Origin of the sequence: Micromonospora sp. NPDC000668, assembly GCF_042897975.1 — a bacterium.
Lineage (GTDB): Bacteria > Actinomycetota > Actinomycetes > Mycobacteriales > Micromonosporaceae > Micromonospora.
In genome coordinates this window covers 229,914-285,106 of record NZ_JBIAYP010000007.1, presented here as the reverse complement: position 1 = coordinate 285,106, position 55,193 = coordinate 229,914, and the positions used below count along the sequence as shown (strand labels likewise).

Sequence of the window (55,193 nt, the reverse complement as noted above, 5' to 3'; positions counted from 1 at the left end):
GACCGCCACCCGGGCGGCGGTGCCGGCGTGCAGCAGCGCGTTGGTGGTCAACTCGCTGGTGCACAGCACCGCCGCGCCGATCACCGACTCGGGCACCTGCCACTCGGCGAGCTGGCCGGTCATCCAGTGCCGGACCCGGCTGGGCGCGGTCGGTTCCGCCGGCACCTCGATGCTCGCCGACCGGCTCGGTTTGAGCGCGTGCTCGACCGCCAACACCGCCACGTCGTCCTCGGTTCCGCCCGACACCGCGGCGGTGGCCACCGCGCAGAGCGCGCGAGGGTCGCCGCTGCCGGCCTTGGCGATCGCATCAACGAGGGCGTCCAGGCCGGCGGTGAGGCTCTGCCGACGGCGCTCCACCACCCCGTCACTGAACAGCAGCAGGGTGTCGCCGGGGCGGAACGCGACGGTGGTGGTGGCCGGCTGGCCACCCAGCCCCAGAGGGGGACCGGTCGGCACGTCCACGTACTCGGCGTGGGAGCGGCCGTCCGGGTCGCAGCGGCGGATCAGCGGCGCGGGGTGGCCGGCGCTGGCCAGGGTCAGTTCCTGCCGCTCCGCGTCGACCACCCCGAACACCACGGTGACGAACAGTTCGTGCGTGCCGGCCTCCGCGCCCAGGCTGGTCACCAGCCGGTCCAGCCCGGTCAGCACCGCGTCCGGGGCCGGGTCGGCCAGGGCCAGCGCGCGCAGCGCCGCACGAACCTGACCCATCCGCGCCGCGGCCTGGACGTCGTGCCCGGCCACGTCGCCCAGCACGACGCCGAGCCCACCGGTGGGCAGCAGGAAAGCGTCGTAGAAGTCCCCGCCGGCCGCGTTGCCGTCCACCCCCGGGTCGTAGCGGGCCGCGATCCGCAGCCGGGGAAGGGCCGGCAGGTGTTCCGGCAGCATGCTGCGTTGCAGCAGCTGTGCGGTGCCGTGCTGAGTCTCGAACCGGCGGGCCCGTTCGGCCGCCTGGCCGATCAGCTCGGCCGAGGCGGCCAGCAATGCCCGCTCGGCGGCCGACCAGGTGTGCGGCACCCCGTAGCCGACCGCCAGCCCGCCGCGGACCACCGAGGTGCCCAGTGGCAGCGCGGCCATCGCGCGGATCTTCTGATCGTGGCGGTCGACCGCGGTCTCCAGCAGCGGGTGCCCGTCGTGGGTGAACGACGACGCGCCGGAGCGGGCCGCCTGCACCACCGGAGCCGACCAGTCCACCGGGGTACGTCGCCAGAGCGGCGGCAGCCGCTCGTCGGCCTCGTCCATCAGCTCGCCGCGTACCCGGCGCACCATCCGCCAACCGCCGCCGCCCTCGTCGACGGCGAACGCGACCGAGTCGGCGTCGAACGTGGTGATCGCGTACCGCAGCGCCACCCGGGCCACGTCATCGAGGGTGAGGGTGCCGGCGAGCGCGGCGGCGACCTCGCTGAGGCTCTGCAACTGCTCGGTGACGTGGGTGGTCTCGGCGGCGACCGTCAGCATCCCGACGATCTGCCCGGTGCTGTCGTGCACCGGTGAGTAGCTCCGGGTGAAGACCGCCTGCTCGGTCACGCCGGAGCGGCCCCGGCCCATGGGGAGCGTGGCCTCCTTCTCCAGGAACGGCACGCCCTGCCGGTAGGCGCGCTCGATCACCTCACCGACACCGGGCAGCGCCCAGATCTCGGCGTGCACCTCGGCGGACGGGCGGCCGAGGGCGGTCGGGTGCTTGCTGCCCAGCAGCTCGGCGTAGCCGTCGTTGTAGAGCAGGACAAGGTCGTCGCCGTACGCCAGCGCCATCGGCATCGGCGAGGCGAGGACCAGCTCGACCACGGCCCGGATCGCCGGGTCCCACCGCTCGGGCGGGCCGAGCGAGGTGCCAGCCCAGTCGTGGGCGAGTACGGCGCCAGCAGCGCTGTGCCCGGTGGACGCCCCCGGGACCGGAGTTGCTGGCGTGGGGACTCGCCCGACCGTTCCTGGCATGTCCGCAGCCTAGCCGGCCGTCCGGCGACCGCATCCGATCATGCCCGTGGGCCGTGGCGTGCCCCGTCGCGGTGTCTGTTCGGGCAGTTCAGGGTCGCTGTCCGGCGACTTGTCGGAAAAAACGCGGCGAGTTGCGCGGACTGCCGCACCGGTGGCCGGGTATGCGCCCGGCGGAGTCCATGCGACAGGAGGGACATCATGCTGAAAACCCTCGCGGTCGGGCAGGCCGACATCGGTGACGCCATCGCCGACACCTGGAGGTCGGTGCTGCTCTTCATCCCGAAGGCCGTCGCCTTCATCGTGATCCTCGTGGTCGGCTGGCTCATCGCCAGAGCGGTCCTGAAAATCGTGGACGCGGCCCTGGAACGGGTGAACTTCGACCGGGCGGTCGAACGCGGCGGCATCAAACGAGCGCTGGAAAGGACCAAGTACGACGCCAGTGACATTCTGGCCAGACTGGCGTACTACGCGGTACTGCTGTTCACGCTGCAGTTCGCGTTCGGGGTCTGGGGACCCAACGCGATCAGTGACCTGATCGCCGGCGTGGTGGCCTGGCTGCCGCGCGCTTTCGTGGCGATCATCGTCGTGGTGGTGGCGGCCGCGATCGCGAGCGCCGTCCGCGATCTGGTCACCGGGGCGCTGGGCGGGCTCTCGTACGGCAAGGTCCTGGCCGATCTGACGGCGATCTTCATCATCGCGCTCGGCGTGATCGCCGCGCTGAACCAGGTGGGTATCGCCACCACGGTGACCACGCCGGTGCTGATCGCGGTGCTCGCCACGGTGGCCGGCATCCTGATCGTCGGTGTCGGTGGTGGCCTGGTGAAGCCCATGCAGAGGCGCTGGGACGGCTGGCTGGACCGCGCTGCCGAGGAGGCCCGGGCGGTGCAGCAGCAGCGTCAGGCCACGACGGCCGGGCGCGGCGACGTGGAGCGGCAGATGGCCGACCGTGGGGGCGACCGCACCCAGGCCATGCCGCGGGTCGACGAGCAGTCGACGATGGCCGGTGGGCGCGGCACGTACCAGTCCGGTGCGGCCGACGAGACCCAGCAGTACCGCCCGTAGCGGGACGGCACGGCCGGTGGGGAGGGTGTCCGCGTGTCGCGCGGGCGCCCTCTCCGCGTGTCAGGCCCGGTCGAGCGAGCGGGCCAGCTCGCAGACCGCGAGCAGCCGGGTGAGCAGCCACTCCGGCTCACTCCAGTCCACCGGGCCGCTCGGCAGCGTCCACCCGTGCTCCAGTGCGGCCGTGCGGACCCCCTCGGCGTAGCCGGCGAGGGCCGCGGCGGTCAGCGGGCGGCGGTCCCCGTCGAGGCTGTCCCGCACGGCGGCCGCGTGCTGGTCGACGAGGGCCAGCAGCCCGGGCCGCGCGGCGGCGGCGGCGAGCCCGACGGTGCCCACGGAGACGGTGAGGGCGGCCAGGCTGGACCGCGCCGAGTCGACGGCGGAACGGGCGGCGACCCGGGTGAACGGCACACGCATGGTGACCGAGGCTAACCGACCGGTCACCGGGTCGACCTCGGCCGCTCGGCGGGTGTCGGGTACGCCACTGGCCGATTCGGGCTGGCCGTGGGGGTTGATCCGGCACAGACGGGGCAGCAGGAGAACCACCCGCACACGACGGCACAGGGCACGGAGGTACGGATGGGACAGCAGGCGGACCGGCCGGACGAGCAGCACCGCCGGCCGGCCGGGGTGAGCGACGAGACCGTCGCCGCGCTCGGCAAGCTCAGCGAGGCGCTGGAGTGCGTGGAGCGGGCCCGTGGGCACCTCTACTCACTGCACCAGCTGATCGGGCACGCCGACCTGATGCTCGACGACGCGGTGGAGCTGTTCCGCGCCGCCGGGCACCCACAGATCGCCGACCGGATCGACACCGAGCTGCTGGGCCGCAACGTCATCGCCGGTCGGTGGACGTTCCAGATCGTCGAGGACTTCGACGACGGCTACCACGCGCTGTTCCAGGAGTTGGACCAGCGGGCCCGTGACGAGCTGGTGGGCGGGCGGCGGCACCTCTACGAGGCGGAGATGAAGGAGCGCCGCCGTAGCCCGGGCCGGCCGGGGCATGAGGCCCGACCGGGCACCGAGGGCTAGGGCTAGTCGCCGGTCGCGTCGGCCGGGCGCCGCCGCGCGGCGTCGTCGGCGATGATCACGGTGGCCACCATGAGCGCGACGCAGAGGCTGAACAGCCACGACTCGTCGGCGACGAGCCAGGCGGACACGGGCGCCTGGAGCGCGGCGAGCATGAAGCCGAGCCAGGCGAGCCGGCGCTGACGCGGGGAGAGGATTCCGGAGCCCTGATGCATCCCGAAATTCTTACGCGCATCGGCTGGATTGCCGTCCTCCGATCGGCCGATTCTGGATGAGCTGTCCGTTTTCTCGACCGTCCGGACATCACTTCTTCTCGCGACGAGCGGTCGTCCGGAGGTGGCGCTAGGGTGCGGCTGCGGCAGGATGGGGTCCCGTGTCCACCGCGCCCGCGCCACCCCGCGCCTCGTTGCTCCTGCTGGCCTACCTCGCCTTCGTCAGTCTCGGCCTGCCCGACGGGCTGCTCGGCGTCGGCTGGCCCTCGATCCGGTCCGACTTCGGCGTACCGACCGAGGCGGTCGGGCTGTTGCTCACCGCGGGCACCGTCGGCTACCTCACCTCCAGCGTGCTGGCCGGGTTCACGCTGGCCCGCGTCGGCGTGGGCGCGTTGCTCGCCGGCAGCACCCTGCTGGCCAGCCTGGCGCTGACCGGGTACTCCCTGAGCCCCGGGCTGGCCGTGCTGGCGGGCTGCGCGCTGGTGCTCGGGCTGGGCTCTGGCGCGATCGATTCCGGGCTCAACGCGTACGCCGCCGGGGCCTTCGGCCCGCGACACATGAACTGGATGCACGCCTTCTTCGGCCTGGGCGTGGCGATCGGTCCGCTGATCATGACTGCGGCGTTGAGCGCGGGGCTGTCCTGGCGGTGGGGGTACGGCACCGTGGCCGCCGCCCAGATCGCCCTCGCCACCGCGTTCGCGCTCACCGTGCGGGCCTGGCGGCGCGGCATCCCGGGCCCCGCCGAGTCGGTCGGGACATCACCCGCTTCGTCCGCCCCGCCGGCGGTCCGGGTCCCGATCCTGGCGACTCTGCGGCTGCCGGCGGTCTGGTCGGGGGCGCTGGCCTTCGCGCTGTACGTGGCCATCGAGGTGGCCGCCGGGCTGTGGGCGTTCCTGCTGCTGACCGACGGGCGCGGGCTGAGCGCCGTGGTGGCCGGCGGCTGCGTCTCCGCGTACTGGGGCAGCCTCTTCGTCGGTCGGGTGGTGCAGGGCGTGGTGGCCGAGCGGCTGGGGGCCACGTTGGTGCTGCGCGCCAGCCTGGCCGGGATGGCCGTCGGCGCGGCGCTGATCGCCGTACCCGGGCCGGCCGCGCTGGCCGTGCTCGGTCTGGTCGTGGTCGGATTCGCCGCCGCGCCGGTGTTCCCGCTGCTCACCCTGACCACCGGCGACCGGGTCGGCGCGGCGCACGCGGACCGGGCCATCGGGCTCCAGATCGGCGCCGCCGGTGTCGGTGCCGCGCTGGTGCCGGCCGGGCTTGGCATGCTGATCGGCAACACGTCTGTGCAGGTGCTCGGTTCGGCCCTGTTGGTGCTCGCGCTGGCGCTGATCGCGCTGTACGAGCTGGGCGCCCACCGGTCCGCCGGCCGGCGCGGCCCGGAACAGCCCGGACCCGATGGGCCCGCGCCCGTCGAGCCCGGGCCGGATCAGCCCGGGACGCCCGTTCGGTCCGGGACCGGTCAGGTCGGCGGGGACGGTCAGACGTCCGGTCCGGTACGGCCGGTGGTCGACGGGCGGTAGGCGCGCTCCGGGTCGGTGGGCTCCCGGCCGGCGCCCTCGGCCTGCCCGCCGCGGTCCGCCGCCGCCGGTCCATGCCCGAACGCGGCCTCCTCGCCGGCGTCGTTGCCGGTCACGTCGTCGGCCTGCCCGTCGAGGCTGGAGCCCGACACGGCGCGTTCCAACTCCTCCAGCGGAAGTCGTTCCTCGTCCCGCCACACCCTGTTGTCGTCGGTCATGCCTACAGCGGTACCCGGGCGCGATGATCGCAAACGGTCACCGCCCGGCCGGGGCCGGCCCGAGACACGGCGATGGCCGCCGGGGACTCCGGCGGCCATCGCGGATCGGTGCTCAGGATCAGGGCTGCGGCCGGTCCACCGTGCCGCGCCAGGCGCCGGTCTCCTGACCGCGCCGCTCGATGAAGGTCTTGAACCGCTCCAGGTCACCCTTGGCACGCCGGTCCACGATGCCGAGCTTGTCACCGGCCTGCTCGATCACCCCGTGCGGCTCGAACTCGAGCTGGAGGGTGATCCGGGTCTTGTCCTGGTCCAGCCGGTGGAAGGTCACCACGCCCGCCTGCTCGGTGCCGCCGGTGGAGCGCCAGGCGACCCGCTCGTCGGGGAGCTGCTCGGTGATCTCGGCGTCGAACTCGCGCTTCACCCCGGCGATGTCCACCGTCCAGTGGGTCATCGTCTCGGAGAGCTGCCGGACCTCCCGGACGCCCTCCATGAACTCGGGGAATTCCTCGAACTGCGTCCACTGGTCGTACGCGGTGCGCACGGGCACGGAAACATCGACATGTTCGGTCACGCCACTCATCAGGAAACCTCCTTCAGTCGCCGGTTGTCGTCCGGATCGGGGGACGATCCGGTCACCAGCGGGTTGTCTCGTTCTTGTTGCCGAGCGCGGCCCACACCTCGGAGATCGTCTGGTACCGGGTGCCCTCGGGCAGCCGTTCCAGCGCCGCCACGATGTCGTCCGGCGCATCGTTGTCCCGCGCGTTGGCGACCAGCGCCGCGCGGTCGCCGGGCAGGGCGCTCATCGTGATGAACCGTCCGAGCCGACTGCGCTGCTCGACGTCCTGCGAGCTCATGCCGTTGGGCGCGCCGGTGCGCAGATCACCGGCCGGGGCGGTGGTCGTCTCCGGCTGGTCCTCGCCGGCCGGCTCCGGCACCCGCGACTCGTCGACGCGAGAGCCACCGGTCCCCGGCCCCTGTACGAGGCCGCTGACCTCCTGGCTCATCTGATCGTCGATCCTCGGTCCGTGCTTGCTGTTGCCACGCTCCATGCCTTCTGCGCTACCCGGCACCCCGCCAGGTAAACCGGCACCGGGTCACGAACCGGCCCTCGGACCGGCCCAGGAACGGACACCCGGCCCCGAACCGGTGGTCAGGAGTCCGCCGGCTGGCGGGGAGGGAGCACCGGCTCCTCCGGGTCGGGGTCGCCGGCCTGCAACTGCCGGCCACGCTGCACCTCGGCGTTGATCTGCACCCCCAGCATCAGCGCCGAGTTGGACAGGTAGAGCCAGACCAGGAACGCGATGATCGCCCCGAGGCTGCCGTAGGTGGCGTCGTACGAGCCGAAGTTGGCCACGTACAGGCCGAAGCCGAAGGAGGCCACCGCCCAGGCGACCAGAGCCACCGCGCCACCCGGCGTGAGCCAGCGGAACCGGGGCTGCTGAACGTTCGGCGCGATCCAGAACAGCAGTGACAGCAACACCATCATGATCAGGGCGAGCACCGGCCACTTGGCCACGCTCCACACCGTGCGGGCCAGCCCGCCCGCGTTGATCAGGTCGCCGACCGCGTCGGTCACCGGACCGCTGACGATCAGCCCGAGGGCGACGACAGCCAGCAGCACCAGCGAGACGGCGGCCAGGCCGATCTGCAACGGGCGCAGCTGCCACACCGGCCGCCCCTCCTGCACCCCGTAGACGGCGTTGGAGGCCCGGGTGAACGCGCCGATGAAGCCCGACGCCGACCAGAGCGCGCCGAGCAGACCGAAGCTGAGCAGCGCCTTCGCCGAGCTCTCCTGGACCACCACCGCCCGGATGACCTCGACCATGCTGTCGTCGGCCACCACCGACCCGGCGCCCATCTGGGTGGCCAACTCGACCACCGTGTCCACGGTCTGCTCGCCGTTGGAGACCAGGCCGACCAGCGCGACCACCATGATGGTGGACGGAAAGAGCGCCAGCACCCCGTAGTAGGTCAGCGCGGCGGCCCAGTCCGAGCAGTTGTCGGTGACGAAGTTGCGGACGCTGCGGACCAGCACCCCACGCCAGGTCCGCCAGTTGAGCTGCCGCATCCGTCGGGGCAGCGGCGTGCCCTGTGCGCCGCCGAGTGCCGTACCGGGCTCCATGGTCGTCATGCCCGCTCCCTGTGCCCCAGCCGTCGGATGACCGGTCATCCGGTCGGGCCTGGCCCGGCCGGTACCCACACCGGGAAATCGACAAACGCGGCGCCCGCCGCGCAGGGTTTGCCGCCCGGTCACCGGGGAACGGTCACAGTGACCCTGTCGACACGGAGGAGGACGAGATGCCCGGGCGCGAGGACTTGCCCAGCACGCTGCGACGCTCCCCGGATAAGGCGCAGCGCACCTGGGAGAAGACGCACGACTCGGCGGTGGAGACCTACGGCGAGGGGGAGCGGTCGCACCGCACCGCCTTCGCCGCGGTGAAGCACGAGTTCGAGAAGGTCGGCGACCACTGGGAGCCAAAGGGCCGCAAGGGCCCGAGCGACCGCCAGGCCGCCGGCGGCGGGCCGGAACGGCGGGCACCCACCGCGGGTGGGGTGGACGCCAACGCCAGCAAGGACCACCTGATGTCGGTGGCCCGCAAGCTGGACGTACCCGGCCGGTCCAGCATGACGAAGCCGGAGCTGGTCACGGCGATCGAGAAGGCCAACGACCGGGCCACCCGCAAGGCGCGCGGCGACTGACCGCCGCGACGCCGGCGGCAGGCCCGCGACGGCGGCACAGCGAGGCGGTACGGGCGGACGCGGCATCCCCGCGCCCGCCCGTACCGCTCACCAGTGCCCGCCGCCGGGGGCCTCGATGTGCACCGCCTTCGTGGCGGTGAACTCGTCCAGCAGCTCCGGGCCGTACCCGAAGCCCTGTCCGCTGGCCCGGCGCGGGTGCGCGGCGCCGCCCGGTGCGCCGCCGAACACTGAATTGATCTTCACGGTGCCCACCGGTAGCTCACGCCAGGCCCGCTGCGCGTGGCTCATCGACGCGGTCAACACCGTGGCGGCCAGCCCGTACGGGGAATCCGCCGCGCAGCGCAGCGCCTCGTCGAACGAGTCGACCACCACCACCGGGGCGACCGGCCCGAACGTCTCCTCCCGCACCAGCGGCATGTCGTGCCGGCAGTCGGTGACCACGGTGGCCGGGTAGAACGACCCCGGCCCGTCCGGCAGCTCCCCGCCGGCACACACGCGCGCGCCGGCCGCCACCGCCGCCGTCACCTGCCCGTGCACGTGGTCGCGGTGCCGCCGGTCGACCAGCGGGCCCAGCTCGGTGCCCGGGTCCCGGCCCGGCCCGACCCGCAGCGCGTCGGCCCGCCGCACCAGCGCCGCCACGAAGTCGTCGGCCACCTCCCGATGCACGTAGATCCGCTCGACGGCGACGCAGATCTGCCCCGCGTTGGCGAACGCGCCCAGCGCGGCCTGCCCGGCCGCCCAGTCGGCGTCGACACCCGCGTCGACGACCAGCGGATCACTGCCGCCGTTCTCCAGCAGCACCTTCGCGCCGGTGCGGGCCGTGGCGGCGGCGATCGCCCGCCCGGTCGCGGTGGAGCCGACGTGCGCGACCACGTCCACCTCCTGGCCGGCCAGCTCCGCACCGACCTCCGGCCCGCCGGTGAGCAACGACAGCACCCCGGCCGGCAGCGCCTGGTCCAGCGCGCGGGCCAGCAGCCAGCCCGTCGCCGGGGTGCGTTCGCTGGGCTTGAAGAGCACCACGTTGCCGGTGACCAGGGCCGCGCCGAGCAGCCCGCAGGAGACCGCCACCGGGTCGTTCCAGGGGGTGATCGCGGCTACCACCCCGCGCGGCTGCGGGGTCATGAAGTCCAGCGCGTCCGATTCGCCGTGCAACGTCCGCCCGCCCCGCAGTGGGGCCAGCTCCGCGTACTGTCGCAGGGTGCTGACGCCCGCCTCGACGCCGCCACGGGCATCCGCCAGCGGCTTGCCCATCTCCGCGGTGACCGCCGCCGCCAGCTCCTCGGTGACCGCTGCCACCGCGTCGGCGGCCCGGTGCAGCGCCGCCGCCCGTGCGGCCGGCCCGGTCGCCGCCCACTCCGCGGCCGCGTCGCGCGCCGCCCCCACCGCTTTGCCGACCTCGTCGGCCGTGGCCACCGGCGCCTTGCTGACCGGCGAACCATCCGCCGGATCATGGACGACCAGTTCGCCGCCCGCACCACCCGCGCCCCACACCCCGCCCACCAGCTGCGTAACCGTGTACATGCGGCGCTGGATGCCCCGGCCTCGACGGGACAAACGCGTTTCGCCCGGTTGCACGTCGGGTAGGCGGATCGGATGACCACCACCGGCGCGGAGAGCGCGGACGCCGTCGTCGTCGGGGCCGGCCACAACGGCCTGGTCGCGGCCAACCTGCTGGCGGACGCCGGGTGGGACGTGGTGGTGCTCGAGGCGACCGCGGTGCCCGGCGGGGCGGTCCGCTCCGCCGAGGTGACCGCGCCCGGCTACCTCAGCGACCTCTACAGCTCGTTCTACCCCCTCGGGTACGCCTCGCCGGTGCTGCGCGGGCTCGACCTGGACCGGTACGGGCTGTCCTGGCGGCACTCGCCGGACGTCCTTGCGCACCTGCTGCCGGACGGCCGGGCCGCGGTGATCAACCGGGACGCGGACGTCACCGCCGCCTCCCTGGAGCAGTTCGCCCCCGGCGACGGCAAGCGCTGGCTCAACGCGTACACCGACTGGCTTCAGGTGGCCGAGCCGATGCTGGAGACCATCACCACGCCGTTCCCGCCCGTGCGGGGTGGGCTCGGCCTGCTGCGCCAGCTGCGGATCGCCGGCGCGCTGCGGCTGGCCCGGCGGCTGGTGGTGCCGGTCCGCAAGCTCGGCGACGAACTCTTCGACGGCGCCGGCGGGCCGGCGCTGTTGGCCGGCTGCGCCCTGCACACCGACCTGTCCCCGGAGGACGCCGGCTCCGGGGTGTACGGGTGGCTGCTGGCCATGCTCGGCCAGCAGGTCGGCTGGCCGGTGCCCGACGGCGGCGCACAGCAGATCACCAACACGCTGGTGGCCCGGCTACAGGAGCGCGGCGGGCGGATCCTCTACGGTGCCCGGGTCGACCGGGTGCTCACCGCCCGGGGCAGGGCGATGGGAGTGCGTACCGCGGGTGGCGCGCTGTGGCGGGCCCGTCGGGCCGTACTCGCCGACGTGCCGGCGCCAGCGCTCTACCTTGACCTGGTCGGCGCGGCGGTGCTGCCGTCGCGGCTGGTGGAGGACCTGGCGCACTTCCGGTGGGACGGCTCGACGCTGAAGGTGGACTGGGCGCTCTCCGCGCCGGTGCCGTGGACGAACCGGCAGCTCGTTGGCGCCGGCACCGTGCACCTCGGCGCCGACCTCAACGGGCTGACCCGCTACGCCGGTGAACTGGCCCGCGGTGAGCTGCCGCGCGACCCGTTCCTGCTGCTCGGGCAGATGTCAGTGGCCGACCCGAGCCACTCCCCACCGGGCACCGAGTCGCTCTGGTCGTACACCCACCTGCCGTTCCGCCGGGACTGGCGGGCCGAGGACGTCGCCGGGCACGTCCAGCGGATGGAGGACGTGCTGGAGGCGGCGGCCCCGGGTTTCCGGCAGCTCATCGTCGGCCGGCACGTGGCCGGGCCGGCCGACCTGGAGAAGGGCAACCCGAGCCTGGTCGGTGGCACGCTCGGCGGTGGCACCGCCGCCGCGTACCAGCAGCTGTTCCTGCGCCCGATCCCCGGCCTGGGCCGGGCGGACACCCCGGTGGACCGGCTCTTCCTGGCCAGCGCGTCGGCGCATCCCGGTGGCGGGGTGCACGGCGCGCCCGGCGCGAACGCGGCCCGCGCGGCGTTGGCCCGGGACCGCGCGCTCACCGGCCGCGCCTACGCCGCCGCCATCGGTGCCGCGCACCGCGCCGTCTACCCGGAGTGAGCGCCCGCCCGACCCGGCATCCCGCCTCCGTCAGACGCGCAGGCGGGATGCGCGGGTCAGCGGGTCAGCGGGTCAGCGGGTGATGTTGCGGTGCTTGCTGCGCAGGCGGAACGGCATCAGCGCGCTCTCCACCTTGGTCGCGGTGGTCATCTTGGACTCACCGTCGCGCCGCTCCTCGAAACGGATCGGCACCTCCAGGATGGTGTGCCCCAGCTTGGTGGCCAGGTAGTGCATCTCCACCTGGAAGCTGTAGCCGTTGGACTGCACCCGCTCCAGGCCGATGTCCCGCAGCGCGTCGGCCTGCCAGATCTTGAAGCCGGCGGTCAGGTCCCGGATCCGCACCCGCAGCAGGGTGTGCACGTAGAGGTTCGCCCAGCCGCTGAGGGCCCGGCGGTACAGCGGCCAGTTCTCGTCCAGCTCGCCACCGGGCACGTAGCGGGAGCCGATCACCACGCCGGCCTGGGTGGAGAGCAGCGCGCCCAACATCCCCGGCAGCGCCTCCGGCGGGTGGGACAGGTCGGCGTCCATCTGCGCCACGTACTCGGCGCCGCTCTCCAGCGCCCGCCCCATCCCGTCGACGTACGCCCGGCCCAGGCCCTCCTTGCCGGCCCGGTGCACCACCTCGATCCGATCCGGGTGCTCGATGGCCAACTTGTCGGCCACCTCACCGGTGCCGTCGGGGGAGTTGTCGTCGGCGACGAGGATGCGTAGCCCCGGCAGCGGCAGCGCGAGCAGCCGCTCGACCAACGCCGGGAGGTTGCCCGCCTCGTTGTAGGTGGGCACCACGACGGTCAGGCGCGCGTCCCGCCACGGTGACGGGAGCTGCACGGGCTCGATCATGTCGGACATCCTCGGTTTGCGGACAGGGCTACCTGAGAGGGTAGCCAGTTGCCACATCGAGGTTCAAAAGGCTCCCCTTCCGGGCGTTGCGGACGGCGTTGCTCCGCTGCGTACGGGCATTGTGTCGCAGGGTGCGGGCGCTGCCGTTCAGCGCCGGCGGCGGGCCACTGCGGTGCGGGCCAGCGCCACGCCGGCGCTCGCGCCGCTCTGGCGTCACTGCGACCCCTTCTGCCGGGTCGCGATGTCGGACAGTCGCCTGAGCGTCTCGCGGTTACGCAGGTGCAGCACCAGGTCGTTGAGCTTGTTTTGGACCCAGCGCAGCGGGCCGGCGGCGAAGTCCTCGCCGATGCGGACCCGGGTGGCGCCCTCGCCAACGGGTTCCAGGATGAAGGTCACGATCGCCTCGCCGGCCGGCCAGAGACCGGCCCGCAGCACGAGCCGGTGCGGTGGCTCGCAGGCCAGCACGGTCGAGGCGTCCTGCAACGAGAACGGCCACGGCCCCGCCCGGTGATGCAGCTGGCTGCCCACCCGGGGCCAGGCCTCGTCCACGTCCCGCACGTGTGTCGTCCCGACCACCCAGTCGCTGTACGTCCACCCGTCGGCCAACACATCGAACACCTGCTGCGCGGGAGCTTCGATCACTTTCTCCACAATCGCCACCGTGATCCCATACCCGCACCTCTGCCGAGGCTAACGAGCCGCCGGGTTAGCTTCTCCGGGGCGGCGGGTAAGGCCGGGTCGGGGCAGCCGTCGGCGGCGCTGGCCCCACCCTGCCGACGCCTCGACGGTGACGTTTACTCCTCGGGGCGCAGGGAACCCGCCGGCTGTGCGACAGGACCAGGAGGATCCGGATCAGCGCAGGTCAGCCCGGGTTTACGCCGGTGCTGACCGGGCCGGTTCCGGGCCGCTCGGGGGCCCTCGGCCCGTCCTGTACGACGCGGTGTTGCTGGATCGGGACGGCACTCTGATCGAGGATGTGCCGTACAACGGTGATCCGGAGAAGGTGCGGCCGGTGCCGGGCGCGCGGGCGGCGTTGGACCGGTTGCGGGCAGCCGGGTTGAGGTTGGCCGTGGTGACGAACCAGTCGGGCCTGGCCCGGGGCTACTTCACCGGTGAGCAGATGCGCGCGGTGCACGCCCGGGTCGAGGAGCTGCTGGGTCGCTTCGACGCCTGGTTGATCTGTCCGCACGACGACGCCGACGATTGTGACTGCCGTAAGCCGGCTCCCGGGCTCGTGCACGCCGCCGCCCGGGAGTTGGGGACGAGCGCGTCGCGGTGCGTCATGGTGGGCGACATCGGCCGGGACATTGCCGCGGCGCTTGCCGCCGGAGCGGCGGGTGTGCTGGTGCCCACCCCGGTGACCCGACCGGAGGAGATCGCCGCCACCGGCTGGGTGGCCTCCGATCTGCCGTCGGCCGTGGCGGAGATCCTGCGCCGCCAGCAGGCGGTCCACTCGGTGCCCGATCGAGTGGGCGGGCGGGTGGGCACGGCGCTGGTGGTGCGGTCGGACTCCGCCGGGGACGTGCTGGTCACCGGGCCGGCGATCCGCGCCGTGGCGGCCGGCGCGGAGCGGGTGGTGCTGCTGTGCGGGCCACGGGGACGCGCCGCGGCGGACCTGCTGCCCGGAGTTGACGAGATCATCGAGTTTCCGCTGCCGTGGATCGACCCGATGCCGGAGCCGGTGGACCCGGAGGCGATGCGGAGCCTGACCGCGCGTCTCGCGGGGGTCGGCGCGGACCAGGCGGTGGTGTTCACCTCGTTCCACCAGTCCGCACTGCCGCTGGCGTTGCTGCTGCGGATGGCGGGCATCGGCCGGATCGCCGCGATCAGCGACGACTATCCGGGCTCGCTACTGGACATTCGCCACCGGGTGCCCGTCGGCGTTCCCGAACCCGAACGCGCCCTGTCCCTCGCCGCCGCCGCCGGCCACCGGCTGCCCCCCGACGACGAACCCGTGCTCCGGCTCCGGCCGGACGCCGTGGTCCCCCGGCCGACCGGCCTCGGCGACCCCGGTTACGTGGTGCTGCACCCCGGCTCGGCCGCGTCGAGCCGGGCCTGCCCGCCCGCGTTGGCGGCCCAGATCGCCGAGGCGCTGACCGCCGCGGGGCACCGGGTGCTGGTCACCGGCGGCCCGGACGAGCGTGCGGTCACCGCCCAGGTCGCGGCGGCCGGCGGCACCGACCTGGGTGGCCGTACCGACCTGGCCGGGCTTGCCGGGATCGTCGCCGACGCCGGTGCGGTGGTGGTCGGCAACACCGGGCCCGCGCACCTGGCCGCCGCAGCCGGGGTGCCGGTGGTGAGTCTCTTCGCACCGACCGTCCCGTTCGGACAGTGGGGGCCGTACCGGGTGCCCACCGTCCGGCTCGGCGACGCCGGAGCGCCCTGCCGGGACACCCGGGCGGCCAGCTGCCCGATCCCCGGGCACCCGTGCCTGAGCGGCGTCGACCCGGCTGAGGTGGTCGAGGCGCTGCGGGTGCTCGCCGTCAGCGGTGGTGGCGGCCGATGAACGTCCTGCTCTGGCACGTGCACGGCTCCTGGACCACGACGTTCGTGCACGGCAACCACCGCTACCTGATCCCCACCACACCCGACCGCGGCCCCTACGGCCTCGGCCGGGCCCGCACCTATCCCTGGCCCGATACCGCCATCGAGGTCAGCCCCGACGACCTGCCCGGCACCGACGTCGACCTGGTCATCCTGCAACGCCCGGAGGAGGTCGACCTCGCCGAGAAGTGGCTGCACCGCCGTCCCGGACAGGACGTCCCCGCCATCTACGTCGAACACAACACCCCCAAGGGCGACGTCCCCAACACCCGGCACCCGATGGCCGACCGCGACGACCTGCTCATCGCCCACGTCACCGGCTTCAACCAGATCTTCTGGGACACCGGCACCACCCCCACCACAGTGGTCGACCACGGCATCGTGGCACCCACCGTGTCCTACACCGGCGAGCTGGACCGACTCGCCGTGGTCATCAACGAACCCATCCGGCGAGGCCGCGTCACCGGCACCGACCTGCTGCCCCAGTTCGCCCAGATCGCTCCGCTGGACGTCTACGGCATGGGCGTCACCGGCCTCGCCGACCACCTCGGTCTGAGCCCCGACCGGGTCGTCAGCCACGACGACGTACCCCAGGACCAGATGCACGCCGAACTGGCCCGACGCCGCGCCTACCTGCACCTGTGCCGCTGGACCTCCCTCGGACTCAGCCTCATCGAGGCGATGTCCATCGGCATGCCCGTCGTCGCCCTCGCCACTACCGAGGCCGTGACGGCCGTGCCCCCGGAGGCGGGGGCTCTCGCCACCCGGATGGACACCCTGCTCGACGCCGCCCGCCGGTTCATCGCCGAGCCGGCGGCAGCGCGTCAGGCCGGCGCGGCGGCACGGACCGCCGCGCGTGACAGGTACGGCCTCGACCGTTTCCTCGCTGACTGGGACCGGCTGCTGGAGGAGGAAGTATGCGGATCGCGATGATCTCGGAGCACGCCAGCCCGCTCGCCATCCTCGGAGGGGAGGACGCCGGCGGCCAGAACACACACGTCGCGGAGCTGTCCGCCGCACTCGCCGCCGCCGGGCACGAGGTGAAGGTCTACACCCGCCGTGACGCGCTCGACCTGCCGGTGACCGTCCGCAGCCCGGACGGGTACGACGTGGTGCACGTACCGGCCGGCCCGGCCGAGCCGGTGGCCAAGGACGCGCTGTTGCCGCACATGCGGGAGTTCAGCCGTTGGCTCATCGAGCGGTGGCGGGGCGGGGACTGGGTGCCCGAGGTGATCCACGCGCACTTCTGGATGAGTGGCCTGGCCGCGCTGACCGCCGGTCGGCAGACCGGGGTGCCGGTGGTGCAGACGTACCACGCGCTGGGCACCGTGAAGCGCCGCTACCAGGGCGTGCAGGACACCAGCCCGGCCCGGCGGGTGTCCTACGAGCGGGAGTTGGGCCGCTCGGTCGACCGGGTGGTCGCGCAGTGCCGCGACGAGGTCGGCGAGCTGGTCCGGATGGGGGTGCCCCGCTCTCGGATGACCGTCGTTCCCTCCGGGGTCAACCTCACCACGTTCTCGCCGTTCGGGCCGGCGGCGGACCGCGAGCCCGGTCAGGCCCGGATCCTGACCGTGGGTCGGCTGGTCGAGCGCAAGGGCTTCCAGACGGTGGTCCGCGCGATGGAGCTGGTCCCGAACGCCGAGTGCGTGGTGGTCGGCGGCCCACCCGAGGGGCTGCTGGAGACCGACCCGTACGCCCGGCGGTTGCGGGCGCTGGCCGAGTCGTGCGGGGTGGCCGACCGGGTACGGCTGGTCGGCGCGGTTCCCCGGGAGGAGATGGGCCGCTGGTACCGCTCCGCGGACCTGCTGGTCGCCGCCCCCTGGTACGAGCCGTTCGGGTTGACCCCACTGGAGGCGATGGCCTGCGGGGTGCCGGTCGTCGGCACCGCCGTGGGCGGGATCCGCGACACCGTGGTCGACGGGACGACCGGTCTTCTCGTACCGGCCCGGGACCCGCGCGCCCTGGCCGCCGCGATCCAGCGGCTGCTAAACGACCGGATTCGGCGTTTCGCGTACGCCACCGCGGCCCGCGAGCGGGTCCGGTCGCGGTACTCGTGGGCGGTCACCGCCGAGCGGCTGGCGGAGGTCTACGGCGAGGTGGCCGCGGTGCGTCGGCCGACCCGGGTGGTGGCCTGATGCCGGCGGGCACCCTGCTCGACACCCACCTGACGAATCTCGCCGCGGCGCTGGCGCCCTATCGGGGGTGCGAGCCACAGCTCGCGCGTTGGGGTGCGCAGTTGGCGCGCCGGCTGGCCGCCGGCGGGCGGTTGCTGGTCGCCGGCAACGGCGGCAGCGCCGCCGAGGCCCAGCACCTCACCGCCGAACTCGTCGGCAAACTCCACCACGACCGCCAACCGCTCTCCGCCATCGCCCTGCACGCAGAAACCAGCGCCCTCACCGCCATCGCCAACGACTACGGCTACACCGACGTCTACGCCCGCCAGGTCCGCGCCCACGGCCGACCCGGCGACATCCTCCTGCTCCTCAGCACCAGCGGCACCAGTGCCAACCTCCTCACCGCCGCCCATGCCGGCCGCGATGCCGGCCTGGTCACCTGGGCGCTCACCGGGCCCGCCCCCAACCCCCTCGCCGGCGCCTGCGACGACGTGCTCGCCGTCGGGTCCCCCGACACCCAGGTCGTCCAGGAACTGCACCTGGTCACCAGCCACCTGCTCTGCGAGTACGTCGAACAGGAACTGCCCGCCGCGCTGGCCGCGTCCACCCAGCCCGCGCCGGCCGAGCCCGCCCCGGCCGGTCGGCTCCCATCCGGGCCGGTGCGTACCGGGGTCGAGGTGGTGCTCGACGGCGGGACCGGACAGCAGGTCGACGCGTGAGGATGAGGAGGCAAGCGTGAGGGGACCCGTGGTGGTAATCGGGGACACCCTGCTCGACCGGGACGTGGAAGGGGTGGTGAACCGCCTCTGCCCGGACTCCCCGGTGCCGGTGCTCGACGAGACCTCGGCCATCGACCGGCCCGGTGGCGCCGGCCTGGCGGCGGTCTTCGCGGCCGCACAGGGCGCCGAGGTGGTGCTGGTGACCGCGCTCGCCGACGACGCTGGCGGCGCCCGGCTGAGCTCGCTGCTCGCCGCCGCCGGGGTGCAGGTGTATCCGCTGGCCCTGGCCGGCGCGACGCCGGAGAAGATCCGGCTGCGGGCCCGAGGCCGGGTGCTGCTGCGCCACGACCGCGGCGTCGCGCCCGGCGAACCGGGCCAGCCCTCCGACGAGGTGCTGCGGGTGATCGGCGCGGCATCGGCGGTGCTGGTCAGCGACTACGGCCGGGGGGTGGCGCGGCAGCCCGCGCTGCGCGCCGCGCTGGCCGCCACCCGCGCGCCGTTGGTGTGGGACCCGCACCCGCGCGGACCGGCCGCGGTGCCCGGCGTGCACCTGGCCACACCGAACGAGTCGGAGGTACGCGAGCTGGTTCCCACCCTGCCCGGGGCGTCCCGGTTGGCGACCGCCTCCCGGGGCGCGCAGGGGCTGCGCCGGCGCTGGCGGGCCGGCGCGGTCGCGGTGACCCTGGGCGGGGACGGCGCGCTGCTCTGTCACGCCGGATCGACGCCGCTGGTGGTGCCCACCCCGGGCAGCGCCGAGGGGGACACCTGCGGGGCCGGCGACCGGTTCGCGGCCGCCGCCAGTCTCGCGTTGGCTCAGGGCGCGCTGGTCTCCGAGGCGGTGCAGGCCGCGGTCGCCGAGGCGTCCGCGTACGTGGCCGGTGGGGGAGTGGCCGCGGCCCTGCCGCAGTCGGGAGCGAGAGGCGGCCCGGTGAGCACCGGCGTGGTCGGCTCGGGTGGTGACCGGGTGGGTGTCGGGGCGGTCGCCACGCTGCTCGCCGACGTGCGCGCCTCCGGCGGCACGGTGGTGGCCACCGGCGGCTGCTTCGACCTGCTGCACGCCGGGCACGTTGCCACCCTGCAGGCCGCCCGGCAGCTCGGCGACTGTCTGATCGTCTGCGTCAACTCCGACGCCAGCGTGGCCGGGTTGAAGGGGCCGGAGCGGCCGGTGATGTCCGAGGGCGACCGCAGCCGGTTGCTGGCCGCGCTGAGCTGTGTGGACGCGGTCATGATCTTCGACGAGTCGACCCCGGACGCGGCGCTGTCCTGGCTGCGCCCGGACATCTGGGTCAAGGGCGGGGACTACGCCACCGGCGGTGGAGACGCCGCGACGCTGCCCGAGGCGGAGGTCCTGCGTCGGTGGGGCGGTCACACGGTGGTGGTGCCGTACCTGGACGGCCGGTCCACCACCGACATGATCGCCCGCTCCGGGCACGCCACCGGCGCGTGCTGCACCGTCGGCCAACCGGCGGAGCAGGACCGGTTCTCCGCGCCGTCGTCGGCCACGCCCGGCGGGGAGCGGACGCGATGACCGCCACGTCACCCGGTGCCGGGCCCACGGTGCTGGTCACCGGCGGCTCCAGCGGGCTCGGTGCAGCGGTGGTCGCCGCGGTGGCCGCCTCCGGTGGCCGGCCACTCGTGCTGGACCGGCGGCCGCCGGCCGACGACGGGGTGTCCTGGACCGAGTGCGACCTGGCCGACACCCGGGCCGCCGAGGTGGCCACCCGGCACATCGCCGAGCAGGCCGGTGGCGTGGACGCGGTGGTCACCGCCGCTGGCATCGACGTGCCGGGCCGGCTCGCCGACGTGCCGGGGGAGACCTGGGACCGGATCATCGCCGTGGACCTGCTGGCCACCGCCGCGGTGATCCGGGCCGCCCTGCCGTTCCTACAGATCTCCCGGGGCCGCATCGTCACCGTCGCCTCGACGCTGGGCGTGAAGGCGGTCAGTGACGCCACCGCGTACTGCGCGGCGAAGTTCGGCGTGGTCGGCTTCACCCGCGCACTCGCCGCCGAACTCGCCGGGCAGGTCGGCGTCACCCTGCTCATCCCGGGCGGAATGCGGACTGCCTTCTTCGACGAGCGCGACCCGCAGTACAAGCCAGGGGCGGACGCCATCCTCAACGATCCCGCCGACACCGCCGCCGCCATCATGTTCGCCCTCAGCCAGCCCTCCGGCTGCGCGGTACGCGAACTGGTGGTCTGCGCCGAGCAGGAGACCTCGTACCCGTGATCCTCGTCCTGCGCGCCCTCGGCGTCGGCGACCTCGTCACGGCGGTGCCCGCACTGCGGGCGCTGCGCGCCGCGTACCCCGATCGGGAGCTGGCGCTCGCCGCGCCCGCCTGGCTGGCCCCGCTGGTCGACCTGGTCGGCGGCGTCGACCGCCTGGTCGACACCGCCGGGTTGGATCGGCCGGCGTGGCCCGGCCCGGCTCCGGAGGTCGCGGTGAACCTGCACGGGCGCGGCCCGCAGTCGCACCGGCTGCTCGCCGCCGCCCGACCCGGGCGGCTGCTCGCCTTCGCCAACCGGGACGCCGGTTTCGTCGCCGGCCCGCGGTGGGTCGCCGACGAGCACGAGGTGGATCGGTGGTGCCGGCTGCTGTCCTGGTACGGGATTCCGGCCGACCCCGGGGACCTCGCGCTGCGCCGGCCCGTGCCGGCCGGGCTGCCCACCGGCGCCACCGTGCTGCATCCTGGCAGCAAGATTCCCGCCAAGCGCTGGCCCGCCGAGCGGTTCGCCGCGCTGGCCCGGGCGCTCACCGACCGGGGGCACCGGGTGCTGCTCACCGGATCGGCCGACGAGCGACCGCTGGCCGCCCGGGTGGCCGACGCGGCCGGCCTGCCGCCCACCGCCGTGCTGGCCGGCCGGACCGACCTCGGCGCGCTGGCCGCGCTGGTAGCCGGCGCCCGACTGGTGGTCAGTGGGGACACCGGTGTGGCCCACCTGGCCACCGGCTACGGCACGGCCTCGGTGGTGCTCTTCGGGCCGGTGCCGCCGGCCCACTGGGGGCCGCCGCCGGACCGGCCCCGGCACCGGGTGCTGTGGGCCGGCGAGGAGGACCGGCCCAGGTGGGACGGGGTGGGAAGCCATCCGACCTTGGCGGCCCTGCACCTCGACGAGGTGTTGGCCGCCGTGGCTGAGGTGGAACGGGTGGTGCGGGTCTCCGGTGCGGTTGCGGCGTAGTGATCCGGGTCGGCCCGGATACGGCCGTCGACGGCGCGGCAAGGGGTGGCTCTTCGTCGACCCGGCCGGCGCCCCGGTCAAGGACCCCGACGTCCTGGCCCGACTGCGCGAGCTGGTCATCCCGCCGGCCTGGCAGGGCGTCTGGATCTCGCCGTACCCGAACGGGCACATCCAGGCGACCGGCGTCGACGCGGCCGGGCGCAAGCAGTACGTGTACCACCCGCTGTGGCGGGAGAAGCAGGACGAGGCGAAGTTCGACCACATGCTGGAGGTGGCCCGCCGGCTGCCGGTGTTGCGCGAGCGCGTGGGGCGCGACCTGGACGGCCGGGGGCTGGGTCGGGACCGGGTGCTGGCCACCGTGGCCCGGCTGTTGGACATGGGAATGTTCCGGGTCGGCAGCGACCAGTACGCGGCCGGCGACGAGCCGACGTTCGGCGTGTCCACCCTGCGCCCGGAGCACGCCCGGACCCGAGGCGGCTGTGTGGTCTTCGAGTTCCCCGCGAAGGGCGGCATCGAGCAGGTACGCCGGATCGAGGACCCGGAGCTGTGCCAGGTGCTGACCAACCTGCGCCGTCGCCGACGGGAGGCGGACCGGCTGTTCGGCTACTGGGACGGTCGGGAGTGGCGCGACGTGCGCAGCGACGAGGTCAACGGCTACCTGCGCGATGCCAGCGGCGGGGAGATGACGGCCAAGGATTTCCGCACCTGGCACGCCACCGTGCTCGCCGCCACCGAGCTGGCCACCGTCGGCCCTGCGCGCTCGATGACCGCCCGGCGCAAGGCCGTGGTCGCGGTGATGCGCGCGGTGGCCGACTTGTTGGGGAACACCCCCACGGTGGCGCGTGCATCCTATGTGGACCCCCGGGTGGTCGACCTCTACCACGACGGGATGGTGGCGCCGGTGGATCCGCGGGCGCCGCGGGAGGAGGCCGAACGGGTCGTGTTGGAGCTGCTGGAGAAGGCCTGACCGGCCCCGCCGACATTCCTGGGGAGAGAGCGACGGGACCGGGGTCTCGGCTTGGCGAGCGGAGGTGACACCGGGCGGCCGCCCGCCGCGGCATGGCGGCGGGCGCCTCGCCACGGCCCCCGTTGGCGGCCGACCAGGAGCTCGGGTCGGCCACACTGCCTCTCAGTCTGCCCGCGACGAGTTGACCGTGGACGCCGGGCGGTTGACGATCCGCGCCGGATCCGGATGGCCCTCGCGGTACGCCTGCGGGCTCAGCCCGTAGGCGCCCCGGAACACCCGGCTGAAGTGGGCCTTGTCGGGAAACCCCCAGCGCGCGGCGATGGTCTGCACGGACTGGGTACGCAGCGCCGGGTCGGCGAGGTCGCGCCGGCACCGCGCCAGCCGCAGGTCCCGGATGTACGACGCCACGGTGGACTCCTCGCCCTCGAACAGTCGGTGCAGCGAGCGCAGCGAGATGTGGTGGGCGTCCGCGACGGCCTGCGGGCTGAGTGCCGCGTCGCCGAGGTGGCGGTGGACGTACGCCTGCACCTGGGTGACCAGCGCGCGGCGGCGTACCTCGGTGGGCACCTCGTCCTCGGCGAGCAGGTGCCGTCCGAGCATGGTGGTGGCCAGGTCCAGCCCCACCGCGCCGAGCCGGCTGGCGTCGGCGGCGTGGTACTGCTCGGGGTGCCCGGTGACCTGGAGCAGGAACTGCGCCAGCAGCGCCCCGATCCCCTCGCTGCCGGACATCCGGCCGCCGTAGAGCGCGGCCATCCGCTGCGGCGGCAGCGGCAGCGCGGCGTGCGGAATCAGCGTGATGATCGAGGTGGCCTGGTCCCGTTCCGGCTCGGTCGCGTGGTGACAGACGTCGTGCGGGCGGGAGGCGTCGTAGAAGGTGAACTCGCCGGCCTGGATCTCGCTGTGGCGACCGTCCTGGCTGGACGTGCCGACGCCGCCGGTGGTGAGGGCCAGCACGTACAACTCCGGGTCGGAGCGACGGACCAGCTTGCGGGTGCGGGTGGCGTCCAGCGACGGGTACTGGTACTCGACCAACTGGATCGGGCCGAGGTCGATGAAGTCGGCGCGGGCGGCGAAGTCGTCGGTGTGCGCGGACTGGATCCGCAGCGGCGCCGAGGTGCGCGCGACCAGGTCGAGCCACATCCCGAACCGCTCACCCGGCGGCAGGACGGTGGTGTCGACGGTGTCCCGGTGCAGCATCCGGCGCCCCTCAGACCGCTCGCCGCCGGATCAGGGCCTCGATGCCGTCGAGGATCCGGTCGAGGCCGAAGGTGAACTCCTCGTCCAGGTCGTCGTCCTGATGCAGCACGCCGGAGGTCAGCACCCGGTGCAGCGCCGGGAAGCGGGCCGGGTCGATGAGTCGACTGAGCATCCGGCCGTACGCCGGCATCATCTCGCCCGGCTTCATGCCGGCGGCCCGGCTACCCTCGGCGATCTGCGTGGTGAGGGTGGCCTCGTTACGGACGTACCCGGTGATCAGCAGCAGTGTCGACATCTGCTCGCCCTCGGCCAGCGAAGTGCCGTCGAGGCAGCGCAGCCCGTCCTCCATCCAGCCGAGCGTCTGGGGGGTGATCGGCGGGCCGGTGATCGGCACGTGCAGCAGCCAGGGCCGCCGCCGCAGCACGTCGTGCTCGGCCCAGGCCCAGCGGGTGAGGCCGGCGCGCCAGTCGGCGTCCGGTGCGGCGGGACCGGGCGGCGGGCCGTACCCGGCGTCCACCATGAGCATCAGCAGCTCGTCCTTCGAGCCGACGTACCGGTAGAGGGTCATGGTGGCGGCGCCCAACTCCTTGGCCACCCGGCTCATCGAGACGGCCGCCAGCCCGTCGGCGTCGGCCACCCGTACGGCGGCGTCCACGATGCCGCTCACGGTCAGCCCGGGTCGGGGCCCTTTGGGAGGCCGCTCGCGCAGCCCCCAGGCGCTCTCGATGGCCGGCGGGATCACCGGGCCGCTGTCGTCTGTCTTTGCCGCCACATTTCCTCCTTGCCTCGCCATCCTAGTTCTGCGTATGGTCTACGCATAACAGCGTACGCCATACGCAGAAGGAGTCTTCCCATGACAGCGACGACCGCACCGGCACCGCGCGCGGGCCGGCGGGAGTGGATCGGGTTCACGGTGCTGATGCTGCCGCTGCTCCTGGTCTCGATGGACGTGTCGGTGCTCTACTTCGCCGTCCCGTTCATCAGCGAGGAACTGCGCCCCACCGGCACCCAGCAGCTCTGGATCTTCGACATCTACGGCTTCGTGCTGGCCGGGCTACTGATCACCATGGGCGCCCTGGGCGACCGGATCGGCCGGCGCCGACTGCTGCTGATCGGCGCCGCCGCGTTCGGGGCGGCGTCGCTGCTGGCCGCGTACGCCGACAGCGCCGCCACCCTGATCGCCGCGCGCGCCGTGCTGGGCGTGGGCGGGGCCACCCTGATGCCCTCCACGCTCGCCCTGGTGCGCAACATGTTCCACGACGCCAAGCAGCGTGGCACCGCGATCGGCATCTGGACCGCCACGCTTACCGGCGGCATCGCGATCGGTCCGGTGCTCAGCGGCATCCTGCTGGAGCACTTCTGGTGGGGCTCGATCTTCCTGATCAACATTCCGGCGATGCTGCTGCTGCTCCTGCTCGCCCCGGTCCTGGTGCCCGAGTTCCGCAACTCGACGGCCGGGCGGTTCGACCTGGTCAGCGCGGTGCTGTCGCTCGGCGCGCTGCTGCCGGTGATCTACGGCATCAAGGAGATGGCCCGGGACGGCGTCAGTGCCGCTCGGGTGCTGGCCATCGTCGCCGGCCTGCTGGTCGGGGCGCTGTTCCTGCACCGGCAGCGGACCCGGGCGTACCCGATGATCGACCTGGCGCTGTTTCGCCGTCGGGGCTTCGCCGGGTCGCTCGCGGTCAACCTGCTGGCGATGTTCGCCCTGGTCGGCTTCGCCATCTTCACCACCCAGCACCTCCAGTCGGTGCTCGGCCTGAGCCCGCTGCGGGCGGCACTGTGGAGCCTGGTGCCGTCGCTGGCGGTGGGCGGAATCGCCCCGGCCGCCGCCGCGCTCGCCCAGCGCGTCGAGCGGGCGTACCTGATCGGGACGGGTTTCGGGATCGCCGTGGTCGGCTTCGTGGTGCTCACCCGGGTCACGCCGGAGTCGCCGCTCTGGCTGCTGCTGGTCGGCGCCAGCATCTACGCCGCCGGGCTGGTCATGGTGATGTCGCTGGTCACCGAACTGGTGCTCGGCGCGGCGCCGCCGGAGCAGGCCGGTGTCGCCTCGGCGCTGACCGAGTCCAGCAGCGAGTTGGGCGGCGCGCTGGGGATGGCGATCCTGGGCAGCGTGGGTGCCGCGGTCTACCGGCGCGAGGTCGTCGACGGCCTGCCCGCCGGGCTGCCGGGGGATGCCCGCGACGCGGCCCGGGAAACGCTGGGTGGTGCGCTGGCGGTGGCCGACGGGTTGCCGGCCGAGCTTGGCGACGCGGTGCTGCACGCCGCCCGGCTGGCGTTCACCGACGGGCTGCACCTCGCCGCGATCGCCGCCATGGTGGCGATGCTGCTGGGCGCGGTGACCGCGCTGGTCGCGCTGCGCGGAGCCCGGCCGGGCGACCCCGCCGTGCTGGCCGCCGACCCGGTCCCGGTCCCACCGCTTGCGGCCGGGACGGCGGTGCAGCGGACGCCGACCCCGACCGGTCCGGGTGGTCCGACGGCGTCGTGACCGGCGGAGCAGAGCGGCCGCCCGGTGGTCCGCCCGTGCGGGGGACCACCGGGCGGCCGCCCGGTTGGCTGTTGTCGGGTGGGTCGTCGGTCAGTCGGTGAGTACGTGCGCGAGCCGGTCGCGGAAGCGCCGCTCGGAGTCGCTGACCGACTCGCCGCCGAGGCCGAGCAGCCCGCCGCTGGAAGCGGCGCCCACCACCTGCTCGGCGATCTTCACCAGCCAGTGCTTGTACGCCCCGGCCGCACCCTCGTCGACCCGCGCGGCCAGCAACGCGGCGGCCTGGCCGGCCCGCAGCAGCACGTCGTCGATCATCGCCCGCGGGTCGGCGGGCGCGATGACCGGCAACTCCTCGCCGGTCTCCGGGTCGCCGACCCGGGTCACGATCTCGCCGGCCACAGCGGCGACCAGCGGGCTGGCAGACTCCCGGCCAGCGGCGATGGTCTCCAGTCCGGCCGCGTTCTCCGCCATGGTCCGGCGGGTGCCGTCGGACTCGGCGGCGCTCGCCGCGGTCAGCACCGACTGCGGTAGGCCGACCAGCAGCCCCCACTCCTCGTCGGAGAAACCGAAACCGGTGTACGCCGGCTGCTCGATCACGGCAACGCCCCTTCCACCCTGCTCTGCTTGGTCAATCGGTTGGCCCGGTGCCCGGTCAGGCTAGTCCAGGGTCAGCAGGCCCTGTTCGGACACCACGCGCACCGACAGCGTCTTGTACCCGACCTCGTCGAAGAGAACCGTCATCTTGTCCTCCTCGTACCCGAGCACCATGCCGTGCCCCCACTCCGGGTGGCGCACCTGACTGTGCACCGCGAACGGCCCGACCGCCCCCTGGTCGGCGACGCTGGTGCCGGCGTGGCAGTTGTCGCAGTGCCCGCAGACCTGGGTCATCTGCTCGCCGAAGTACGCCAGCAGGGTCTGCCCCCGGCAGGCGCTGGTCTCGGCGAAGGCCCGCATCATGTCGGTGCGGGACCGCGTCACGGTCTGCTGCCGCTCCGCCTCGGCCAGCGCCGCCGCGGCGGCGTCGACCGGGGTGGGGGAGTAGCGAGGGGCACCGATGCGTTGCCGGGCCCGCGGCTCGGCCGCCCCGGCCTGCTCCAGCAGGGAGATGTACTGGCCCAGCTTGCGCGGCCCGAGGCCGGTGGCCTCGCGCAGCTCGGTCTTGGTGGCCGGCTCACGGCGCAGCAGCGCGGCCAGGTCGCGCAGCTCGTTCTCGTCGGGCAGGCCACCGCTGAAGAACCGTTGCAGGCCCACGTCCTCGGCCTGCCAGAGCAGCAGCACCCGGGCCGGCTGCCCGTCGCGCCCGGACCGGCCGATCTCCTGGAAGTAGCTGTCCGGCGAGTCGGGCAGCGCCATGTGCACCACCCAGGCGATGTTGGGCTTGTCGATGCCCATCCCGAACGCCGAGGTGGCCACCATGATCGGCACCTGGTCGGCGAGGAACGCCTCGTGCAGCTCGGAGCGCGCCCCGGCGGCCATTCCGCCGTGGTAGCACTGCGCCGGGAAGCCGGCGTCGGTCAACCGGGTGGCCAGCTCCTCGGCGGCGCGGCGGGTCGGCACGTAGATGATTCCCGGCCGTTCATCGTCACGCAGCAGCGCGACCAGGCGCCGCCACCGGTAGTCCTCGGTGGGGCAGTGCGCCACCTCCAGGAACAGGTTGGGCCGGTCCAGCCCGGAGACCACCACCTCCGGCTTGTGCAGCCGCAGCCGGGCGATGATGTCGTCGCGTACCGGCGGGGACGCGGTGGCGGTCAGCGCGACCACCGGTGGCCGTCCGATGCCCTCGATGAGGTGCCCGAGCGCCAGGTAGTCGGGACGGAAGTCGTGCCCCCAGGCCGAGATGCAGTGCGCCTCGTCGATCGCCACCAGCGCCGGCTTGAGTGCGGCCACCTCGGCCATCCGATCGGGGTTGCTCAGCTGCTCCGGGGTGATGAACAGGAACTCCGCCCGGCCCTCGCGGATCTCGTTGATCGCCTCGGCCTGCTGGGCGGCCGACTCGTTCGAGCTGATCCGCACCGCCCGCAGCTCCGGACGCTGGCGCTCGTTGAGGGCCGCGATCTGGTCCTGCTGGAGAGCCAGCAGCGGGGAGATCACCACGGTGGGGCCGGGGATCAGGCTGGCCGGGATCTGGTAGATGGCGGACTTGCCGGCGCCCGTGGGCAGCACGACCAGGGCGTCGCGTCGCTTCATCACCGCGCGCATGGCCGCCAGTTGGTTGGGCCGCAACGCGGTCCAGCCGAAGAGGCTCCGTGCCGCGCGGCGCAACGTCATCGAGTGCGTGGACAGCTTCATCGAGGGCCGGAGGTACCCGAGCCGATCACCGCCGAAACGCGCCCGACGGCAACTGTCCAGGGTCTCGCCGAGGCACCACGGACTCAGCGCACCCGGGGCAGGACCTCGCGCTGGTAGAGGTCGAACAGGCCCTGGTAGTGCGGGCCGACGTTGGCCACGTACACCTCGTCGAAGCCCGCCTTGGCGAACTTCCCGATCATCTCGACGTTCGCGTCGGCGCTGTTGCCGCACACGAACGCCTCCTTCAGCATCTCCGGCCGGACCAGCTGGGCGGCCTGCTCGAAGTGGCGCGGCGAGGGCAGCACCTGGGACAGCTCGCCCGGGACCCCGGCGTTGGGCCAGCGCTGGTACGCGATCCGCATGCCCTCGTCCTCGCTGTCCGCGTACGCCGCCTTGAATCCGGCCTGGCACGGCTTGTCGCCGCCGCCGTTCTCCCGGAAGCGCCGGACCATCTCGCTGTCGGGCCTGGTGCTCACGTAGCCGTCGCCGATCCGGGCGGCGAGGTCGATGGACTTCGGGCCGAAGCCGGAGACGTAGATCGGCGGGGGAGTGTCGGGCAGCGTGTAGATCCGGGCGTGCTCGACGGTGTAGTGCTTGCCGTGGTGGTTGACGAAGTCGCCGGTCCAGAGCTTCCGCAGCACCTCGACGGCCTCCTCCAGCATCTCCAGCCGGACGTCGGCCTGCGGCCAGGCGTCGCCGAAGATGTGCTCGTTGAGCGCCTCGCCGCTGCCGACGCCGAGTGCGAACCGCCCGCCGTGCAGCACCGCGCTGGTCGCCGCCGCCTGCGCGATCACGGCCGGGTGGATCCGCACCGTCGGGCAGGTCACCGCGGTGGTCACCGGCAGCGAACAGACCTGGCTGAGCGCGCCGATCATCGACCAGACGAACGGGCTCTGCCCCTGTGCGTCCACCCACGGGTGGTAGTGGTCGGAGATCCAGAGCGCCTCGAAGCCGGCCTGTTCGGCGCCGCGCGCCTGCGCTACCAGCTCGGCCGGCGTGAACTCCTCACTGGACAGGATGTAGCCGACCTTCATCGTCCCCCCTCGGCACGGACCTGCTGGGTGGATTAGCGGTACCCCGGCCGTCGCCGGCCACACCCGGTCCGCCGGCTCTCACCCGATCGCGCCGGCGGGGTCGCGCTCAGCGTCGGCCGAACATCGCCCGGATCGCGGCCAGGAGCAGCAGGGCGCCGACCACCAGGCCGAGCAGGCGTACGCCGGGGATATCGGCCGGGCTCGTCGCGTCGGCCAGCAGGGCGGGATCCATCCCCGCACTCTCCCGGGGACCGTGCCTCCAGGCAACTGTAAGGTTTATTGACTATTGAATCGCTCGGTGTGACCATGGCAGCACCGCCTGCCGGTGGCGGTGCGCCGAGGGCGCGCGAGAGATGGGGTACGGGGGCCGCATGAGCGAGCGCAACCAGCGGGTCGGCGCGGGCGCGCCAGCGCCGGGGACCAACGCCGACCGCCAGGGGCGGGCGGCGTGACGGCGCCCAGCGGGCACCTTCCGGCGCTGGCCGCCGCCGTCCTGCAACCCGGGTTCGTCGGCACCACCCCACCACCGTGGGTGTGCCGCTGGCTCGGCGAGGGGCTCGGCTCGGTGGTCCTCTTCGCCCGTAACGTCGTCGACACCGCCCAGGTGGCCGCGCTGACCGCCACGCTGCGCGCCGAGCGGCCGGACGTCATCGTGGCGATCGACGAGGAGGCCGGCGACGTCACCCGGATCGAGTCGGTCCGGGGCAGCTCCCGGCCCGGCAACTTCGCCCTCGGCGCGGTCGACGACCCGGAGCTGACCGAGGCGGTCGCCCGGGACCTCGGCGTCGAGCTGGCCGGGGCCGGGGTCACCCTCGACTACGCCCCGGACGCCGACGTCAACTCCAACCCGGCCAACCCGGTGATCGGCGTCCGCTCGTTCGGGGCGGACCCGGCGCTGGTCGCGCGGCACACCGCCGCCTGGGTACGCGGGCTGCAGGCCGGCGGCGTCGCCGCCTGCGCCAAGCACTTCCCCGGGCACGGCGACACCCGGGTCGACTCGCACCACGACCTGCCCCGGATCACCGCCGACCGGGACCGCCTGGACGCCGTCGAGCTGGCCCCGTTCCGGGCCGCCGTGGCCGCCGGGGTGCAGGCGGTGATGACCGGCCACCTGCTGGTGCCCGCGCTGGACCCGCAGCTGCCGGCGACGTTGAGCCAACGCATCCTGGGTGGCCTGCTCCGCGACGAGATGGGCTTCTCCGGCGTGGTGGTGACCGACGCGGTGGAGATGCGCGCGGTCGCCGACCGGTACGGCTTCGCCGGGGCGGCGGTCCGCGCGCTCGCCGCCGGGGCCGACGCGATCTGCGTGGGCGGCGAACGGGCCGACGAGCAGTCGGCCCGGGAACTGGCCGACGCCATCGTGGCCGCGGTCGTCTCCGGTGAGCTGCCCGAGGAGCGCCTCGCCGAGGCGGCCAAGCGGGTCGGTCAACTCGCGGCCTGGACGGTGGCGGCCCGCTCCGAGCGGTCGACCGGAGCGCGCGGCAGCACCGCCGTCGGGCTGGTCGCCGCCCGCCGCGCCGTTCGGGTCACCGTCGCGGCGGGCGGGACGACCGCGTTGCCGCTGACCCGCGCGGCGCACGTGGTCGAGTTCGAGCCACCGCGCAACATCGCCATCGGCGCCGAGACGCCGTGGGGCCTCGGCGTACCGATGGGCGAGCTGCTGCCCGGCACGAGCGCGGTGCGCTACGCCCAGCACGACGTGCCGACCGACCCGGGCGCCGGGGCGGGCAACCGCCCGCTGGTGCTGGTGGTCCGCGACCTGCACCGGCACGAGTGGATGCGTGCCGCGGTGCAGCGGGCGCTGGCCACCCGGCCGGACGCGGTCGTGGTCGAGCTGGGCGTGCCCGAGCTGGTCACCGGCGCGGTGCACCTGGCCACCCACGGCGCCACCCGGGCCAGCGGACGGGCTGCCGCCGAGGTGCTGACCGGCGCCCGCTGACCCGACGCCCGCACCGGGCTGAGGCGCCCGGCGCTACGGCTGAACGGCGACCAGGTCGGCGTACTCCGGGTGCTTCTCGATGAACGCGGCCATGAACGGGCACTGCGGCACCAGCGTGCCGCCGCGGGCGCGTACCTGGTCCAGCGTGCCCCGGATCAGCGCGCCGCCCACGCCCTTGCCCTGGAAGCCCGGGTCCACCTCGGTGTGGGTGAAGACCAGCACCTCCCCGCGGGTCAGGTACGCGGTGAAGCCGGCCAACGCGTCGTCGACCAGGATCTCGAACCGGCGCTTGGCAGGGTTGTCCTCGACCAGGGTGCTCATCGGGCCATTCTCCCCGCCAGCGCGTCCAGTTCGGCGAGCAACCGGTCGACCTCGTCGGCCGTGTTGTAGTGGTAGATGCTGGCCCGGACCGCGCCCCCGCTGTCCCGCAGCCCCATCGTCTGGAAGTACTCGTAGGCGTAATAGTCGCCGGCGGAGAGGCAGAACCCGGCTGTCCCCAGCGCCTCCTGGGTGGCGGCCGGCGACATCCCGGCGACCCGGAAGGAGACCGTCGGGCAGCGCCGCGCCGGCGAGCCGTAGACGGTGATCGCGGGCTGCTCGGTCAGCCCGGCGAGCAGCCGGTCGAGCAGCGCCTCCTCGTGCGCCTGGGCGGCGGCCAGCCCGGCCCGCACCCGCGCACGCCGGTCCCCGACGGCGTCCGGGTCTAGCCCGGCCAGGTGGTCCACCGCGGCGGCCACGCCGGCCAGCAGGGGAAAGCTCGGGGTGCCGTACTCGAACCGGTCCGGCACCGCGTCGGAGGACGGGACCAGCTTCGCCGGGCGCAGCGCCGCCCACCGGGCCGGGTCGGCCACCATCGCCGCCAGGTGCGGCCCGGACCACTTGTAGGCGCTGGTGACCAGCACGTCGGCGCCGACCGAGGCCAGGTCGGTCGGCCCGTGCGGCACCGAGTGCACGCCGTCGACGCAGACCAGTGCGCCGACCGCGTGCGCGGCCTTGGCGATCGCCGGCACGTCCGGCACCGTGCCGATGGCGTTGCTGCCGGCGGTCACCGCGACCAGTTTGGTGCGCTCATTGACCAGCTCGGCGTACTGGCCGGCGGGCAGCTCACCGGTGTGCCGGTCGATCTCGGCCCACCGCACCGTCGCGCCGGCAGCCTCGGCGGCCTGCACCCACGGCCGCACGTTGGCGTCGTGGTCGAGCCGGGACACCACCACCTCGTCGCCGGGGCGCCACCCCGCGCCGAGCGTACGGGCCAGGGTGTACATCAGTGCGGTGGCACTCGGACCCAGCACCACCCCGGCCGGGTCGGCACCGAGCAGGTCGGCTACCGCCGACCGGGCCGCTGCCACCAGCTCCAGCGACCGGCGACCCGGCGTGAAGGCGGCGCTGCGGTTGCCGACCGCAGTGCGCATGGCGTCGGCGACCGCGTCGATCACACCGGCTGCGGTCTGGGTGCCCCCGGCCCCGTCGAAGTGGACGAAGCCCTCGGTCAGGGCGGGGTAGGCGGCCCGGGTGCGGGCGATGTCGAAGGGCATGCCGGGAACCCTAGTGCGGTGTCCACTAACGTTCACCGGGTGTTCCGGTGGGATGTTGTGGATCCTCGCCTTGGAGGGCGAGCGACTCCCCACTGGGTGGTGGGGCGGGCCTCCGCAGGCCAACTGATCCTCTCGCCGCCCGGGCTGGGCGGCGGGGGTCACGCCGGGACCGGCCGGCGCCGGGGAGGTTCCGGCCGGCTCGACGGTGCGTGACCACCCCAGGCAGCACAGGAACGGCCGTCGTGGGGGTGGTGGGTCCGCCGCCCGGGGTGCGGGTGGCGATCATGGCGGCCGCGACGAGATCGCGGTGCCCGGAGAATCGGCAGTGGGGGCAGGACAAGGTGCGCCCACGCGGTTTCGGTACCCGCCGCCGGCAGGCGGGGCAGGTCGAGGAGGTGCCGCGTTCGTCGACGAGCCGCACAGTGATCCCGGCGAGGGTGGCCTTGTCGGTGAGGACCTGAATCAACCGGCCGATCTGCCACTGCCGCAGCCGCAGGTTGTGCCGCCGCCCCGCCGCAATGTCGAGCACCCCGCGGGGGTCGCCGACGTGCAGCACCCCAACCCGCTGACCCACCGCCCAGGACACGACAGTGCGGGCGGCCTCATGCTGGGCCTGGCGGACCCGCCGTCGATGCCGTCCCTGCACCAGACGGGCCCGGCGGCGATACTGACGCCACCGCCGTGACCCCCGCTGGCCCGGTTTCGGTGCCCGCCGCGCCACCGCCCGGCGGCGGGCTTTGGTGTCGGCGAGGTGCATCCGGTGCTCCGCGCGGACCGCCCGCCCGGACACCAACAGCCCGGCACCGTCGGGCTCGGCCACCGCGTAGGGGTGGATGATGCCGAGGTCCACCCCGGCCACCCGACCCGGTTCCGGCCCCACCCCCGGTGGGTAGGTCGCGACCGGAATCTCGGCGGTCACGTCGAGGAACAGCCGCCCGCCCTCAGACAGCAGAGTGATCGAGCGGACCTGCTCCACCGGGTACGGCAGATCCCGGGCCAGGCGAACCCACAACGGGCAGGTGCCTCTCGCGCTGGGGATGCGTACCCGCCGCCCGTCAACCGTGAATGTGCCGTGATACCAGCGCACCGGCACCAACCCCCGCCGGCGACGCGGAAACCGCGCCGAGTCGTCACCGGCCTTACGGCGCTTCGCCGCCGCGAACCAGGCATCGGAGAACCGGCGCAACACCGACCGGGCACCCGTACTGTCCAGCTCACCGAACGTGCCCGGCCCCGACGCCGCCAACTCCCGACACAACTCCTGATAGCCAGCCACCGGCGCATCCCCGCGGCGACGCCGCCACGCATTGACCTCCAACACACACGCCCACACATCACCACCCGAACGCAGCAAGCCGAAACACCGCCGCCGCTGCCCTGGCGTCACCCGCAACCCAACCCGAGCCGTGCGATACACGACCCGCGGCGCAACGGAATCCCGACGGCGAGGCACAAACCGAACCCAACACCACCGGTACGACAACTTCCCAACCACTCACCAACCCGGCGCACGTTAGCGGCCACCGCACTAGCCGGTGCCCCGACCAGGCCCGCACGTCCGGGCTCGACGTCGGAGACCCGCCTCGCGGGCGTCTCGTACCCTTGACCGGGTGACGAACCCACCCGCCACCATCCCGTTGACCCCCACCCGCCGCGCCGCCGGCCTGTTCGCCGGACTCGCGCTCGGCCTCGCCGTGCTCGCCGGCTGCAGCTCGCAGGGCGCCTCCACAGACTGCGGGCTGGACGCCTGCACGGTCACCTTCGAGCGGGGTGTCGACGCGAGCGCCAACATCCTGGGCGTCGAGGCCAAGCTGGTCGGCGCAGAGAACGACCAGGTGACCGTCGAGGTCGCCGGCGAGCAGCTCACCCTCACCACCGGACAGCAGGCCACCGAGGCCGGGGGCTTCGCGGTCACCCTGGACAGCGTCACCGACCAGCAGGTCAAGATTCGCGTTTCGCGCAACCCGGGCAACTGATCCGGCCGGGCGGCGGTGGCCGACGTTTGGGGATCTCCGGAATCGGAGATTGTGGCGCCATGTCACTTACCCGTAGCGCCGAAGCCACCGCCTCCCGTACGGCGGACAGCCGGTGGCTGGAACTCCTCGCCCGGGCCGGTTTCATCGGCTACGGCATCGTGCACCTGCTCTTCGCCTGGCTGGCGTTGCAGATCGCGTTCGGCACGTCGAGCGACGACGGCGACCAGTCCGGCGCGCTGCGCACGCTCTCCGCACAGCCGCTGGGCAAGGTCCTGGTCATCGCCACCGCGGTGGGCCTGCTCGCGATGGCGATCTGGCAGGCGCTGGAGGCGGCGGTCGGGCACCGCGCCGAGCGGGGCAGGGAACGCGTCGTGGAGCGGCTCGCCTCGACCGGTCGGGCCATCGTCTACCTCTACTTCGCCTGGACCGCGTTCAAGGTCTTCAAGGACGCCGAGTCGAACAGCGCCGACCAGCAGGAGGCGTTGACCGGCAAGCTGATGACCTCCAGTGGCGGTCGCTGGCTGGTCGGCCTGGCCGGGCTGGTGCTCGCCACGATCGGTGTCGGCCTGGTGATCTACGGAATCGTCAAGCGGTTCGAGAAGCACCTGAAGACCGGCGAGATGAGCCCGAAGACCCGCAAGCTGGCCCGCCGGCTGGGCATCGCCGGGTACGTCGCCAAGGGCACCGCGTACGGCATCGCCGGCCTGCTGGTGATCGTGGCCGCGGTGAACTACGACCCGGAGAAGGCCCGTGGCCTGGACGCCGCGCTGCACACGCTGCGCGAGCAGTCCTACGGCACCTTCCTGCTCAGCCTGGTCGCCCTCGGCATCGCCGCCTTCGGCCTCTACTGCTTCCTCCAGTCCCGGTACCGCAAGGTCTGAACTGGCCGATTCGGGAGACCGCAGGCACTATTGGGCTTTTGCCTGAAGCGCCGTCGCGCGCCCGGAGGGGAGCACCACACCCGTGCAGAGTTACCTCGGAACGGCCGTCGCCGCGCTCGCCGCAGCGGCGGCCGCCCTGCTGCTGGTCGAGGTCGTCCATCGGGCCACCCGGCGGTTCGGCCGCCGGTCGCTGCTGATGACCGAACTGACCGACCATTCACACCGCCCCTTCCAGGTCGCGGCCACGGTGCTCGCGGTGCAGTTCGCCGTCCACCTCAGCACCGGGTACGCGGTCGGTGAGGGCTGGCGTCAACTGCTGCTGCACCTGCTCATCCTCGGCGTCATCGCCGCCACGGCCTGGCTGGTCGCCTCGCTGCTGGTGGTCGTGGAGGACACCGCGCTGGCCCGGTTCCGGGTCGACGTACCGGACAATCGGCACGCCCGGCGGGTACGGACCCAGGTGGTGATGCTGCGCCGGTTGACCATCGCGGTGATCGTCGTCCTGGCCGTCGGCGTGATGCTGATGACGTTCCCGAGCGTGCGCGGCATCGGCGCCGGCGTGCTGACCTCCGCCGGTGTGGTCGGTGTGGTGGCAGCGCTGGCCGCCCAGAGCCTGCTCGGCAACGTCTTCGCCGGCCTGCAACTCGCCTTCAGCGACGCGGTCCGGCTGGACGACGTGGTGGTCGTCGAGGGGGAGTGGGGCCGGATCGAGGAGTTGACCCTCAGCTACGTGGTGGTGCAGATCTGGGACGACCGGCGACTGATCCTGCCCACCTCGTACTTCACCAGCAAGCCCTTCCAGAACTGGACCCGGACCGAGGCCGCAGTGCTCGGCACCGCCGAGTTCGACGTGGACTGGGCGGTGCCGGTGCAGGCCATGCGGGAGGAACTGCGCCGGCTGGTGGAGGGCACCGACCTGTGGGACGGGCGGGTCTGCGTCCTGCAGGTGACCGACGCCACCGGTGGGACGGTCCGGGTGCGCGCGCTGGTCAGCGCCGCCGACGCGGGCAGCCTGTGGGATCTGCGCTGCCTGGTTCGTGAACACCTGGTGGCCTGGATCCGGGACAACCGGCCCACCGCGATGCCCCGGATGCGCACCGAGTTGGGCGACGCCAGCAGCAACCTGCCCTGGCAGTGGGTGCAGCCACGGCGCCCGGCGCGCCGGGCCGGCGACACCGACGTACCCGACGACGCCCGCGTCTTCGGCGGCAGCGACGACGGCGCCGCCCGCAGCGAAGCCTTCGTCGGCCCCGAAGAAACCCCCGCCCCCCGCCCCTAACCCCTTGTCCGCGTTGATCATGAGGTTGTCGACGGCCGTGACGGCGTGTCGCGTCGCTAACTTCATGATCACGGGCCGGCGAGCCAGAGGGCCGGAGGGCCGGGGGCTGGGTGGGGGAGAGGTGGGGGTGGGGGTGGTCCGGTCCGGGAGGTTTGGTCGGGCTTAGGTGGGGGACCTGCTGCCGGACGTCTCTGCTGCGATCGGGGCCGGCCGGACGCCAGGTCGGCGGCGTGGCAACCGGACAACAGGAACGGCGACCGGGTCGGCGCGCTTTAGGATTGACGGGCGGCGACTCCGGGCATACAGCGCGGTGATGAGGAAAGGAGGACAGCATGGCTGACGTGGCGAAAGCCCGCACATCCCACAACGGGAGCGAGCCCTCCACCGCCGAATTGGTGCAGCGGGCCACCGAGCAGGTCTCCCGTCTGGTGCGGGACGAACTGGCGCTGGCCCGGGCGGAGTTGACCCAGAAGGGCAAGCACGCCGGCATCGGGATCGGCCTGTTCGGCGGCGGCGGAGCGCTGGCGTTCTTCGGCCTGGGCGCGCTGGTCGCCACGGCGATCCTGCTGCTCGACCTGGTGCTGCCCGCCTGGGCCGCCGCGCTGATCGTGGCGGTGGCTGCCTTCCTGCTGGCCGGCATCCTTGCCCTGGTGGGCAAGAAGCAGGTGAGCCGTGCGGTCCCGCCGGTTCCCGCGGCCACGGTCCGCAGCCTCCGGGCCGACATGGACACCGTCACCGCCGCGGTGAAGGACAGGGGACGGTCATGACGGGCAACGGGACCGGCGACACAGAGGCGCTCCGCGAGGAGATCCGTCGCACCCGGGTGGAGTTGGGCGAGACGATGGAGGCATTGGCCGCCAAGGCCGACGTCAAGGCGCGCCTGAAGGAGTCCGCCGAGCAGGCGCGGGAACGGCTCCGCGAGCAGGCGGCGCAGACCGTGGCCCGGGTCCGCGGGCAGGCCGTGCGCCGCGCGGAGGACGCGCGGGCGCAGGCACACGAAAAGGGCGAGCTGGTGCGCGCCCAGGCGCACGAAAAGGGCGAGTTGGTACGACGCAACCCGGTGCCGTGGGCGGCCATCGCCGCCGGTGCGGTGGCCACCGTGGTGGTGCTGATGATCGTGCGGGGGAGGCGTAGGTGAGCAAGGGCATCGGCAGGGCCGCGTACCGGCCGGTCGGCGTGCTGTTGGGTATCGCCGCCGGTGCGGCGGCGGGCGCGATCTTCCGGCAGGTCTGGAAGGTCACTGCGGGCGACGGTGAGGCGCCCGTCGCGACCGACGAGGATCGCGGCTGGGGCGAGATCCTGGCCGCCGCGGCGTTGCAGGGGGCCATCTTCGCGGTGGTCCGGGCCGCCGTGGACCGGGGCGGAGCGGTCGGCGTCCGCCGGATGACCGGCCGCTGGCCGGACTGACCAGCGCAGCGACTTCGGCCCCCTACCTGCATCGGCGGGTAGGGGGCCTTTCGCACGGCATCGCACGCCGCCCAGCGATCTCAGACATCCGTCAGGTCACATGTCGGAGAAATTCGTCGGAGAGGTCGTGACAGACTTTTTGGGTCCGTGATTTGCTGGTCCACGCTGCTGCGAGATGGCGTGGGTTGAGAGAAGTCTCCTTCGTGGGGGCCGCCTCAGGCGCCGCTGCTCGAAACGGCCAATCGGCCGTACGGCGTGCACGGCCACCAGTTTTTAGAAGGAGATACACATGGCGCAGGGAACCGTGAAGTGGTTCAACGCTGACAAGGGCTTCGGCTTCATCACCGTCGACGGCGGGGGTGCTGACGTGTTCGTCCACTTCTCGGCCATCCAGACCAGCGGCTACCGTTCGCTGGAGGAGAACCAGCGGGTGGAGTTCGAGATCGCTCAGGGTCAGAAGGGCCCGCAGGCTGAGCAGGTCCGTCCCCTCTGAGTAGTGTGGCCGGCCCCCGCCGGCCAGTGGGGACGATCCGGCCAGGGGTCGTTGTGTAGCCCCGTATTCCTTTCGGAATGCGGGGCTTTCCACGTGCCCGGGACCGGTCGGCCCGCCCCGGCGCCACTGTGGACCGGGGGCGTCGCTGGTCAGCGTCGGCGGCGGGACCGCAGGCCGAGCCAGAGCACCACCAGCCCGGCCAGCGCCACGAGCGGGCCGATCACCACCCAGATCCGCTCGTCGGTCATCACGCTGCCGTTGACGTAGCCGAGGCCCTGCACCGTCCACACCGCACCGACCACGATCGCCAGCAGGCCGAGGGTGAGCGCAAGCCAACCCCTCATCGCGTCCCCTCTCCGCAGGGCCGGGCGGCGGGCCGCCCCGGGCTCCCAGCATTACCCGCCGGGCGGTGCGGCGCGAGCACCCCGGGTGCGCGGGTCACCACCGGTCGTGCACCTGTGGGCGGATCAGCTCGTCGTAGACCTCGCGCACCCCGGCCAGTTGGTCGGCCGAGAGCGGCGACAGGTCGGCCGCGGCCGCGTTGCGCCGGGCCTGATCGGCGTCGCGTGCGCCGGGGATGACCACGGTGACGCCGGCCTGGTCCAGCACCCAGCGCAGCGCGAACTGCGCCATCGTGCGGTCCGCGTCGACCAGCGGCGCCATTCGGCGTACGGCGGCCAACCCGCGCTCGAAGTCGACCCCGGAGAACGTCTCGCCGACGTCGAACGCCGCGCCGTGTCGGTTGAAGTTGCGGTGGTCGTCGGCCGGGAACTCGGTGTGCTCGTCGTACCGGCCGGAGAGCAGGCCGCTGGCCAGAGGCACGCGGGCGATGATGCCGACCCCGGCCGCCGCGGCGGCCGGCAGCACCCGCTCCAGCGGCTTGTGCCGCACCGCGTTGAGGATGATCTGGACGCTGGCCACCCCGGGCCGGACGATCGCGGTGAGCGCCTGGTCGCAGGTCTCCACGCTGACCCCGTACCCGGCGATCGCCTTTTCGGCGACGAGGGTGTCCAGGGCGTCGAAGACCGCGTCGTCGGCGAAGACGGCGGTGGGCGGGCAGTGCAGCTGGACCAGGTCCAGGGTGTCCATCCCCAGGTTGGCCCGGGACCGGTCGGTCCACTGCCGGAAGTTGGCCAGGGTGTACGCCTCCGGACGCTGCTCGACCCGGCGGCCCATCTTGGTGGCCACGGTCAGCCCGGCGTCGGGACGGGAGCGCAGGAAGCGACCGATCAGCTGCTCGCTGCGGCCGTCGCCGTACACGTCGGCGGTGTCGAGGAAGGTGACCCCGGCGTCCACGGCGGCGGCCAGCACCGCCATCGCGTCGTCCTCGCTGACGGTGCCCCAGTCGGCGCCGAGCTGCCAGGCACCCAGGCCGACCACCCCGACGGTCCGGCCGAGCCGGTTGAAGCTGCGCTGTTCCATTCCCCGAGCCTAGTGATCGGGTTGCCGACCTGCCAGGCGAGCCGTACGGTAAATAAGACGGACGTACGGTTTGGGAGGCGACGATGTGGGATCCGGCGACGTACCTGCGCTACGGCGACGAGCGGTCCCGGCCGTTCCACGACCTGGTCGCCCGGATCCCGGCCGAGCGGCCCCGGACGGTGGTCGACCTCGGCTGCGGCCCCGGCCACCTCACCGCCACCCTCGCCGAGCGCTGGCCGGCGAGCCGGGTGATCGGTCTCGACTCCTCGCCGGAGATGATCGACCGCGCCGCCGCCCTGGACGCCCCGGTCGACTTCGCCGTCGCCGACGTGCGGGACTGGCGGCCGGCCGGCGACGAGGACGTGGTGGTGACCAACGCCGTGCTCCAGTGGGTCCCCGGCCACCAGGAGCTGCTGCGGCGCTGGGCCACCGAGCTACCCGCCGGCGCCTGGCTCGCCATGCAGGTCCCGGGCAACTTCGCCGCCGGATCACACCGTGCGCTGCGCGAGGTCGCCGACCGGCCGGCCTGGCGCGCCGAGCTGGCCCCGCTGCTGCGCGCCGACCCGGTCGACGACCCGGCCGACTACGCGGCGCTGCTGACCGGTGCCGGCTGCGCGGTGGACGCCTGGGAGACTACCTACGTGCACCTGCTACCGGCCCGGCCCGACGCCGACCACCCGGTGCTGGCCTGGATGGAGGGCACCGCGTTGCGCCCGGTCCGGGCGGCCCTCGACGCCGCCGGCTGGTCCGCCTTCCGGGCCGAGCTGGGGGTACGCCTCGCCGCCGTCTACCCGCCGCGGCAGGGTCAGGTGTACTTCCCGTTCCGCCGCGTCTTCGTCGTTGCCCGTACCGGCGACCCTGCCGAGGAGAATCCGTGACCGACCTGTCCACCTTCATCGCCGGCCTGCCCAAGGTGGAGCTGCACGTACACCACGTCGGCTCCGCCTCCCCCCGGATCGTCGCCGAGCTGGCCGCCCGGCACGAGGGACGCACCCCGGTCCCGGCCGACCCGGCGGCGCTCGCCGACTACTTCGAGTTCCGCGACTTCGCGCACTTCATCGAGGTCTACCTGAGCGTCGTGGACCTCATCCGCGATCCGGAGGACGTCTGGATCCTCACCCACGAGGTGGCCCGGGAGCTGGCCCGCCAGCAGGTCTGGTACGCGGAGCTGACCATCACCCCGTACTCGCACGTGCGCCGGGGCATCCCCGCGCCGGCGTTCTGCGAGGCGATCGAGGACGCCCGCAAGCGCGCCTCGGTCGACTTCGGCCTCGACCTGCGCTGGTGCTTCGACATCCCGGGTGAGGCCGGCCTGCCGGCGGCCGAGGAGACGCTGCGCATCGCGTTGGAGGAGCGCCCGGAGGGGCTGATCAGCTTCGGCCTGGGCGGCCCGGAGATCGGCGTACCCCGGCCGCAGTTCCGGCCCTACTTCGACCGGGCCCGGGCGGCCGGGCTGCGCTCGGTGCCACACGCCGGGGAGACCACCGGCCCGCAGACGATCTGGGACGCGCTGAACGAGCTGGGCGCCGAGCGGATCGGGCACGGCATCTCCGCCGCGCAGGACCCGGAGTTGCTCGCGTACCTGGCCGAGCGGCAGATCGGGCTGGAGATCTGCCCGACGTCCAACGTGCGGACCCGGGCGGTGGCCAACCTCGACGAGCACCCGCTGCCCCGGCTGGTCGAAGCCGGGCTGCTGGTCACCATCAACTCCGACGACCCGCCGATGTTCGGCACCACCCTCAACGACGAGTACGCGGTGGCGGCCCGACTGCTCGGGGCGGGTCCGCAGGGGCTGGCAGGGCTGGCCCGCAACGCGGTGACCGCGTCCTTCCTGGACCCGGTCGGCAAGCAGCGGATCATGGCCGAGATCGACGCCCACCTCGCCACCGCCGCCGGCTGAGCCGGTCGGGGAGCAGGGCGCGCGGCGGGAGCTTGGGTGTGGGGGGACCTGACTCCCGCCGCGCGCGCGGCTCCACCGGCCGGTGGGTGCACACGGTGCGCCAGCCGGTGGAACTGGTGGGTTCGTGCCTCGATCCTGACAGCCCGCAGCCGTTGGACCACGGTCGTTAACCGCGATCTAAGGAAGACTTGCGCCAGCGCACAGTCGGCCCCGGACAGCCGGTTCGCGCCGGCCGGCCGGCCGGCGGCCCGGTCAGCTGTCGGTGGGGCGCTGCCGGGGCCAGCGACGGCCGGTTTTCTGGTCCCGGGCGTCCCGAGCCATCCGGCCGACCAGGCCGAACCGGCTGACCTGCCGGGGTGTGGCCTCCGGGTCGGCCAGCAGCATCACCACGCTGGCTCCGCCCAGCCGGGCCCGGTCGATGCTCACCGACCCGTTGGCCTGCAACGCCACCCGCTTGGCGATGTCCAGGCCGAGCCCGGTCGAGCCCTGGTCGCTGGTCCCCCGGCGCAGCGCCCGGTCCGGGTCGGCGATGCCGGGGCCGGCGTCGTCGATCCGGATCGCCACATAGCCGTCCCGGCGGGACACCGCCACCTCGAACGCCGTGCCCTGCGGGGTGTAGCGGAAGACGTTGCCGATCACCGCGTCCAGCGCGGCGGCCAACTCGGCGCGGGGCACCGGCGCCGGGATGCGCAGCTGCGCGCCGTTCACCCGTTGCGGCCGGTTCTGGTCGCCGGCCAACGCCGCCCAGAACACCATCCGGTCCCGGACGACCTCGCTGACGTCACACATCGCCGGCCCGGCCTCGTGCGCCACCGACTTGCGGGTGGTCTTGATCAGCACGTCGATCTCACCCTCCAGGGTGACGATCGCCTGGCGGATCCGCCGGATGCCGCGCCGCCGGTCCAGCTCCGCCTCGGAGAACGAACCCACGCTGGTGTCGTCGGACTCCAATGCCTCCGCGTCCAGCCGCAGCACGGTCAGCGGGGTGCGCAGCCGGTGCGACAGGTCGGCCACCAGCTCCCGCTCGTCGGTGCGGGCCGCGTCCAGCCGGTCGGCCATCCGGTTGAAGGCGTACCCGGCCTCAGCCAGCTCGCGGGGGCCGGTCGGCTCCACGCGTACCCCCAGGTCGCCGTCACCGATCGAGAGTGCGGCCTTCACCAGACCCCGGGTCGAGTCCACCGCGCGGGCGGCGACCCGGTCGACCACCAGCACCGCCGCAACGGCCATCGCCGCGCCGACCGCGAGCAGCAGCAGCCAGGTGCCGCGGGCGCCCTCGCCCAGCTCCGAGTCGGGCACGAACACCTCGACCACGGCGGTCCGGTCGCCGAGGACCACCGGGTCCAGTCGGACCACCCCGCCGTCGACGTCGACGTCCAGCGAGCGTCGGTCGGTACGCGCCCGGTCCAGGTCGGCGTCGCTGGCACGGCCGGCGGACTCGTCGAGCCCCAGCCCGTGCACGACCGGCCGGGTGGGTGCGCCCTCGGCGCTGGCCACCACGGCCCGCTCGACCACCGCCGGATCGGTGCTCACCGCCAGCGCCCCGGTCACCAGCGCACTGCGCCGGGCCGCGTCGGCGATCGCCTCGTCCCGGGTCTGCTCGCGCAGGCTCAGCCCGAGCGGGATCAGGAAGGCGAGCGCGACGAGGCTGCACATGCCGGCCGTGAGCATGGCCAGCGCGGTCCTCAGTCCGGAGCCACCAACCGGAACCCGACCCCCCGCACGGTGCGCAGGTAGCGCGGCTTCGCCGCGGACTCGCCCATCTTTCGGCGGAGCCAGTACAGGTGAACGTCGATGGTCTGATCCTCGCCGACCGATGGCTGCCGCCATACCTCCTCCAAGAGCTCCCGGCGGGACACTACCCGCCCGGGTCGTGCGGCGAGATACGCCAGCAGGTCGAATTCCTTGCGGGTCAGCGCCAGCGGCTCCCCGTCGAGCAGCGCGCTGCGCTCGCCGACGTCCACCCGCAGCCCACTGACGGTGTGTACCGCGGGCTGCACGGTCCGGCTGGCCCGCCCGGCGCGGCGCAGCACGGTGGTGATCCGGGCGTCCAGGTGCGCGCCGGTGAACGGCTTGACCATGTAGTCGTCGGCGCCGGCGCGCAGCAGCTTGACCACCGACTGCTCGTCGTCCCGGGCGGTGGCGATGATGATCGGGACGTCGGTGATGCCGCGCAGCATCCGCAGCGCGTCCGAGCCGTCCAGGTCGGGCAGGCCGAGGTCCAGCACCACCAGGTCGGGTGTCTCCGCGGCGACCCGGCGCAGGGCGTCCAGTGCTGTGCCCACGGCGTGCACGGCGTGCCCCCGGTCGGCGAGGGAACGGAGCATCGCGCCGCGTACGACGTGATCATCTTCGACCAGGAGCACGGAGGCCACCCCAAGACCGTACTTGGCGTGGCAAGTTGATCGCGTTGCCACGTACCTGGCAAGGGGGCAAGCTGGTACGACGATGTCCTTCACTCTGTTCGCCGACGCCCGCCTGGCGCTCGCCCGGGACAGCCTCGCCGGCCTCTCGACCGGCGACGCGCTCGGCGCGCAGTACTTCCTGCCGGGGTCGCAACCGGCGGATCTCGCCGCCGGCCCCTTGCCGCCGGCGCCCTGGGAGTGGACCGACGACACCGAGATGGCGTGCTCGGTCCTCGCCGAGCTGGCCGAGTCCGGCGGCATCGACCGGGACCGACTGGCGCTGGCGTTCGCCGAGCGCTGCGCGACACGGCGGGGCTACGGCTCAGGCGCGATGCTGATCCTGCGGCTGATCCGCACCGGCACCCCGTGGCCGGTGGCCGCCGCGTCCGCCTTCGACGGCCAGGGCTCCTGCGGCAACGGCGCGGCGATGCGGGTCGGCCCGCTGGGCGCATACTTCGCCGACTCGACCACCCGCGCCGCCGCGCAGGCCCGCGCCTCGGCCGAGGTGACCCACGCGCACCCGGAGGGGATCGCTGGTGCGGTCGCGGTGGCGGTCGCCGCCGCACTGGCCGCGCGGGCCCGCCTCGACGGGCACCGACCGGCCCCGGAGCGGCTGCTCGCCGGGATCGCCGCCCAGATCGACTCGGGCACCGAGGTGCACCGGAGTGTGAATCGGGCGGCTGGGCTGCTCGGCCGCCCACTGCCCCGGGTGGTCGCGGCGCTCGGCAACGGCTCCCGGGTCACCGCCCAGGACACCGTCGGGTTCACGCTCTGGGTGGCCGCCACCCACCTGGACGACTACCCGACGGCGATCCGGGTCTGCGTGCAGGCCGGCGGGGATGTGGACACCACATCCGCCATCGTCGGGGCGGTGGTGGCCGCGTACACCGGCGTCGGAACGCCCGGCGGTGTGCCCGAGCCGTGGCTGGCCGCTCGCGAGCCGCTACCCACCTGGGCGCCCTGACACTCAGCCGAGCGGCTCCGGACGCGGTGGCGGGTCAGCCGGCGCGGACCGGGGTGCCGGCCGTGGCGGGCTCCGCGTTGGCGGGTGCCGTGGCATCGGGCGCCGTCGTGGCGGGCTCGGTGTCGGCGGGTGCTGTGGCATCGGGCCCCGCCGTACCCGGTGCCGCCGGCGTCGGGTCGGCCGGTGCGGCCGTGTCGTCTGCTCCACCGGTCACCTCGGCCAGCGCCGCGCGCTCGGCCGGGTCGCGCCGGCGCCACCGGCTGACCAGCCAGCCGATCGCCGCGCCGCCGCCGAGTCCGGCCAGCAGCCCGGCGGCCAGCATCCCGTCGGCGCTGCCCGACTCCTCGCCCGCGCCGTCCGCCGCCGGCTCCGCGTCGACGCCGGGGTTGGCCCCCGCGCCGGCCGCCGGGGCGCCGTGCCCACCGTGCCCGACGGGGCCGGCCGCGCCGTCCGCCGCTGGCAGCAGGGTGAGCACCGGGGCCCGGTGGGCGCCGCTGGCGTCCGCCCAGCGGACCACCGTGCCGTCGGCGTACGTCTGGACCACCTCGAAGGTGAGCCGCTCGGCCTGCGGCAGCGGACCCATGGACAGCGCGAGCCGGGCCGGGCCGGGCTCGCCCTTGCCGACCCGGATCCAGGTCACCCCGGTGGTCACCGTGCTCACCCCGGTGGAGTGAATGCCGGCCACCGGCTTGTCCAGGGTGCGGGAGCTGATCCGGGGAGCCCAGCCGGTCACCGACATCGGGTAGACCTCGGCCACCGGCGCGTCGGCCGGCAACCGGACCTCGATCTGGCGGGTCGTGGTGCCGGCGCGCTCCTCCGGCACGGTGAACTCCAGCCGCACCGCGTCGCCCTGCCGGGCCTCGGTCGGAGTGGTCGTCACGTCCGCCGCGTGCGCCGTGCCGGGCCATCCGAGCAGCAGCCCGGCGGCGGTCAGCGCGGTCACCGCCGCGATCCGCTGCCGACGGCCACCGCCGTGCGTGCTCGCCATCTCGTGCCCCCATCCGTGTCGACGCGACCGGCACCGGTTTCCGGCCACACCTCCTAGTTCGGCTCCGAGCGCCAAAAGGTTCAACGCCTGCGGCAGCGGAAGGGGCCTTCGGCTACCGCAGGCGTTAAGAAGGTGCCCTTCCTTGGCCCGGGTGGGTGGACCGATAACATCGGCAGGGGCCGAGGATCGGCACCGTTTCGTACCACTTGGAGGAGTCACCGTGTCCGCACCCCGTACCCCCGCCGTGGCCGACCCCGTCGTCGTCGCCGCCGGGACCACGGCGGCCGACGCGGTGGCCGCGGCCGGACTGCCCGCGAACGGCCCCAAGGCGATCGTCGTGGTCCGCGACCCGGAGGGTCGACTGCGCGACCTGGACTGGTCGCCGGCCGAGGAGACCGTCGTCGAGCCGGTCAGCCTGGATTCGCCCGACGGGCTCACCGTGCTGCGCCACTCCACCGCGCACGTGCTCGCCCAGGCCGTGCAGGACATCTTCCCCGAGGCCAAGCTGGGCATCGGGCCGCCGATCGAGAACGGCTTCTACTACGACTTCGACGTCGACAAGCCGTTCCAGCCTGACGACCTCGGCAAGGTCGAGAAGCGGATGCAGGAGATCGTCAAGTCCGGGCAGCGGTTCCGCCGCCGCCGCTTCGGCAGCCTGGACGAGGCCCGCGCCGAGTTGGCCGACGAGCCCTTCAAGCTGGAGTTGATCGAGGTCAAGGGCGAGGGCCTGGACACCGACGAGGTGATGGAGGTCGGCGGCGGCGAGCTGACGATCTACGACAACCTCGACGCCAAGGAGGACAAGGTCTGCTGGTCGGACCTGTGCCGGGGCCCGCACCTGCCGAACACCCGGCTGATCGGCGCGTTCAAGCTGATGCGCTCGGCCGCCGCGTACTGGCGCGGGTCGGAGAAGAACCCGCAGCTCCAGCGGGTGTACGGCACCGCGTGGCCGACCCGCGACGAGTTGAAGGCGTACCTGAAGCTGCTGGAGGAGGCCGCCCGGCGCGACCACCGCAAGCTCGGTGCCGACCTGGACCTGTTCAGCTTCCCCGACGAGATCGGCTCCGGCCTGGCGGTCTTCCACCCCAAGGGCGGCATCATCCGCCGGGAGATGGAGCACTACTCGCGGCGGCGGCACGAGGAGGCGGGGTACGAGTTCGTCAACACCCCGCACATCACCAAGGCGCAGCTCTTCCACACCTCCGGGCACCTGCCGTACTACGCGGATACGATGTTCCCTCCCATGCAGCTGGAGGGCGCGGACTACTACCTCAAGGCGATGAACTGCCCGATGCACAACCTGATCTTCAGGTCGCGCGGGCGGTCGTACCGGGAGCTGCCGCTGCGGCTGTTCGAGTTCGGCACGGTCTACCGGTACGAGAAGTCCGGCGTCGTGCACGGCCTGACCCGGGTTCGGGGCCTGACCCAGGACGACTCGCACATCTACTGCACCCGCGAGCAGATGGCCGGCGAGCTGTCCACGCTGCTCAGCTTCGTGCTGGACCTGCTGCGCGACTACGGGCTGGACGACTTCTACCTGGAGCTGTCCACCCGGGATGACTCGCCCAAGTTCATCGGCAGCGACGAGGACTGGGCGGAGGCGACCGAGGCGCTGCGCAGCACCGCCGCCACCTCCGGCCTGGAGCTGGTGCCCGACCCGGGCGGTGCGGCGTTCTACGGTCCGAAGATCTCGGTGCAGGCCCGGGACGCGATCGGCCGGACCTGGCAGATGTCCACCATCCAGGTCGACCTCAACCAGCCGGAGCGGTTCGAGCTGGAGTACCAGGCCGCCGACGGAACCCGGCAGCGACCCGTCATGATCCACCGGGCACTGTTCGGCTCGATCGAGCGGTTCTTCGGGGTGCTGACCGAGCACTACGCGGGGGCGTTCCCGGCCTGGCTGGCCCCGGTGCAGGTGGTCGGCATCCCGATCCGCGAGGACCACACCGACTACCTGCACGGCTTCGTCGCGGCGCTGCGGGCCGAGGGGATCCGGGCGCAGGTCGATGCGGGTGACGACCGGATGCAGAAGAAGATCCGTACCGCCCAGCAGCAGAAGATCCCGTTCATGGTGATCGCCGGCGACGATGACGTGGCCGCCGGCACGGTCTCCTTCCGTTACCGCGACGGCTCCCAGCGCAACGGGGTGCCGATCGCCGAGGCGGTGTCGCACGTCCTCGACGTGGTGACGTCCCGTACGAACATCGGCCCCTCCGCCGCCGCGGAGTAGCGGGCCGGTCGCGATCGCCCATGATCGTGCGCGATCTATGAAGTAGTGGCCTCCCCGCGTCGGGGAGGCCACTACTTCCGTGTGCGAGCGCGATCTCGGGCAGACGCCCGGGTGTCAGATGCCGCAGTTCGGCGCCGACCAGCCGCCGACCGCCGCCACGTGGGTGTGGTCGTTGTGGTCCGGGTAGCCGGGGCCGAGGATCTGCCCGAAGCCGTGGTAGCGGGCCTGCTGGGCCAGCCGGCAGAACGACGGGGACCCGACCAGGTCCACCCCGTCGCCATACAGGTGTCGGCTGTTTGACGCCCCGCCGACCGCGCTGTTGCAGGCATAGCTGCGGAAGCTGCTGCTGATCGCGATGGACACGTCCCCGAGGGCGTGCCGCAGGGCCTGGAGCTTCCACATCGAGACGAGCGCGTTGAACCGCGCGGTGCTCGCCGAGACCGCGCCGCCGGCCCAGGTGCTGTTGCAGTTGTTCAGCTCGGCATAGCTGAAGTTGACCGGGGTGCAGTCGTCGTCCTGCAGCGCGTACAGCCGGTTGAAGGTCTGCGGGCCGGCGACGCCGTCCGCGCTCAGCCCGTACGCCTGCTGGAAGCGGATCACCGCGGACCGGGTGGCCGGACCGTACGAGCCGTCGAGGGTGAGCACGGCGCCGTAGCCGGGGTAGCCGGCGACCCGGATCTGGAGTTGCCGGACGTCCTCGCCGGTCATCCCCTGGGACAGGGCGCGACCCCAGGTGTAGCAGCCGTCGGCAAGCGCCGGGCCGGCGGAGACGGTGATGCCGGCCACTGTGGTGGCGGCGGTCAGCGCAAGTGCCGCGAGGAATCTGCCGAGCCGTCGGATCATGAAACCCTCCATCAGTGCATGGAAATATCTGGATGCATGGAATCTTCAGATCTAGGTCTCGATCCGTCAATAACTTCCAGCAATGGAGTTTCCCAGCGGCGGGTGTCGCAGCCGTCCCGGGCTGCTCCGTAGGATCGGCTCGTGACAGGGGCGGAACGGCACACGGACATCGGCGGCATGGCGGACGGCCTGGAGCGGCTCTGGACGCCGCACCGGATGACCTACATCTCCGGCGAGGACCGCCCGGCCGAGGGCTACGAGAAGCCCACCGGCTGCCCGTTCTGCCGGGGCCCCGGGCTGCCGCCCGAGGAGAGCCTCGTGGTGGCCCGCGGCGAGCACGTGTTCGCGGTGCTCAACCTCTACCCGTACAACCCGGGGCACCTGCTGGTCTGCCCGTACCGGCACGTCGCCGACTACACCGAGCTCGACGTCGCGGAGACCATCGAGCTGGCGTCGTACACCCAGACCGCGATGCGGGTGATCCGCAAGGTGAGCAACGCGCACGGCTTCAACCTGGGGATGAACCAGGGCGGGGTGGCCGGCGCTGGCATCGCCGCGCACCTGCACCAGCACGTCGTGCCGCGCTGGGGCGGCGACGCTAACTTCATGCCGGTGATCGGCCGCACCAAGGTCCTGCCGCAACTGCTCGGCGACACCCGCGACCTGATCGCCCGCGCCTGGCCGTCCTGACCCGCCGGGCCGCCGCGCGGCCTGCGCGCCGGCGCGGTCAGCCGGCGCGCAGCACGGCGGTCAGCTCCGGCCAGCTCTGCACCCGGTGTACGCCGGGCAGCAGCGCGGCGTGCGCGGCCACCTCCGCCGGGCGGGGTCGGAACAGGTAGCGGTGCGGCACCGAGTCGAGGTAGCCGAGCACCTCCAGCTTGTCGTCCACGAAGTGGGTCAGCCCGAGCCGTTGGGCGATCGGCGCCTTGGCCGGCCGGGTCCGGCAGAAGTGCACCCGCTCGACGGGGATGCCGGTGCGGGCCGGGAAGTCGTGGTGGGCCAGCCACTCCCGGGTCCGCCGCTCGGTGGACTCGCCGCACTTGGAGACCAGGTGCACCTCGTCGAACACCGGACCGAGCGCGCCGAGCGCGTCGAAAGCCCCGTCGACGCTGGGGGTACGCAGGTAGTGCTCGCCGAAGAAGGACGTGTCGGCGTCCTCGTCGGCCGGCTCGATGATCACGCCGCCGATGTCCACACCCAACCGCCGCATGGGGCTGATCATGCCGCACCGCAGCGGACGCCGCGCCCCGGCGTCCCCGGCTCGGGAAGTGCTACGCCCCGCGCTGGTGGAGGTGGCACGATCGTTCGATGGCAGTCACGACACGGACGTTGGGGCGCAGCGGCATCGAGGTCAGCGCCCTCGGCATGGGGTGCTGGGCGATCGGCGGCCCCTGGGCGGAGGGGACCCAGCCGCTGGGCTGGGGCGCGGTCGACGACGACGAGTCGGCCCGAGCGGTACGCCGGGCGCTCGACCTGGGCGTGACCCTCTTTGACACCGCCGACACCTACGGCGCCGGGCACGGGGAGCGGGTGCTCGGCCGGGCGCTCGCCGGCCGCCGCGACGAGGCCGTGATCGCCACCAAATGGGGCTACACCTTCGACGAGGCGAGCCGGCAGGCAACCGGGGAGGACGCGTCGCCGGCGTACCTGCGGCGGGCGGTGACCGACTCGCTGCGCCGGCTGGGCACCGACCGGATCGACCTCTACCAACTGCACCTGGCCGACCTGCCGGTGCCCCGGGCGGAGGCCCTGATCGGCACCTGCGAGGACCTGGTGACCGAAGGCCTCATCCGGGCGTACGGGTGGAGCACCGACCGCCCCGACCGGGCCACCGCGTTCGGGCACGCCGCCGCCGGTGCCACCGCCGTGCAGCACACCCTGTCGGTGCTGCGCGACGCCCCCGAGCTGCTCGCCGTCTGCGACAAGTACGACCTGGCCAGCGTCAACCGGGGGCCGCTGGGGATGGGGCTGCTCACGGGCAAGTACTCGGCCGCCTCGACGCTGCCCCGCGACGACGTGCGCGGGCTGACCCCGGGCTGGCTGGAGTGGTTCCGCGGTGGCCGGCCGGCACCGGAGTGGCTGCGCCGGGTCGGGGCGGTACGCGCCGCGCTCACCGCCGACGGGCGCACCCTGACGCAGGGAGCGCTGGGCTGGATCTGGGCGCGCAGTGGGCGCACCATCCCGATCCCCGGCTGCCGTACCGTCGCTCAGGTCGAGGAGAACGCCGCCGCGCTGCACCTGGGTCCACTGCCGCCGGACCAGTTCGCCGAGGTGGAGCGCCAGCTGGCCGCCCTACGTACCGCCGCCCTTCGGGACGCCGACCGCCCCCACTGGCCCCGCCCCACCCACCCCACCACGCACCCCTGACCCGGGCACCCGCCCCCACCGTTGCCGGTGCTGTCCGCCGTCGGCTCGCCCTACCGACCCCACCGTGCACCTCTGACCCGGGCACGCGCTGTTGCTGTTCGTTGTCGGTTCGTCCTACTGACCCCATCACGGACCCTTGACCCGGGCCTGCGCTCGCACTGTTGCCGGTGCTGTTCGCTGTCGAGCTGCCCCATATGTGGGGCAGCGCCTCCGTCAGGGTCTTTGTGAGCGCCAGGAGCTCTACCCCGAAGTCTGGGGTGGTGCTTCCGTGTCGAGCTGCCCCAGATCTGGGGCAGCGCCTCCGGCAGGGTCTTTGTGCGCGCCGGGAGCTCTGCCCCGAAGTCCGGGGTGGTGCTTCCGTCCGCGTCTCCGTGCGCGTAGGCGGCTCTGCCCCAAATCTGGGGCAGCTCGACAGGGCCTAAGCATGGTGAAGCCCACCCGCCCCTGCCGGCCGCTCCACCCAATCATGGAGTTGCGGTGGGCGGGGCGGGGCGGGCGCGGGGTTAGGGGGTTTGTTCCTTGCGGGCTTGGTCGGCCAGGTGGGCGGGCATGGGGTCGTGGCGGACGAAGTGGCGGCGGAAGGTGCCGGTGCCGGCGGTCATCGAGCGCAGCTCGACGGCGTAGCGGAGCAGCTCGCTGGCCGGCACCTCGGCGCGGACCAGGGTGCGGCCCTCGACGTCCTGGTCCGGCTCGGTGCCGAGCACCCGGGCGCGCCGGCCGGACAGGTCACCCATCACGGCGCCCACCGAGCCGTCCGGCACCCGGATAGTCACCTCGTCGATCGGCTCCAGCAGCGCCGGCTGGCCCCGCTCGGCGGCGTCGCGCAGCGCCATGGCGCCGGCGGTCTGAAAGGCCGCGTCGGAGGAGTCGACGCTGTGCGCCTTTCCGTCGACCAGGGTCACCCGCAGGTCCACCACCGGGTGGCCGGCGACCAGGCCGCGCTCCAGTTGGGCGCGGACGCCCTTCTCCACCGACGGGATGTAGTTGTGGGGCACGGCGCCGCCGACCACCCGGTCGACGAACTCGAAGCCGCCGCCCCGGGGTAGCGGCTCCACCTCGATGTCGCAGACCGCGTACTGGCCGTGGCCGCCGGACTGCTTGACGTGCCGGCCGTGCCCCTTCGCCGGCACGGTCAGCGTCTCGCGCAGTGACACCCGGACCGGCTCGGTGTCCAGCTCCACGCCGCCAGCACGCAGCCGGTCCAGCACCACGTCCGCGTGCGCCTCGCCCATGCACCAGAGCACCAGCTGGTGGGTCTCCGGGTTGCGCTCCAGCCGCAGCGTGGGGTCACCGGCGACCAGCCGGGCCAGGTTGCGGGCCAACGCGTCCTCGTCGGCGCGGCTCCGGGCGACGATCGCCACCGGCAGCAGCGGCTCCGGCATCTCCCACGGCGCGATCAGCAGCGGGTCGTCCTTGGCCGAGATGGTGTCGCCGGTCTCGGCGCTGCCCGACTTGGTGATCGCGCAGATGTCGCCGGCCACGCAGAGCGACACCTCGCGCAGGGTGGCGCCCAGCGGGGTGTAGATGTGGCCGACCCGCTCGTCGGCGTCGTGGTCGGGGTGCCCGCGCTCAGCCATGCCGTGCCCGGAGACGTGCACGGTCTGGTCGGGGCGCAGGGTGCCGGAGAAGACCCGGACCAGCGAGACCCGCCCGACGTGCCGGTCGACGGTGGTCTTGACCACCTCGGCGACCAGCGGCCCGTCCGGGTCACAGGTCAGCGGCGGGCGCGGTGAGCCGTCCACGCCGGTCACCGCCGGCAGTTCGTGCTCCAGCGGCGACGGGAACGCGGCGGTCAGCACCTCCAGCAGCGCGTCCAGCCCGACGCCGGTCTCCGCGCAGACCGGCATCACCGGGTAGAAGTGGCCCCTGGCGACCGCCTTCTCCAGGTCCTCGATGAGCACCTGGGTGCCGATCTCCTCGCCGTCGAGGTAGCGGTCCATCAGGGTCTCGTCTTCGCTCTCGGCGATGATCCCCTCGATCAGCTCGTTGCGGGACTCGTCGATGGCCGGCTGGTGCTCCGGGTCCGGATCGCGTACGTCCGCGGGAAGCCCGGCGGTGTAGTCGAAGACCCGGCGGGTGATCAGGCCGAGCAGGCCGACGGTGGAGACTCCGTCGTCGCCGAGCATCGGCAGGTAGAGCGGCATCACGTTGTCGCCGAAGACCCGCTGGCAGAGCGCCACCGCGTTGTCGAAGTCGGCGCGTGGGTGGTCCAGCCGCGTCACCGCGACGGCCCGGGGCATGTCGACCGCCGCGCACTCCTCCCAGAGCGCCGCGGTGGCCGCGTCCATCCCGTCGACGGCGGAGACGACGAAGAGCGCGGCGTCAGCGGCCCGCAGGCCGGCGCGCAACTCACCGACGAAGTCGGCGTACCCGGGGGTGTCGAGCAGGTTGACCTTGATGTCGTCGTGCAGCAGGGGCGCACAGGACAGGCTCACCGAGCGCTGCTGTCGGACGGCTGCCGGGTCGTGGTCGCCGACCGTGGTGCCATCCACCACGTTGCCGGCCCGGCTGATCGTGCCGGTCGCCGCGAGCAACGCCTCGACCAGGGTCGTCTTGCCCGCTCCGGAGTGCCCGACGAGCACCACGTTGCGAACCGTGCCGGGTTCCGTCACCACCGGCGTGCCGCCGGTGGGACCCTTCTCCTGACTCTTCTGCGCCATGGGGCGCACCTCCCTCAGCCGGTGGTTGGTGGCGACCGCCGCGCGACGGGAAGCGGCCCGAGGCAAGTGCGCGGCGATATCCTCCGGTGGTCTGCTGCACAGCGGGAACGGGACGGGCGGGCAGGTGAGCTGGCTCACCTCCAGGCTCGATCTCACACCCGTTGCCGGGTAGGCACAAGCCTGCCCCGCGCGGGTCGACCGGACCGTCCGTATCGCCGGAGCTGGGCGGACCGTTATCGTGGGGACCGCCATGGCGAAGATCTTCCAAGTGTCGGCCCGCGCGGGGATGACCCGCGTCGTCGAGCCGATCGCACGCGCACTGCTCCGCGCAGGCGTCACCCCCAATGCCGTCACCGTTACGGGCACCGTCGGTGTGCTCGTCGGAGCGCTCGGCTTCGGTGCCCGCGGCCACCTGGTCGCGGGCGCGTTAATCGTCACCTTCTTCGCGCTCACCGACCTGCTCGACGGGACGATGGCCCGGATGAGTGGCGGCTCCACCCGGTTCGGCGCGTTCCTCGACTCGAGCATGGACAGGGTCGCCGACAGCGCTGTCTTCGGCGCGGTCGCGTACTGGCTGGCCACCCAGAACGACCATTCCGGGGTGGCCGCCGCGCTGCTCTGCCTGGCCGCCGGCGGGTTGGTCTCCTATGTCAAGGCCCGCGCCGAGGGACTGGGCATGA

General features: G+C 73.4%; 55 protein-coding genes and 1 pseudogene (2 of these 56 cut by a window edge). 29 read left to right on the top strand and 27 right to left on the bottom strand.

Going from position 1 to position 55,193, the window contains the following annotated elements:
• Positions 1-1,932, bottom strand: partial view of a SpoIIE family protein phosphatase gene (locus tag ACFY29_RS31495; RefSeq protein ID WP_386991911.1) — the 5' portion only. It extends 207 nt beyond the left edge of the window; the window shows 1,932 of its 2,139 coding nt (coding positions 1-1,932); its start codon is at positions 1,930-1,932; the stop codon falls past the left edge of the window.
• 198 nt (positions 1,933-2,130) lie between these two features.
• Here ACFY29_RS31495 and ACFY29_RS31490 point away from each other — a divergent pair, with 198 nt between their 5' ends.
• Complete coding sequence (locus ACFY29_RS31490) at positions 2,131-2,994, top strand: hypothetical protein (RefSeq protein ID WP_355609968.1); 864 nt, start codon at positions 2,131-2,133, stop codon at positions 2,992-2,994.
• A gap of 60 nt (positions 2,995-3,054) precedes the next feature.
• Here the strand turns inward: ACFY29_RS31490 and ACFY29_RS31485 are convergent, their stop codons facing one another.
• Positions 3,055-3,408 (bottom strand): DUF6401 family natural product biosynthesis protein, encoded by a 354-nt coding sequence (locus ACFY29_RS31485; protein ID WP_386991909.1) that lies wholly within the window; start codon positions 3,406-3,408, stop codon positions 3,055-3,057.
• Positions 3,409-3,570: 162 nt separating this feature from the next.
• On the opposite strand from ACFY29_RS31485, the gene ACFY29_RS31480 reads away from it, so the two are divergent.
• Positions 3,571-4,020, top strand: coding sequence for a hypothetical protein (locus ACFY29_RS31480; protein WP_355609972.1), 450 nt, complete (start codon positions 3,571-3,573; stop codon positions 4,018-4,020).
• Between the two features lie 2 nt (positions 4,021-4,022).
• Here ACFY29_RS31480 and ACFY29_RS31475 read toward each other — a convergent pair whose 3' ends face one another.
• Positions 4,023-4,232, bottom strand: a complete 210-nt coding sequence (locus tag ACFY29_RS31475; protein WP_328425841.1) for a hypothetical protein — start codon at positions 4,230-4,232, stop codon at positions 4,023-4,025.
• 158 nt (positions 4,233-4,390) lie between these two features.
• On the opposite strand from ACFY29_RS31475, the gene ACFY29_RS31470 reads away from it, so the two are divergent.
• Positions 4,391-5,746 carry an MFS transporter gene (locus ACFY29_RS31470; protein ID WP_386991906.1) on the top strand — a complete coding sequence of 452 codons (1,356 nt, stop codon included), beginning with the start codon at positions 4,391-4,393 and terminating at the stop codon, positions 5,744-5,746.
• Here ACFY29_RS31470 and ACFY29_RS31465 read toward each other — a convergent pair.
• The 4 genes from ACFY29_RS31465 to ACFY29_RS31450 form a co-directional block, all read right to left on the bottom strand.
• The gene (locus tag ACFY29_RS31465; protein WP_328425845.1) at positions 5,704-5,961 is read right to left on the bottom strand and encodes a hypothetical protein; all 258 of its coding nucleotides are present in this window, start codon (positions 5,959-5,961) and stop codon (positions 5,704-5,706) included. The two genes, ACFY29_RS31470 and ACFY29_RS31465, sit on opposite strands and share 43 nt — an antisense overlap.
• Before the next feature lie 118 nt (positions 5,962-6,079).
• Entirely contained in the window at positions 6,080-6,541 is a 462-nt protein-coding gene (locus ACFY29_RS31460) for an SRPBCC family protein (RefSeq protein ID WP_355609976.1), read from the bottom strand.
• A 52-nt stretch (positions 6,542-6,593) separates the two neighbouring features.
• Entirely contained in the window at positions 6,594-7,010 is a 417-nt protein-coding gene (locus ACFY29_RS31455; RefSeq protein ID WP_328425849.1) for a DUF2795 domain-containing protein, read from the bottom strand.
• A gap of 101 nt (positions 7,011-7,111) precedes the next feature.
• Complete coding sequence (locus tag ACFY29_RS31450) at positions 7,112-8,092, bottom strand: YihY/virulence factor BrkB family protein (RefSeq protein ID WP_386991903.1); 981 nt, start codon at positions 8,090-8,092, stop codon at positions 7,112-7,114.
• Positions 8,093-8,259: 167 nt separating this feature from the next.
• Between ACFY29_RS31450 and ACFY29_RS31445 the strand changes: the two genes are divergently transcribed.
• Positions 8,260-8,661 carry a ChaB family protein gene (locus ACFY29_RS31445; RefSeq protein ID WP_328425853.1) on the top strand — a complete coding sequence of 134 codons (402 nt, stop codon included), beginning with the start codon at positions 8,260-8,262 and terminating at the stop codon, positions 8,659-8,661.
• Positions 8,662-8,748: 87 nt separating this feature from the next.
• Here ACFY29_RS31445 and ACFY29_RS31440 read toward each other — a convergent pair whose 3' ends face one another.
• On the bottom strand, positions 8,749-10,182 hold the full coding sequence (locus tag ACFY29_RS31440) for an aldehyde dehydrogenase family protein (RefSeq protein WP_386991901.1): 1,434 nt from the start codon (positions 10,180-10,182) through the stop codon (positions 8,749-8,751).
• A gap of 72 nt (positions 10,183-10,254) precedes the next feature.
• On the opposite strand from ACFY29_RS31440, the gene ACFY29_RS31435 reads away from it, so the two are divergent.
• Positions 10,255-11,862: a phytoene desaturase family protein gene (locus tag ACFY29_RS31435; protein ID WP_386991899.1), complete on the top strand. Its 1,608-nt coding sequence runs from the start codon at positions 10,255-10,257 to the stop codon at positions 11,860-11,862.
• 72 nt (positions 11,863-11,934) lie between these two features.
• On the opposite strand, the gene ACFY29_RS31430 is transcribed toward ACFY29_RS31435, so the two are convergent.
• Together ACFY29_RS31430 and ACFY29_RS31425 are read right to left on the bottom strand one after the other, a co-directional pair.
• On the bottom strand, positions 11,935-12,702 hold the full coding sequence (locus ACFY29_RS31430) for a polyprenol monophosphomannose synthase (RefSeq protein WP_328425859.1): 768 nt from the start codon (positions 12,700-12,702) through the stop codon (positions 11,935-11,937).
• Between the two features lie 213 nt (positions 12,703-12,915).
• The gene (locus ACFY29_RS31425) at positions 12,916-13,344 is read right to left on the bottom strand and encodes an SRPBCC family protein (RefSeq protein ID WP_386991897.1); all 429 of its coding nucleotides are present in this window, start codon (positions 13,342-13,344) and stop codon (positions 12,916-12,918) included.
• Between the two features lie 184 nt (positions 13,345-13,528).
• On the opposite strand from ACFY29_RS31425, the gene ACFY29_RS31420 reads away from it, so the two are divergent.
• The 8 genes from ACFY29_RS31420 to ACFY29_RS31385 are packed head-to-tail and all read left to right on the top strand — an operon-like array spanning position 13,529 to position 22,225.
• On the top strand, positions 13,529-15,208 hold the full coding sequence (locus ACFY29_RS31420) for an HAD-IIIA family hydrolase (RefSeq protein ID WP_386991895.1): 1,680 nt from the start codon (positions 13,529-13,531) through the stop codon (positions 15,206-15,208).
• On the top strand, positions 15,205-16,179 hold the full coding sequence (locus ACFY29_RS31415) for a glycosyltransferase (protein ID WP_386991893.1): 975 nt from the start codon (positions 15,205-15,207) through the stop codon (positions 16,177-16,179). Before ACFY29_RS31420 ends, ACFY29_RS31415 begins: the two co-directional genes overlap by 4 nt.
• On the top strand, positions 16,164-17,381 hold the full coding sequence (locus tag ACFY29_RS31410; protein WP_386991891.1) for a glycosyltransferase: 1,218 nt from the start codon (positions 16,164-16,166) through the stop codon (positions 17,379-17,381). The genes ACFY29_RS31415 and ACFY29_RS31410 overlap by 16 nt, the downstream gene beginning before the upstream one ends.
• Positions 17,378-18,079, top strand: coding sequence for an SIS domain-containing protein (locus ACFY29_RS31405; RefSeq protein ID WP_386992037.1), 702 nt, complete (start codon positions 17,378-17,380; stop codon positions 18,077-18,079). The genes ACFY29_RS31410 and ACFY29_RS31405 overlap by 4 nt, the downstream gene beginning before the upstream one ends.
• A 16-nt stretch (positions 18,080-18,095) precedes the next feature.
• Entirely contained in the window at positions 18,096-19,607 is a 1,512-nt protein-coding gene (locus ACFY29_RS31400; protein WP_386991889.1) for a PfkB family carbohydrate kinase, read from the top strand.
• On the top strand, positions 19,604-20,308 hold the full coding sequence (locus ACFY29_RS31395) for an SDR family oxidoreductase (protein ID WP_328425869.1): 705 nt from the start codon (positions 19,604-19,606) through the stop codon (positions 20,306-20,308). The genes ACFY29_RS31400 and ACFY29_RS31395 overlap by 4 nt, the downstream gene beginning before the upstream one ends.
• Positions 20,305-21,258: a glycosyltransferase family 9 protein gene (locus ACFY29_RS31390; protein ID WP_386991886.1), complete on the top strand. Its 954-nt coding sequence runs from the start codon at positions 20,305-20,307 to the stop codon at positions 21,256-21,258. The genes ACFY29_RS31395 and ACFY29_RS31390 overlap by 4 nt, the downstream gene beginning before the upstream one ends.
• Complete coding sequence (locus tag ACFY29_RS31385) at positions 21,242-22,225, top strand: DNA topoisomerase IB (protein WP_386991885.1); 984 nt, start codon at positions 21,242-21,244, stop codon at positions 22,223-22,225. The genes ACFY29_RS31390 and ACFY29_RS31385 overlap by 17 nt, the downstream gene beginning before the upstream one ends.
• 162 nt (positions 22,226-22,387) lie before the next feature.
• On the opposite strand, the gene ACFY29_RS31380 is transcribed toward ACFY29_RS31385, so the two are convergent.
• Positions 22,388-23,422, bottom strand: a complete 1,035-nt coding sequence (locus tag ACFY29_RS31380) for a helix-turn-helix domain-containing protein (RefSeq protein WP_386991883.1) — start codon at positions 23,420-23,422, stop codon at positions 22,388-22,390.
• A 10-nt stretch (positions 23,423-23,432) separates the two neighbouring features.
• A complete protein-coding gene (locus ACFY29_RS31375; protein ID WP_386991881.1) occupies positions 23,433-24,194 on the bottom strand; it encodes a TetR/AcrR family transcriptional regulator in 762 nt (253 codons plus the stop codon).
• 81 nt (positions 24,195-24,275) lie between these two features.
• On the opposite strand from ACFY29_RS31375, the pseudogene ACFY29_RS31370 reads away from it, so the two are divergent.
• Positions 24,276-25,757 (top strand): annotated as a pseudogene (locus ACFY29_RS31370) (MFS transporter); the annotation flags it as partial.
• 240 nt (positions 25,758-25,997) lie between these two features.
• Here the strand turns inward: ACFY29_RS31370 and ACFY29_RS31365 are convergent.
• From ACFY29_RS31365 to ACFY29_RS31350, 4 genes are all read right to left on the bottom strand, one after another.
• Complete coding sequence (locus tag ACFY29_RS31365; RefSeq protein ID WP_328425881.1) at positions 25,998-26,501, bottom strand: hypothetical protein; 504 nt, start codon at positions 26,499-26,501, stop codon at positions 25,998-26,000.
• A 60-nt stretch (positions 26,502-26,561) separates the two neighbouring features.
• Positions 26,562-28,193 carry a RecQ family ATP-dependent DNA helicase gene (locus ACFY29_RS31360; RefSeq protein ID WP_386991879.1) on the bottom strand — a complete coding sequence of 544 codons (1,632 nt, stop codon included), beginning with the start codon at positions 28,191-28,193 and terminating at the stop codon, positions 26,562-26,564.
• An 83-nt stretch (positions 28,194-28,276) separates the two neighbouring features.
• Complete coding sequence (locus ACFY29_RS31355; RefSeq protein ID WP_386991877.1) at positions 28,277-29,227, bottom strand: TIGR03557 family F420-dependent LLM class oxidoreductase; 951 nt, start codon at positions 29,225-29,227, stop codon at positions 28,277-28,279.
• A gap of 106 nt (positions 29,228-29,333) precedes the next feature.
• Positions 29,334-29,459, bottom strand: a complete 126-nt coding sequence (locus tag ACFY29_RS31350) for a hypothetical protein (protein WP_255421242.1) — start codon at positions 29,457-29,459, stop codon at positions 29,334-29,336.
• 216 nt (positions 29,460-29,675) lie between these two features.
• Here ACFY29_RS31350 and ACFY29_RS31345 point away from each other — a divergent pair, with 216 nt between their 5' ends.
• Positions 29,676-31,166 carry a glycoside hydrolase family 3 protein gene (locus ACFY29_RS31345; protein WP_386991875.1) on the top strand — a complete coding sequence of 497 codons (1,491 nt, stop codon included), beginning with the start codon at positions 29,676-29,678 and terminating at the stop codon, positions 31,164-31,166.
• A 33-nt stretch (positions 31,167-31,199) separates the two neighbouring features.
• Here the strand turns inward: ACFY29_RS31345 and ACFY29_RS31340 are convergent, their stop codons facing one another.
• From ACFY29_RS31340 to ACFY29_RS31330, 3 genes are read right to left on the bottom strand one after another with little or no spacing between them, the layout of a single operon-like run.
• Positions 31,200-31,487 (bottom strand): GNAT family N-acetyltransferase, encoded by a 288-nt coding sequence (locus tag ACFY29_RS31340; RefSeq protein WP_328425886.1) that lies wholly within the window; start codon positions 31,485-31,487, stop codon positions 31,200-31,202.
• Positions 31,484-32,701, bottom strand: a complete 1,218-nt coding sequence (locus ACFY29_RS31335) for a cysteine desulfurase-like protein (RefSeq protein ID WP_386991873.1) — start codon at positions 32,699-32,701, stop codon at positions 31,484-31,486. Before ACFY29_RS31335 ends, ACFY29_RS31340 begins: the two co-directional genes overlap by 4 nt.
• A 25-nt stretch (positions 32,702-32,726) precedes the next feature.
• A complete protein-coding gene (locus ACFY29_RS31330) occupies positions 32,727-33,977 on the bottom strand; it encodes an RNA-guided endonuclease InsQ/TnpB family protein (RefSeq protein WP_386991871.1) in 1,251 nt (416 codons plus the stop codon).
• A gap of 334 nt (positions 33,978-34,311) precedes the next feature.
• On the opposite strand from ACFY29_RS31330, the gene ACFY29_RS31325 reads away from it, so the two are divergent.
• The 7 genes from ACFY29_RS31325 to ACFY29_RS31295 all read left to right on the top strand — a co-directional run bounded on the left by ACFY29_RS31325 (position 34,312) and on the right by ACFY29_RS31295 (position 38,737).
• Positions 34,312-34,677 (top strand): hypothetical protein, encoded by a 366-nt coding sequence (locus ACFY29_RS31325; RefSeq protein ID WP_328425890.1) that lies wholly within the window; start codon positions 34,312-34,314, stop codon positions 34,675-34,677.
• A gap of 59 nt (positions 34,678-34,736) precedes the next feature.
• Positions 34,737-35,558 carry a DUF1206 domain-containing protein gene (locus ACFY29_RS31320; RefSeq protein WP_386991869.1) on the top strand — a complete coding sequence of 274 codons (822 nt, stop codon included), beginning with the start codon at positions 34,737-34,739 and terminating at the stop codon, positions 35,556-35,558.
• A gap of 82 nt (positions 35,559-35,640) precedes the next feature.
• Positions 35,641-36,837: a mechanosensitive ion channel family protein gene (locus ACFY29_RS31315; RefSeq protein WP_386991867.1), complete on the top strand. Its 1,197-nt coding sequence runs from the start codon at positions 35,641-35,643 to the stop codon at positions 36,835-36,837.
• Between the two features lie 332 nt (positions 36,838-37,169).
• Complete coding sequence (locus ACFY29_RS31310) at positions 37,170-37,604, top strand: phage holin family protein (protein WP_355614900.1); 435 nt, start codon at positions 37,170-37,172, stop codon at positions 37,602-37,604.
• On the top strand, positions 37,601-37,975 hold the full coding sequence (locus ACFY29_RS31305; RefSeq protein ID WP_328425897.1) for a DUF3618 domain-containing protein: 375 nt from the start codon (positions 37,601-37,603) through the stop codon (positions 37,973-37,975). Before ACFY29_RS31310 ends, ACFY29_RS31305 begins: the two co-directional genes overlap by 4 nt.
• Complete coding sequence (locus ACFY29_RS31300; protein WP_328425899.1) at positions 37,972-38,244, top strand: DUF4235 domain-containing protein; 273 nt, start codon at positions 37,972-37,974, stop codon at positions 38,242-38,244. The genes ACFY29_RS31305 and ACFY29_RS31300 overlap by 4 nt, the downstream gene beginning before the upstream one ends.
• A gap of 289 nt (positions 38,245-38,533) precedes the next feature.
• Positions 38,534-38,737, top strand: a complete 204-nt coding sequence (locus tag ACFY29_RS31295) for a cold-shock protein (protein ID WP_007458127.1) — start codon at positions 38,534-38,536, stop codon at positions 38,735-38,737.
• A 149-nt stretch (positions 38,738-38,886) separates the two neighbouring features.
• On the opposite strand, the gene ACFY29_RS31290 is transcribed toward ACFY29_RS31295, so the two are convergent.
• Together ACFY29_RS31290 and ACFY29_RS31285 are read right to left on the bottom strand one after the other, a co-directional pair.
• Positions 38,887-39,081, bottom strand: a complete 195-nt coding sequence (locus tag ACFY29_RS31290; protein WP_328425905.1) for a hypothetical protein — start codon at positions 39,079-39,081, stop codon at positions 38,887-38,889.
• A 94-nt stretch (positions 39,082-39,175) separates the two neighbouring features.
• A complete protein-coding gene (locus ACFY29_RS31285; protein ID WP_386991863.1) occupies positions 39,176-40,159 on the bottom strand; it encodes an aldo/keto reductase in 984 nt (327 codons plus the stop codon).
• Between the two features lie 83 nt (positions 40,160-40,242).
• On the opposite strand from ACFY29_RS31285, the gene ACFY29_RS31280 reads away from it, so the two are divergent.
• A complete protein-coding gene (locus ACFY29_RS31280) occupies positions 40,243-41,037 on the top strand; it encodes a trans-aconitate 2-methyltransferase (RefSeq protein WP_355614886.1) in 795 nt (264 codons plus the stop codon).
• Positions 41,034-42,059 (top strand): adenosine deaminase, encoded by a 1,026-nt coding sequence (locus ACFY29_RS31275; RefSeq protein ID WP_386991861.1) that lies wholly within the window; start codon positions 41,034-41,036, stop codon positions 42,057-42,059. The genes ACFY29_RS31280 and ACFY29_RS31275 overlap by 4 nt, the downstream gene beginning before the upstream one ends.
• Positions 42,060-42,311: 252 nt before the next feature.
• Here the strand turns inward: ACFY29_RS31275 and ACFY29_RS31270 are convergent, their stop codons facing one another.
• Both ACFY29_RS31270 and ACFY29_RS31265 read right to left on the bottom strand, forming a co-directional pair.
• Complete coding sequence (locus tag ACFY29_RS31270) at positions 42,312-43,727, bottom strand: HAMP domain-containing sensor histidine kinase (protein WP_355614880.1); 1,416 nt, start codon at positions 43,725-43,727, stop codon at positions 42,312-42,314.
• A gap of 14 nt (positions 43,728-43,741) precedes the next feature.
• Positions 43,742-44,431: a response regulator transcription factor gene (locus ACFY29_RS31265; RefSeq protein ID WP_328425914.1), complete on the bottom strand. Its 690-nt coding sequence runs from the start codon at positions 44,429-44,431 to the stop codon at positions 43,742-43,744.
• A gap of 73 nt (positions 44,432-44,504) precedes the next feature.
• On the opposite strand from ACFY29_RS31265, the gene ACFY29_RS31260 reads away from it, so the two are divergent.
• Positions 44,505-45,425 carry an ADP-ribosylglycohydrolase family protein gene (locus tag ACFY29_RS31260; protein ID WP_328425916.1) on the top strand — a complete coding sequence of 307 codons (921 nt, stop codon included), beginning with the start codon at positions 44,505-44,507 and terminating at the stop codon, positions 45,423-45,425.
• A gap of 34 nt (positions 45,426-45,459) precedes the next feature.
• On the opposite strand, the gene ACFY29_RS31255 is transcribed toward ACFY29_RS31260, so the two are convergent.
• Positions 45,460-46,413, bottom strand: coding sequence for a DUF1775 domain-containing protein (locus tag ACFY29_RS31255; RefSeq protein ID WP_386991858.1), 954 nt, complete (start codon positions 46,411-46,413; stop codon positions 45,460-45,462).
• A gap of 220 nt (positions 46,414-46,633) precedes the next feature.
• Between ACFY29_RS31255 and thrS the strand changes: the two genes are divergently transcribed.
• Positions 46,634-48,643: a threonine--tRNA ligase gene (gene thrS / locus ACFY29_RS31250; protein ID WP_328425920.1), complete on the top strand. Its 2,010-nt coding sequence runs from the start codon at positions 46,634-46,636 to the stop codon at positions 48,641-48,643.
• 114 nt (positions 48,644-48,757) lie between these two features.
• Here thrS and ACFY29_RS31245 read toward each other — a convergent pair whose 3' ends face one another.
• A complete protein-coding gene (locus ACFY29_RS31245; protein WP_386991856.1) occupies positions 48,758-49,486 on the bottom strand; it encodes a D-Ala-D-Ala carboxypeptidase family metallohydrolase in 729 nt (242 codons plus the stop codon).
• Between the two features lie 177 nt (positions 49,487-49,663).
• Between ACFY29_RS31245 and ACFY29_RS31240 the strand changes: the two genes are divergently transcribed.
• Positions 49,664-50,176 (top strand): HIT domain-containing protein, encoded by a 513-nt coding sequence (locus ACFY29_RS31240; RefSeq protein ID WP_355614909.1) that lies wholly within the window; start codon positions 49,664-49,666, stop codon positions 50,174-50,176.
• A 37-nt stretch (positions 50,177-50,213) separates the two neighbouring features.
• On the opposite strand, the gene ACFY29_RS31235 is transcribed toward ACFY29_RS31240, so the two are convergent.
• Positions 50,214-50,696, bottom strand: a complete 483-nt coding sequence (locus tag ACFY29_RS31235) for a hypothetical protein (RefSeq protein ID WP_386991854.1) — start codon at positions 50,694-50,696, stop codon at positions 50,214-50,216.
• Positions 50,697-50,794: 98 nt separating this feature from the next.
• On the opposite strand from ACFY29_RS31235, the gene ACFY29_RS31230 reads away from it, so the two are divergent.
• A complete protein-coding gene (locus ACFY29_RS31230; RefSeq protein ID WP_386991852.1) occupies positions 50,795-51,853 on the top strand; it encodes an aldo/keto reductase in 1,059 nt (352 codons plus the stop codon).
• A gap of 503 nt (positions 51,854-52,356) precedes the next feature.
• Here ACFY29_RS31230 and ACFY29_RS31225 read toward each other — a convergent pair.
• Positions 52,357-54,513, bottom strand: coding sequence for an elongation factor G-like protein EF-G2 (locus ACFY29_RS31225; protein WP_355605604.1), 2,157 nt, complete (start codon positions 54,511-54,513; stop codon positions 52,357-52,359).
• A gap of 250 nt (positions 54,514-54,763) precedes the next feature.
• Here ACFY29_RS31225 and pgsA point away from each other — a divergent pair, with 250 nt between their 5' ends.
• A protein-coding gene (gene pgsA, locus ACFY29_RS31220; RefSeq protein ID WP_328425930.1) for a phosphatidylinositol phosphate synthase crosses the window boundary here: on the top strand, positions 54,764-55,193 show its 5' portion. 200 nt of this gene lie beyond the right edge of the window; 430 of the gene's 630 nt are visible here — the first part of the coding sequence; the start codon lies at positions 54,764-54,766; its stop codon lies off the right edge, out of view.

Bases quoted from the DNA above. Each gene is read 5' to 3' on its own strand.
- ACFY29_RS31490 (WP_355609968.1), top strand. From the start codon at position 2,131: ATGCTGAAAACCCTCGCGGTCGGGCAGGCCGACATCGGTGACGCCATC.
- ACFY29_RS31485 (WP_386991909.1), bottom strand. From the start codon at position 3,408: ATGCGTGTGCCGTTCACCCGGGTCGCCGCCCGTTCCGCCGTCGACTCG.
- ACFY29_RS31480 (WP_355609972.1), top strand. From the start codon at position 3,571: ATGGGACAGCAGGCGGACCGGCCGGACGAGCAGCACCGCCGGCCGGCC.
- ACFY29_RS31475 (WP_328425841.1), bottom strand. From the start codon at position 4,232: ATGCATCAGGGCTCCGGAATCCTCTCCCCGCGTCAGCGCCGGCTCGCC.
- ACFY29_RS31465 (WP_328425845.1), bottom strand. From the start codon at position 5,961: ATGACCGACGACAACAGGGTGTGGCGGGACGAGGAACGACTTCCGCTG.
- ACFY29_RS31460 (WP_355609976.1), bottom strand. From the start codon at position 6,541: ATGAGTGGCGTGACCGAACATGTCGATGTTTCCGTGCCCGTGCGCACC.
- ACFY29_RS31455 (WP_328425849.1), bottom strand. From the start codon at position 7,010: ATGGAGCGTGGCAACAGCAAGCACGGACCGAGGATCGACGATCAGATG.
- ACFY29_RS31450 (WP_386991903.1), bottom strand. From the start codon at position 8,092: ATGACGACCATGGAGCCCGGTACGGCACTCGGCGGCGCACAGGGCACG.
- ACFY29_RS31445 (WP_328425853.1), top strand. From the start codon at position 8,260: ATGCCCGGGCGCGAGGACTTGCCCAGCACGCTGCGACGCTCCCCGGAT.
- ACFY29_RS31440 (WP_386991901.1), bottom strand. From the start codon at position 10,182: ATGTACACGGTTACGCAGCTGGTGGGCGGGGTGTGGGGCGCGGGTGGT.
- ACFY29_RS31435 (WP_386991899.1), top strand. From the start codon at position 10,255: ATGACCACCACCGGCGCGGAGAGCGCGGACGCCGTCGTCGTCGGGGCC.
- ACFY29_RS31430 (WP_328425859.1), bottom strand. From the start codon at position 12,702: ATGATCGAGCCCGTGCAGCTCCCGTCACCGTGGCGGGACGCGCGCCTG.
- ACFY29_RS31415 (WP_386991893.1), top strand. From the start codon at position 15,205: ATGAACGTCCTGCTCTGGCACGTGCACGGCTCCTGGACCACGACGTTC.
- ACFY29_RS31410 (WP_386991891.1), top strand. From the start codon at position 16,164: ATGCGGATCGCGATGATCTCGGAGCACGCCAGCCCGCTCGCCATCCTC.
- ACFY29_RS31395 (WP_328425869.1), top strand. From the start codon at position 19,604: ATGACCGCCACGTCACCCGGTGCCGGGCCCACGGTGCTGGTCACCGGC.
- ACFY29_RS31380 (WP_386991883.1), bottom strand. From the start codon at position 23,422: ATGCTGCACCGGGACACCGTCGACACCACCGTCCTGCCGCCGGGTGAG.
- ACFY29_RS31360 (WP_386991879.1), bottom strand. From the start codon at position 28,193: ATGAAGCTGTCCACGCACTCGATGACGTTGCGCCGCGCGGCACGGAGC.
- ACFY29_RS31355 (WP_386991877.1), bottom strand. From the start codon at position 29,227: ATGAAGGTCGGCTACATCCTGTCCAGTGAGGAGTTCACGCCGGCCGAG.
- ACFY29_RS31350 (WP_255421242.1), bottom strand. From the start codon at position 29,459: ATGGATCCCGCCCTGCTGGCCGACGCGACGAGCCCGGCCGATATCCCC.
- ACFY29_RS31340 (WP_328425886.1), bottom strand. From the start codon at position 31,487: ATGAGCACCCTGGTCGAGGACAACCCTGCCAAGCGCCGGTTCGAGATC.
- ACFY29_RS31335 (WP_386991873.1), bottom strand. From the start codon at position 32,701: ATGCCCTTCGACATCGCCCGCACCCGGGCCGCCTACCCCGCCCTGACC.
- ACFY29_RS31320 (WP_386991869.1), top strand. From the start codon at position 34,737: ATGTCACTTACCCGTAGCGCCGAAGCCACCGCCTCCCGTACGGCGGAC.
- ACFY29_RS31310 (WP_355614900.1), top strand. From the start codon at position 37,170: ATGGCTGACGTGGCGAAAGCCCGCACATCCCACAACGGGAGCGAGCCC.
- ACFY29_RS31305 (WP_328425897.1), top strand. From the start codon at position 37,601: ATGACGGGCAACGGGACCGGCGACACAGAGGCGCTCCGCGAGGAGATC.
- ACFY29_RS31295 (WP_007458127.1), top strand. From the start codon at position 38,534: ATGGCGCAGGGAACCGTGAAGTGGTTCAACGCTGACAAGGGCTTCGGC.
- ACFY29_RS31290 (WP_328425905.1), bottom strand. From the start codon at position 39,081: ATGAGGGGTTGGCTTGCGCTCACCCTCGGCCTGCTGGCGATCGTGGTC.
- ACFY29_RS31285 (WP_386991863.1), bottom strand. From the start codon at position 40,159: ATGGAACAGCGCAGCTTCAACCGGCTCGGCCGGACCGTCGGGGTGGTC.
- ACFY29_RS31280 (WP_355614886.1), top strand. From the start codon at position 40,243: ATGTGGGATCCGGCGACGTACCTGCGCTACGGCGACGAGCGGTCCCGG.
- ACFY29_RS31270 (WP_355614880.1), bottom strand. From the start codon at position 43,727: ATGCTCACGGCCGGCATGTGCAGCCTCGTCGCGCTCGCCTTCCTGATC.
- ACFY29_RS31260 (WP_328425916.1), top strand. From the start codon at position 44,505: ATGTCCTTCACTCTGTTCGCCGACGCCCGCCTGGCGCTCGCCCGGGAC.
- ACFY29_RS31255 (WP_386991858.1), bottom strand. From the start codon at position 46,413: ATGGCGAGCACGCACGGCGGTGGCCGTCGGCAGCGGATCGCGGCGGTG.
- ACFY29_RS31245 (WP_386991856.1), bottom strand. From the start codon at position 49,486: ATGATCCGACGGCTCGGCAGATTCCTCGCGGCACTTGCGCTGACCGCC.
- ACFY29_RS31240 (WP_355614909.1), top strand. From the start codon at position 49,664: ATGGCGGACGGCCTGGAGCGGCTCTGGACGCCGCACCGGATGACCTAC.
- ACFY29_RS31235 (WP_386991854.1), bottom strand. From the start codon at position 50,696: ATGCGGCGGTTGGGTGTGGACATCGGCGGCGTGATCATCGAGCCGGCC.
- ACFY29_RS31230 (WP_386991852.1), top strand. From the start codon at position 50,795: ATGGCAGTCACGACACGGACGTTGGGGCGCAGCGGCATCGAGGTCAGC.
- ACFY29_RS31225 (WP_355605604.1), bottom strand. From the start codon at position 54,513: ATGGCGCAGAAGAGTCAGGAGAAGGGTCCCACCGGCGGCACGCCGGTG.